The following is a 55,613-nucleotide window of genomic DNA, read 5'->3' as shown; positions in this document are numbered from 1 at the left end:
CTCGCCGCGGACAACCTGGCCGACGAGATCGGCGAGACCCACCACCTGCTCACCCTGCGCTCGACGCCGGAGATGGTGTCCCTGCGGACCTGGTTCACCGACAGCATCGTCGGTCAGGCCGAGGAGGACGCCGACCCCGTGCCGTACGACGAATGGGTACGGGCGCAAGGTGGCCTGGGGTGACAGAGGCGGGCTGATCGAGCCGACGGCTCGCTACTTTCCTCCGCGGCCCCCGCCGTCGGTGGCACGAGCCGTCAGGAAGGCGATGGCGCGGCCCATGGTCGCGAGGTCGGGGTAGTCGGACTCGTCGATCCGGATGCCGGTCGAGCCGCTGAGCAGCTCGACGAAGGAGAGGAAGTCGAGCGAGTCGAGCTCCAGCTCGGCGCGGAGCTGAGCATCGTCGGGCAGGGCGTCGAAGTCGGCGTCGGGCACGATTCGCGTGATCGCCGCAGCGATCGCCGCGCGGGCGGCGGCGGGAGACATGGTGGTGGCGTCGCGGGTCATAGGTCCTCCGGGTGCTGGAGTCGTTGCTCGATGTCGGTGAGGAAGCGGGCGCCGGTGAAGCCGTCGGTGGCGCGGTGGTCGCCCGCGAGAGTCAGCGTGGTGACAGGACGTACGCCGATGAGGCCGTCCACCGCCCAGGGCCGTTCGACGACGCGGCCGAAGCCGACCAGCGCCACCTGCGGCGGGTAGATGACCCCGTGCACCGCCTCCACGCCCTGCTCGCCCAGGTTGGTGACCGTGATGGTCGAGTCGCTGAGCTCGCTGCCACGAAGGTGGCCCGCGCGGGCGCGGGTCACCAGGTCCCGCATCCCTGCCATCAGCTCCTCGACGGAGAGGTCGGCCGCGTCGTGCAGCGCGGGAGCGACGAGTCCACCGCCACGCAGCGAGATCGCGATGCCCAGGTGCACGGCACCGCCGGGGGTGAAGCCGCCGTCGACCCAGAAGCCGTTCAGCGCCGGCGTCGCCTGCGCGGCCAGCGCGGTCGCTTTCAGCATCAGCGCCGCCGGCACCAGCCGGTGGCTGACGTCGAGGGCACGGTTGCGCTCGTGCAGCCACGCCATCGCGTGCCCCAGATCGACCGTGGTCGAGAGGTAGTAGTGCGGAACCTCGCGCTTCGAGCGGCTCATCAGGTTGGCGATCACGGTGCGCATCGCGTCCGCCTTGGGCGGCTGGTGCGCCGGGTGGGTCTCCTCGGGAACCGGCTCCGGCGGGGCCGCGGCAACGGGGGCGGGCGAGGCCGCCGCGGCGCGTACGTCCTTGGCGCGGATCGGCGCGTCGTCCGTCGTCGTCACGGTTCGGAGGTCGACGCCCAGCTCGGCGGCCAGTCGCCGGGCGAGAGGAGTCACGCGGACCGATCCGGGGCGCTCGGCAGTTACCTCGGCAGCCACTTCGGCAGCCACCGGGACGTCCGCCGCGGCTTCCTCCGCGCCCTTCTTCGGCGCCTTCTTGGGCGCTCTCTTCGGGGCGTGGGTCGGTGCGACAGGTGGTGCTTCGACCTCGGGCGATGGCGCCACCGGTTCCTCGCCGGACGGCGCTGCGGAGACTCCGTTCCCGAGGACCGCGAGGACCTGTCCGACGGGGACGGTGGTCCCCGGTTCGACGAGCAGCTGCTGGACGACGCCTTCGACGAAGGACTCCACCTCGATGTTGGCCTTGGCGGTGTCCACGACGGCGACGATGTCGCCCCTGTGGACGGCGTCACCGGGTTTGACCAGCCACTCCTGGAGCGTGCCCTCGTCCATGTCGGCTCCCAGCGAGGGCATGGTGAAGTCGGCCATGGCTCACCTCACGACCTTGCGGGCGGCGGCGACGACGTCCTCGGACTGCGGGAGAGCGGCGTCCTCCAGGTGCTTGGCGTAGGGGAGCGGCACCTCGGCGGTGCAGACCCGCTCCACCGGGGCGTCGAGATCGTAGAAGGCCTGCGCCATGATGCGAGTGCCGATCTCGGCGGAGATGCTCCCGCTGCGCCAGCCCTCGTCCACGACGACGGCCCGATGCGTACGTCGCACCGACTCGATGATCGTCGCGTCGTCGAGCGGGCGCAGGGTGCGCAGGTCGACGACCTCGGCGGAGATCCCTTCCTCGGCCAGGGTCTCGGCCGCCTCGAGCGTCTTCTGCAGCGTGCCGCCGTAGGTGATCAACGACAGGTCGGTGCCCGGCCGGCGGATGGCTGCGTGGTCGATGTCCACCGGGCCGGCATCGGCGGCGATCGTCCCCTTCAACGTGTACAGCGAGCCGTGCTCGAAGATCAGCACCGGGTCGGGGTGCGCGAGCGCGGGGGCGAGCATTCCGCGGGCATCCTCGAGCGTGGCCGGGGTGAGCACCCGGATGCCTGGGATGTGGGCGTACCAGCCTTCGAGGCTGTGCGAGTGCTGCGCGGCCAGCTGCCGTCCGGCGCCGGTGGTCATCCGGATCACCAGAGGTACGTTGTACTGCCCACCGGACATGTAGAGCAGCGATGCCGCCGTGTTCATGATCTGGTCGAGCGCGAGCAGGCTGAAGTTGACGGTCATCACCTCGACGATCGGTCGCATCCCGCCGATCGCCGCGCCGATACCGGCCCCCACGAAGGCGGACTCGGAGAGCGGGGTGTCCCGGATCCGCTCAGGACCGAACTCCTCGAGCAGACCGAGGCTCACCGCGAAGCAGCCCCCGTAGTCACCGACGTCCTCGCCCATCAGGAACACCCGGTCGTCCTCGCGGAGCGCCTCGCGCAGCGCTTCTCGGAGCATGTCGCGATAGGTGGTCTCCAACGCGGTCGCTGTGGTCATGACGCCTCCTGGTCCGAGCACACGAATCGGGTCAGCTCCTCGACCGGCTCCAGCGGGCCCTCCTCGGCGGCGGCGACGGCCAGGTCGATCTCGGCGGCGATCTCGGCCTCCATCGCGCTCAGTGCCTGGTCGGTGAGCTGGCCGTCGGCCCGCATCACCGTCTCGAGCGCGTCGATCGGGTCGCGTCCCTTCCAGTCCGCGATCTCGGTCTTGTCGCGGTAGCGGTCCGGGTCGTACATGGAGTGCGCCCGGAAGCGGTAGGTCGCCAGCTCGAGGAAGTGCGGACCGCCGCCGGACCGGATGCCGTCGACCGCCCGTCGCGCCGCGCTCTCGACGGCGAGAACGTCCATGCCGTCGACCGGGGCCGCGACGAGACCGTAGGACGAGGCACGGAGCGCGAGATCGGTCCGGCCGTGCTCCTTCGCGATCGTGGTGCCCATCGCGTAGCGGTTGTTCTCGCAGCAGAAGAGCACCGGCAGCTGCCACAGGCTGGCGAGGTTGAGTGCCTCGTGGAACTCGCCCTCCGCCGCGGCGCCCTCGCCGAAGAAGCACACCGTCACCCGGTCACGTCCTTGCAGCTTGTCGGCGAGAGCCAGACCGACGGCCAGCGGGATCCCGCCGCCGACGATCGCGTTGCCTCCGACGAACGAGGTCGGCCGGTGAAACAGGTGCATCGACCCGCCGCGGCCGCGGCTGCAGCCGGTCTGTCTGCCGAAGAGCTCGGCCATGACGGCGTCCATCGGGACGCCGCGGGCCAGCGCGTGGCCGTGCTCTCGGTACGTCGAGACGATCGCGTCGTCGCCGGACAGCGCCGAGACGACGCCGGTGGCGATCGCCTCCTCGCCGACGTAGAGATGCAGGAAGCCGCGGATCTTGGCGGCGCTGTAGAGCTCCGCGCACCGCTCCTCGAAGCGGCGGATGGCCAGCATCGTACGCAGCAGCTCGGCCCGATGCTTGGCGACTGCGCCGCTCTGAGTCTGCGGAGCCTTGGTCTGAGCAGGGCGGCGGTGGGCGGTCATGACGGCCGCTCCAGGGTGGACAGGTCGCCCTCGGGCAGACCCAGCTCACGCGCCTTCAGCAGCCGGCGCATCACCTTTCCGCTGCTGGTGTGCGGCAGGTGCGGATCGAACGCGATCTCCTTCGGGGCGAGCCCGCCGAGCCGGCGCCGGCCGAAGGCGAGCAGCTCCAGCTCGAGGTCGTCGGACGGCTCGAACCCGGGCTTGAGCGTGACGAACGCCTTGACGACCTCACCCGCCACCGCGTCCGGCTTACCGATGACGCCGGACTCGAGCACGGCCGGATGCTCCATCAGCGCGGTCTCGACCTCGAACGGCCCGATGAGATGACCGGCGGACTTGATCACGTCGTCGGCCCGGCCGACGAACCAGAAGTAGCCGTCGGCGTCGACGCGCGCCAGGTCGCCGCTGAGATACCAGCCGCCGGCGAAGCACGAGTCGTAGCGCTCCTGGTCGTTCAGGTAGCCGCGGAACATCGAGGGCCACCCCGGCCGCAGGGCGATCTCACCGACCTCGTCGGTGCCTGCCTCGCGGGCGGCGCCGTCGACGATCGCGGCTCGGCCGTCTTCGCCACGGGCCAGCACCGCGGCCCGGATGCCCGGCATCGGCCGGCCCATCGAGCCGGGGCGTACCTCCGTGCCCCGGTAGTTGCTGATCATGATCGCGCCGGTCTCGGTCTGCCACCAGTTGTCGTGCACGGTGAGGCCGTACGCCTCGCGGCCCCAGACCACGACCTCCGGGTTGAGCGCCTCGCCGACGCTGGCGATGTGCCGGAGTGCGGAGAGGTCGTGCTGCCGGGGGAGATCGGTGCCGTACTTGACGAGCATGCGCAGCGCGGTGGGTGCCGTGTACCAGACGTCGACCCGCTGCTGTTCGAGCAGGCGATACCACGCCTCGGCGGCGAACTCACCGGCGTAGCTGATCAGGGTCGCGCCGTGGGTGAGCGGCGCGATGATGCCGTACGAGGTGCCGGTGACCCAACCAGGATCGGCCGTGCACCAGAACACGTCGCCGTGGCGCAGGTCGAGCGCGAAGGCGGAGGTGGCGTGGTGCGCCACGACGGCCTCGTGCACGTGCACGGCGCCCTTGGGCTTGCCGGTCGTGCCACTGGTGAAGTGGAGGAGAGCCATGTCCCCGGGGTCGGTCCGCGGGATCGCGTAGTCCGGCGACGTCGCGTCCAACGCCGGATCGAGTGCGATCGTGCCCTCGACGGCGGTGTCGCCGACGAGCAGGACGTGCTGAAGCCCCGGCAGGTCGGCGCGGATCGGCGCGACCTTGCGGCGGTAGAGGGACGGGGTGGTGACCAGGACGCGGGCATCGCCGAGCGAGAGCCGGTCCCGGATCGGCTCGGGGCCGAACGAGGAGAACAGCGGCGAGAAGACCGCAGTGTGCTTGAGCGTGCCGAGCGCGACGACGTACTGCTCGGGCTGTCGGCCGAGCAGGCTCATCACCCGATCGCCCTTCCTCACTCCGAGCTCGGCCAGGACATTGGCGAAGCGGCTCGTACGGGCCGCCAGATCGGCGTAGGTCAGGTCCTCGACCGTGCCGTCCTCGGCCACGCATCTGATCGCGACGGTGCCGCCGCGGCCCTCGGCCAGGTGCCGGTCGACGGCGACGTGGGCGATGTTCAACCCGCGGCCGTCGGGCAGGTCCGGGATACCCGCGCGCACCGACTCCCAGGAGAAGGCGCGGTACGCCTCCTCGTAGTCGCTGAAGGTCCGAGACTCTCCCTCGATGACTGCCTGCATGCCGATCCTCCTCGCGACCCGCTGTCCCTACGAATCTCGCCCGCGGGAGAGTCGGGTCGGCAGGGCCCAAAGTGGACCCGGCGAGGGGCTTTGGTCACCGTCGAGCTAGCGGGTGAGGTCGGTGCGGGCCTGCTCGAGAACCCGGTCGAGGTCCACGTAGATCTTGTCGTGCCGCTCCTTGAGGTCCTCGCGGTCCGTGGCGTCGTTGAGGTCGCCGATGTCCTCGCGGATGCGCCCGAACCGCTTGGGGACCGCGCTGCCGGCGCTGAGGACGCTCAGCTGACCGATGGCTGCGCGCGCGGCCGAGTTGTTGCGGTAGGCCTCCTGTCGCAGGGCTTCCCGCTCAGCGTGGGGGAGATCGTCGAGCCTGGCCTTGACGCGGCTGTAGGTGACGCGCTCGAACTCGTACAGGCTCGCCGCGCACTCGCCGTACACGCGGATCCTGGCGTCCAGCAGCTGCAGGTTGCGGTTGTTCCGGTGCTGCCAGTACGCGCCGAGCCCGGCACCGAGAAGGGTGGCGAGGAGACTCGTCGCGGCCACGATGACAGTGGTACTCACAGCGGAAGACCGTAGGGCATCTGAGCCCGCCGCGGGTGCGTACGTCGAGATCGTCACGCCGATGCCAAGCAACCTCAGACGTGGTCCAGCGCGGCCGTGCGGCGTCGATCACAGTCAAACGAGGTCTACGGGTTAGGTTCTGCGGCGGCGTTTCCCCCGATTATGGAGTTTTGATGTCAGACCTGACCTACCAAATGCTTGCGCTCGTGGCCTACATGGTCGCGATGCTCGGCATCGGCGCCTGGGCCTACCGGCGCACCTCGAACCTCGACGACTACATGCTGGGCGGCCGTGACCTCGGCCCGATGGTGAGTGCGTTGAGCGCGGGTGCCTCGGACATGTCCGGGTGGCTGCTCATGGGCCTGCCCGGCGCGATCTACGCGACCGGGCTGATGGAGGGCTGGATCGCCGTCGGCCTGACCGTCGGCGCCTGGCTCAACTGGAAGGTCGTGGCGCCGCGGCTGCGGACGTACACCGAGGTCTCGGGCGACTCGATCACCGTGCCGAGCTTCCTGGAGAACCGGCTGAAGGACAGCTCGCGGCTGCTGCGGATGGCCTCCGGCGCCGTCATCCTGGTGTTCTTCACCTTCTACGTGTCCTCGGGCATGGTCGCCGGCGGCGTCTTCTTCGAGAGCTCGTTCAACACCGACTACCACACCGGCATGCTGGTGGTGGCCGCGGTCGTGGTGGCGTACACGCTCTTCGGTGGCTTCCTCGCGGTCTCCTACACCGACTTCGTGCAGGGCGCGATCATGCTGCTCGCACTGATCCTGGTGCCCGTCGTGGGTGTCTTCGTGACCGGCGGGCCGGCTGAGACCTTCGACAGCATCCGCGCCGTCGACCCGTCGCGGCTGAGCATGCTCGAAGGCGCGACCGCGCTCGGTGTCATCTCGGCGGCGGCGTGGGGTCTGGGCTACTTCGGCCAGCCGCACATCATCGTCCGGTTCATGGCCCTGCGTACGGCAGGAGAGGCCGCCTCCGCGCGGCGCATCGGCATCGGCTGGATGCTGCTGAGCCTCTTCGGCGCCGTCGGCACCGCGCTCGTGGGCATCGCCTACTTCCAGCAGAACCCCGACGCGACGCTGAAGGACCCGGAGGCCGTCTTCATCGTCCTGGGCCAGATCCTCTTCCACCCGCTGGTCGCGGGCATCATGCTCGCCGCCGTGCTCGCCGCGATCATGAGCACGATCTCCTCCCAGCTCCTGGTGACCTCCTCGGCGCTGGTCGAGGACCTCTACAAGGCCGTCTTCAAGAACGACGCCTCCGACCGCCAGCTGGTCCTGTTCGGCCGGCTCGCCGTGCTCGGCATCGCTGTCGTGGCGGCGTTCCTGGCCTGGCCGAAGACCGGCACCGTGCTCGACCTGGTCGCCTACGCCTGGGCGGGCTTCGGCGCCTCCTTCGGCCCGATCATCCTGCTCGCGCTGTGGTGGCGAAAGCTCACCGCGCCTGGTGCGCTGGCCGGTCTGGTCGTCGGTGCGGTGACCGTCGTCGTGTGGGGCAACATCGAGGCCCTCAGCTCGCAGATGTACGAGATCGTGCCGGGCTTCGTGCTCAACACGATCGTCGCCGTGGTGGTCAGCCTGGCCACCTACAAGGAGAACCCGGACATCGAGGCCGAGTTCGACGAGGCGATCCGCCTGCTCGAGGCCGACGGTTCGCGCGAGGAGTCGGCGCGGGTCTGATCCGACGGGCCCGGGATCGCGTGGAAACCGCGATTCCGGGCCTGATGGCGTACCGTGAGGGATGTTGAAGGGACGGCTCTGCAAGTCGTCCTGGCCGCACACGAAGTCGCGGCTTGTATCTCTTTATCCTGGTTTTCGGTTCGCTGGACATCAGCACAGATGGATGTCTTCAGCGGCTCGGGGCACAGTGTCCCGGCACCGAACAAAGGAAAAGATCATGGCTCAGGGCACCGTCAAGTGGTTCAACGCTGACAAGGGCTTCGGCTTCATCGCGCAGGACGGCGGCGGCGAGGACGTGTTCGTTCACTTCTCCGCCATCCAGACCAACGGCTACAAGTCGCTCGACGAGAACCAGAAGGTCGAGTTCGACGTCACCCAGGGCCCCAAGGGCCCGCAGGCCGAGAACGTCCGCGTCTCCTGATTCACCACGAGGGGCCCCGACCGCTGCTGCGGTCGGGGCCCCTCGTGCGTACGCGCCCTCGGGTCGCCCCGGTCAGTGCAGGTGCGACTGCCAGTCCTGCGGGACGCGATCCGCGGGTGCCGGTGCGGCCTGCGACTCGGGCCGGCTCGTCGGCGCGGCCAGCTCCGGACCCTGGAGCGCCTCCTGGTTCTCGAAGTCCCAGAACCACGTCTCGCCGGGCTCGAAGCTCTGCATGTAGCGGTGCCCCGTCTCGCGGAAGTGGTGGCTGGCGTGCTGCGCCGGGGAGCTGTCGCAGCAGCCCACGTGTCCGCACTCGGCGCACCGCCGAAGGTGGAACCACCAGCCGGAGTCGCTCGAGAGGCACTCGGCACATCCGGTGCCGGATGGCGGGGCAGCGACGTCGATCCCTGGTGTGCCGGTCATGGCGCTCACGTTACCGGGCCGGGCCCTGCTGCGTTGGCCGCCCGCCGAACTCCCAGCGGTGGACCTCGATCCCGACGTAGGGGTCGGGGGAGAGGATCGCCCGCGCGACCGGCTCGGATGCCGCCTCCAGCAGCACGGCCGCGCCGAGCACCGCGGCTCCGTCGTCGGAGAGCAGCGGTCCGGCGGCGATCAGCGCGTCGTTGTCCGGCAGGTCGAGGCGGTCCGTCGTCGGCTCCGTGAACCCGAGGACGAGGTAACGGTCGCTGCCGGGCCGGCCGTCGTAGTCCCACATGGTCCGGCCGAGGGAGTTGCTCCACCGTCGCAGCATCACGTCGCGATAGGCCCCCGCCTGGTAGCCGGGCTCCTCGAAGGCGAACGCGCGGGCGGCGGAGGCATCCGGGAGGTCGAGGATGTGCACGCTGCCGGTGAGGGTGTCGTCGTCCAGGAAGGTCGGACCCCGGGCGATCATCGTCTCGGCGAAGGCGTCCATGTAGGTCCAGTGCTGCTCCACCATCTCGGTTCGCAGCGGTGTCGATCCCGGACGGTCGCGGTGGTAGCAGAAGAACTCCATGGCGCTGAGCGTCACGGGCCGCGGCGTCCCGCGCAATCGGTTTATGTCGGCTGGTCCTAGGGTGGAGCCGAGGAGGGCTGACATGGTGAGCGATCGCGACCGAAACGAGCAGGGCCGGGCACAACAGTCCCGGCCGCGCGACGCGCTCGGACGTCCGCTGTCCTACGGCGAGGTCGGCGTCGAGCCGATCTCCGAGGAGCCGCTCCCGCCGGAGGAGACCCTGGCGTACGCCCGTGAGCTCCTGGACGCCGGCCGGCCGTTCGCCGCCCACGAGGCGCTCGAGGTCCGGTGGAAGTCGTGTCCGGACGAGGAGCGCGAGCTGTGGCAGGGACTGGCGCAGCTGTGCGTCGGCCTGACCCACCACGAGCGCGGCAACGCCGTCGGCGCCTCGCGACTCATCGAGCGGGCGGCGCGGCGGCTGAAGGCGTACGAGCAGGGCGACGGTCCCACCTACGGTCTCGACCTCGGAGCACTCATCGCCTGTGCCCGAGACCGGGTATAGCTCCGAGTGCCTATTGACCCCAAAGGTCGTCGCCGTGCTTTGGTGGATCCATGACGCGCACGGTCGAGGTCGACTACCTGGTGGTGGGCGCCGGCGCCATGGGGATGGCGTTCACGGACGCCCTGATCGAGCATGCCGACGTACGGGTGGCGCTGGTCGACCGCCGCCACGGCGTCAGCGGACACTGGCTGGAGGCGTACCCGTTCGTACGTCTGCACCAGGCCTCCGCCTTCTACGGCGTCGCCTCGACCCTGCTCGGCGGCGGGCAGCTGCAGGAGCGCGGACCCGAGGCGGGTCTTCAGGAGCGGGCCGCGCAGGCGGAGATCTGCGCCTACTACGCCCGGGTCCTCGACCGGATGGTGGAGTCGGGGAAGGTCGAGTTCTTCCCGAACAGCGAGTACGTCGGCGACCGCACCGTCGTCTCGCACATCTCGGGGGAGCGCCTCGAGATGCCCGGGGCCCGGGTCGTCGACGCCCGCTACCTGGCTCCCAGCATCCCCGCGGAGAAGCCGCCGCCGTTCGGCGTCGCCGAGGGCGCCCGGGTGCTGCCGGTCAACGAGCTCGCGCGGCTCGAGGAGGCGCCGAGCCAGTACGTCGTCGTCGGCTCCGGCAAGACCGCGACCGACGCGTGCATCTGGCTGCTCTCCCGCGGCGTCGACCCCGATGCGATCTGCTGGGTGCGCCCGCGTGACCCGTGGATGTTCAACCGGGCCGTCGTCCAGCCCGATCCCGCGATCTTCCTCGGCATGGCCGCCGACACCATGCAGGCCGCCGAGCAGTCGACCTCGCCCGAGGACTTCTTCCTCCGGCTCGAGGCCGCCGGCATCATGCTCCGCATCGACCGCACCGTCATGCCGACGATGGCCAAGGCGCCGACGCTGGCGACGTGGGAGCTGGAGAAGCTGCGTACGCTCGAGAACGTCGTACGCCGCGGCCACATCCGTCGCGTCGACCGAGGTTCCCTCACCCTCGATGAGGGCACCGTCGCCGTCGCCGACGACGCCCTGGTCGTGCACTGCGCCGCCGACGGCCTGAAGTACCCGCCCCTGGTCCCGGTCTGGGGTCCGGAGACGATCACGCTCCAGCCGATCCGGGCCGGGTTCCCCTGCTTCGGCGCCGCCGTCACCGGCTACGTGGAGGCGACCCGTGACTCCGAGGCCGAGAAGAACAGGCTCTGCCCGCCGAGCCCGTTCCCCGACACGATGGCGACGTGGGCGCGGATGAACGTCCTGGGCACCCAGGCAGCCATGTCGTTCTCCTCCGAGCCGGACATCAAGGCATGGTCGGACCGGGTTGCGCTCAACCCGGCCCGGGTCCCGCCGGGGTATCCGGCATCCGCAGCGCTCGACGACGCGCGGGAGCGGCTGGCGAAGCACACCAAGCCCGCTCTCGCCCGGCTCGCTGAGCTGGCCGGACCGAGCTGAGCCGACGCGAGGGCTCGGGTCTCAGTCGACCGGTGGGGGACAGGCGATGCGGACGAACTCGTCGTACTCCTCGGCGAGCTCGGTGGCGACCTCCGCGAGCTGCGCGAACCCGGCCTGGCTGGCGCTGCGGGCCTCGGCGTGCATGAGGGCGGCCGACTCCTTGTACTGCGCGCACAGGACTGCCAACGGCGCCGGCGCGGGTAGCGACTCGGGCCGGTTCCGTTCCTCCTCCGGCAACGCCTTCCAGTCCTGGTTGGCCGACTCGATGGCTGATCCCAGCCGCTCCACCGCGTCGCGCGGGATGTTGGTCGTGTCCATCCTGCTGGCGGAGAAGCCGTTGCCGATCTGGTTGCCCTGGTTGGGGCCGTCGAATCCCGACGACCCGGTCGGGTCCTGCTCGCCGTTGCCGCCGTAGCGGAGCCAGCGCAGATCACCGTTCGCGTCGACGAAGTAGAAGATCCGCGCAGGCGCCGGCTGTCCCTCGAGGCCGGCGCGGTCGGTCATCCCGCCGAACAGGTGACGCACCGTGTCGAAGCCGTTGCCGATCTGATTGCCCGAGTTGTTCTCCACGAACCCGTTGGTCCCGGACGGATCGAGCTCGCCGTTGCCCGTGTAGCGGAACCAGAGCATGTCGCCGTTGTCCCGGATTGCGAGGAATGCGCCGTCGCCGACGCCCACGATGCGGCGGAAGCCGAGGAAGCCGTTGCCGATCTGGTTGCCCTGGTTGGGCCCGGGGAATCCGCGGACCCCCGTAGGGTCGTGCTCGCCGTGGCCCTCGTACTGGAACCAGAGCAGATCGCCGTTCTCGGCCACGGCGAAGATGGTCGTCGCCGTGGTCTGTCCTTCGCGCGGAGAGACGAACAGGTGGCGGAAGGTGTGGAAACCGTTGCCGATGACGTTGCCGGGGTTGTTCTCGACGAAGCCGTTGGTCCCGCTGGGGTCGTGCTCGCCCGCCCCGGTGTACCTGAACCAGGTGAGATCCCCGTTGGGCGCGACAGCGAGGATGATGCCGTTGCCGCCGCCCATGACATGGAGGAACTTGTCGAAGCCTCGGCCGATCTGGTTGCCCGAGTTGTTTCCCACGAAGCCGTTCGCGCCCGTCGGGTCCTGCTCGCCGAACCCGTCGTAGCGGAAGTAGCGCAGGGCGCCGTCGTCCTCGACCGTGAAGAAGCGGCCGACGTGGGGACGCGCGACGCCCGGAGGCGCGGTGCCGTTACCGGTGTAGATGATGTGCCGCATGGGTAGGCCTCCGATCGCCCGCTGCCTTTGCTCGTCAGCGTTTCAGTGGGCGCCTTCGTGGGCATCGCCCAGATGGAGGATCTGCGGAGCGGACTCAGCGCTGCTGCCCCAAGCCGATCCGAACCAGGGTGGCAGACTGCACGATCGCACCGATCGCGGTGCCGAACGCGCCTAGGACCAGCGCGATGTAGATCATCCACTCCCAGCCGCCCCAGTGCCCGTCGAGATCGAACGGAAAGATCTGCCAGATCCGCAGCACGGACACGAACCCGACCAACGCGTTGACCAGCTCGCCGGTGGCTTTCACCGCCGGCCGATCGTCGGCGACGTACGCGAGGTTGACCAGGACGCCGGTCGCGATCGAGGCGTAGACGAACGGCAGCACATCCGTGGTGTCGTCCGTGAGGAACGGTACGGCGTCCCATCCGGGCCATATGGCGATGAGCCAGGCCAGGATCAGGTTGACCAGGATGGCAACGACGTACCCGAAGCGGCGCGTCCGGGTTCGTGGTTCGCGGGCTGTGGCAGTCGTCATGGTGGACCTCCTTCATCATTCATCGTCGCGCCGCCCCGGAGGCGAAGGGAGGGACCTTCGATTCCGTTCGGCAGGACCTTGGCTGCCGTTCGGCGCACGTGACGGGCATCCGTCACCGAGGGAGAGGACGAAGTCCCCTCGTCGGCCGCGACCTGATCGCGTTGCCTGGGAGGCACCAGATCGTCACCCGTCGTACGAGAGGGATCCGCCGATGACCACGGACGCGCCGAAGTCGATTCCCGTCGACTCCCCGTCAGGACCCCTGCCGCCCGCGACCGCGTGGCGTGCGGTGGCTCGCTGCGTCGTCGAGTCGGCGCGGATGCTGACCACCGGGGTCGTGCGCTGGCCGCGCCTCAACGTGGGCCGTCGACTGCGGTTCGCCGACGGGACCACCGGCGGGGTGTACCGGGAGACGGCGGTCGCACGGGAGCCTCTCGAGCCGTGCCTGCTCGTCGTGTGCTTCCGGCTCCGACTGGTCCGCGGCCGCGGGCACACGCTGTTCCGGTGGGAGAGCTGGCTGAACACCCCGCTGTTCGTCGGGTTTCCGGGATTCGTCTCCAAGCTCTGGCTGGCCGACGACGAGCAGGGCCGCTACCGGGGTGTCTACGAGTGGGACGGAGCAGACCGTGCCGAGCACTACGCCCGATCGCTGTGGAGGGTGCTCGCGCTGGTGAGCGAGCCGGGGTCGATCGACTTCCGGGTCGTGCCCGGGCTGCATCGTGACGAGGTCCTCGCGGATCCCAGCCTGCTCGGCAGCCTCGGCAGCCTCGGCCGCACCGAGCCTGCAGCCCCTGACTGGTGGCGTCCGGCCAGCACGTCATGAGCCCACCCGACGTGCTCGTCGTCGGGGCCGGTCCTACCGGACTCACCCTTGCCCTCCAGGCCCACGAGCACGGCGCCACGGTACGCGTGGTCGATCGTCGGAGCGAGGCGTTCCGACGCTCGCGGGCGATGATCGTGCACTCTCGGACCCTCGAGTGCCTTCGCCCGCTCGGGGTGACGGCAGCCCTGCTCGACCGCGCCGACCGGACCCCGCGCGCGCAGCTCCACCTCGGTAGCCGGGTCGTGGACGTCAGGCTGGGGGAGGCGGCCATGTCAGGTACGCCGTACCCGCATCTGACGATGGTGCGCCAGGCGGACGTCGAGGAGGTGCTGACGCAAGCCCTGAGTCGGCGAGGCGTCGAGGTGGAGTGGGGAGTCGAGCTCGACGCGGTCGACGTGACGGGCGGGCAGACGCGTGCGACTCTCACATCGGCGGATGGTCGAGAGCTGGTCACGCCTCGGTACGTCGTCGGTTGCGACGGCCCCGGCAGCAAGGTGCGTGACTCCGCGGGGATCGCCTGGGAGGGCGGCCCGTACCGTGAGGAGATCGTGCTCGCCGACCTCGAGCTCGAGGCCGGTCTCACGCCGGACGTACTCCACGTGGTCGCGGGTCGTCGAGGCCTGCTGTTCCTGTTCGCGCTCGGCGAGGGAGCGACGTGGCGGCTGCTCGGCACCCGCCCGGCCCGCGACGGGGGCCAGCCGTTCGGCCAGCCCGGCGAGGCCGTACCCGCTGCCGAGGTGCAGGCCCTCATCGACGACGCCGGGCTGGAGGCGCAGGCACGGGAGATGCCGTGGTCGGCGAGCGTGCGACTCCAGCACCGCGTGGCCCGACGGTTCCGGCAGGGGCCGCTCTTCCTCGCCGGCGACGCCGCGCACACGCATTCACCCGCCGCCGCCCAGGGCATGAACACCGGCATCATCGACGCCGTCAACCTCGGCTGGAAACTCGCGTACGCCGACCACGGATCGCCCGCGCTGCTCGACTCCTACGAGCACGAGCGCCGGCCGGCGGCACGGCAGTCGCTCGCCCTCACCCACGCGGTCTTCTTCGCCGAGGCATCCACCCACCCGTTGCCGCAGCTCCTGCGAGGCAGGGCGCTGCCGCTCTTCGCTTCCGCGCTGCCCGCGGTGCTGCGACAACCCCGCGCGATGGCTGCCGTCATCGCCCTTCTCTCCCAGCCCTGGGTGCGCTACCCGGGCAGCGCACTGTCGGTGTCCGACGGTCTCCTGGCCCGGGGACCGCGCCCGGGCGACCGGCTGCCGAACCGCGCCGTGACGTGCGGCGATCGGCAGGCGCGGCTGCACGATCTCACGGCCGCGCCCGGCGTACATCTGCTCCTGGCGCGCGAGGCGGAGTGCGCCGAGCTCGGCGGTCTCGGTCCACGGGTCACCGTCCACCGGATCGACAGCTGGCCCGGCACAGGCATCACCGCCGTACGTCCCGACGGTCATGTCGGCTACCGGTCGTCGCGTGGCGCGCACGCTCTCAGCGACTGGCTGAAGCTCGTCGGAGCGGCGTGATCGCCGTTCCGTCCCGTTGGCCGGACCTGATGCCGACCCAGGCGGCGTCGATGCTGACATAGGGGTTGGGCCGGGTGTGCCCGGTGGGTCCCCAGTCCGCGAAGATGCCGCCGCTGGCGACGACGTCGACGGTGCGAGCGGTGCGGATCTCGGCAGGGTAGCCACCGTCGGGGAGTCGTTTGCTCTCCAGCAGGGCCAGCGCGTCGGCGCAGCGGGGGTCGCCGATGTGGCCGGTCTCGGCCATCACGGTCAGGACGAAGAGGACGTCGTAGAACCGGATCGGCCACTGGATGCGCAGCGGGTCGTGTCCCCAGTCGGGGGAGATGGGGGCGCCGTCGTGGCGTCGCCACAGCAGGCGTCGCCGGAGCAGGACCTCCGCTGCCCGGTCCACGGCGTCCGCCAGGTGCGCCGGCGGCGCAGTCGAGGCGGACCGGTGGTGGCGGGCCAGGCCACGCAGCGGGAGCAGGGTCTCCTGGACCGAGGAGGTGTGGGCGGTGGGGTTCCGGTCGCAGTTCCAGCCGCCGTCGGGCCACTGCCACTCGATCAGCCGGGCGGCGAGGATCTCGGTGCGCTCGTCGGCCAACCCCAGCTCGTGCAGGTACCACAGCGCCAGGCCCTCCTGGGAGGCGCAGCGCCTGATCCGGTCGCCCTGGCCCGGCAGCACCGCGGTCGAGGGTGGGCGTAGGTGGCGAGGCGCGAGCAGCCAGGCGAAGACCTGGTCGACCAGCGGTCCGAGCGAGGTGTCACCGGGCGGATAGCCGAGCTCGGCGAGCCCGGCCAGCGTCCAGTGCGGTCCCTGCCACTTGCGGTAGGCGTTGGTCTCGTTGCCCTTTCGGATGGTGCCGTCGGGGCGTCGGTGGGCCAACATCCGCCTCACGTTGTCGCTCTCGGCCACCAGCTCACGGCGCCGTCGCTGAGCCGGGTCGTCATCACCGAGTCCGGCCAGCAGCCGGTGGGCTCGCCACGCCACCGACGGCTCCGGAGAGGACAGCAGCCCGAGGGTCCAGGGATCGATCTCATCCACCACACATCACCACCGTCGGCCGTCCTGTCTCAGCATTCAGCCTCGGTCGCTCCGACCTTGGGGGACAGGGGCGAACGGCCCCGACCTGTGGCGGTACGACCCTTCGTCCCCTTGCAACCGGCGGGGGTATCAGTCGCTCGCGGACGTACCTCCTAGTTCTCAGGAGGTGTTGATCATGTGGATGAGTCGTTCACTCCTCGCAGTCATCGCCAGCGCACTGCTGTTCCTTGCCGCCTGTGGTTCGACCGATGGAGGGTCGGAGGTGGACATCACGGACGCGAGCTCTGCGACGACCGGGAACGAAGACCCCGATCCCGACGAGCCGACGGATCCCGACGAGCCGGTGGTGGCCGTGCCGACGCTCCCGATCGGCGGCGGGTCGTATCCGCTCGACGGTACGCCCGGCGTGGTCTGCGCCGACGTCAGCTGGCTCTGGCCCGACGGCAACAACCCGTCGGTCCCCGAGGGGATCTCGGTCCGGGTCACCGAGTACGAGGTCGAGCCGGAGGTCTTCGAGCCGACTGCGGACGCGGCGTGCGACGGTACGTCCTGCCTCGACGGGTTCGTCTTCACCGCCGACTCGACCGGCTGCCAGATCGCGATGCGCTCGCTGGTGCCCTGGACCGACGAGCAGGAGGGCGAGGATGCCGTGCTGCGGCTCGGTGGCGAGATGACCTGCCCGACCGAGCCCTGCGAGCTCGAGAACGTCGAGGGTGGTGACACCGAGGTGAACCTGGAGGCGCCGGAGGTGGACCCCGAGCCGACCGAGCCGACGGACCCCACGGACTCGACCGAGTCGGGCTGAGTCATGACCGAGACGCCGCCGGCAGGGATCGACCGCTGGGTGAGCCTGGCGACGAGCTTCGTCGCGCCGGTGACCGTGATCAGCGGCGTCCTGTTCTACTTCGGGTACGTCGCGGCCCGCGCCCAGTACGACTACTTCGGCCTCGACGTCGACGTCATCGGACTCAGCACCCGGGCCTACGTCATGCGCAGCCCACAGCCGCTGCTGACCCCGATGCTGGTCCTGGTGCTGGGTGGCGTCGCGGTGGTGGCCCTCCACCGCTGGGTGGGCCGACACGACACCGAGAGCTGGTTCCGCCGGGTGGTCACGACCGTCCTCGGCACCGGGCTGGTCCTCCTCGCGGCCGGGACGGTGCTGCTGGCGGCGTACTCCGTGATCGGCGGCTGGGCCTACTACTCCCTGCTGACGCCGGTCCTGCTCGGTGCCGGCGCGGCGCTCGTGGCGTACGCCCTCCGGTTGCGCGGCAGGTTCGAGCCGCGGGTCGCGCTGCTCTGGGTGGGCGTCGCCGCCTGCGTGGTCTGGGCGACGGCCACGACCGCGCAGTGGACCGGCCGTGGGCTGGCGATGGAGCAGGCCCGCAACCTGCGCAGCCTGCCCAGCGTCGTCCTCGACACCCGGGAGCGCCTGCACATCCCGGCCACCGCCGGGGTTCAGGAGGTCGTACGCCCGGATGCCGGTGAGGACGACTACCGGTTCCGCTACTGGCGGCTGAGGCTGCTGATCCAGGGCGACGACCGGATGTTCCTCGTGCCCGACACCTGGAGCGCCGGCGGCACGACCATCCTGGTCCGGCTGGACGACGACGTGCGGGTCCAGTTCCAGTTCCGGAACTCACCACCTGACTGAGCTGAGCCGTCAGTGGTTGCCCCGGCATGCCTCGCCGGGTGACGGCACGAACTCCTTGAGCCCGGCCCGCACGAAGATGCCGTAGCTCTGCACCCCGTGGTATCGGTCCTCGCCGCCGGGGCTCTGGTTGCCGCGTACGCCCAGTGCGTCGTCGTTGAACTGCGGCGGGTTGCCCTCGATGGCGTCCGCGGTGTCCAGGCCGGAGAACACGCACTCCGAGGAGGCGTGGTCCGGTGCGGGGATCTCGCCGCCGGTGCCGTTCACCTCTCCGGCGCTCGCGGCTCCGGCTCCGGCCAGCACGAGCCCCGCCGCGATGGCACAGCTCTTCATCAAAAGCTTCATGACCTCTGTTCCTTCCGTCTTCGATGCCCCTGATGTGACCTGCCGTGGCACCGAGCTTCGGTCGGCTTTCGGGGCCTGGATTTTCATCATCTGTCCGCTGCCGACGGGTTGTCATACGCCAATCTGGGGGAGTCCTGGGCGCGACCGGGGCGCCGCGTGGGACTCTGTCTAGACCTGTTGCATGCGGTTGCACGGGTCCAAACCGATCAGTTCCGGTCCTGCGGAAGGGATGTCGATGACCCACGCCGACGGCTCCGAGAACGGGAGCACGGACTGGGAGCGTACGAAGGCCTATCTGCAGCACGATCCGACCAAGTGGAACAGCCTCTCCTGGATCACCGCACGCAGCCTGATCGACTCGGTCAACGACATCTTGGGCAAAGGTACGCGGGGGCTCGTCGAGGACCTGCGCACGCATTGGACGAAGAAGGACGTGCCCCTGACGATCGCAGCTGACCGGGTCTCGAGGTTCCTGGTCATCGGCGACACCGGCGAGCAGGACCCGTCGCAGTACGTCGTCGCGCCGGCGTTGGCGCGAGCCGCGTTCGCGTGTGCGGAAGGGGACGAGAAGAGCTTCGTGCTCGTCCTGAGCGACGTGATCTACCCGTCCGGCAACGTCAACGACTACGTGGACGGCTTCTACAAGCCGTACCGCTCCAACCGGGTGCCGGGGCTCAAGACGCCACCCGAGGTGCGGGACGAGTTCGCGCTTCCCGAGAACGTCCCGGTCTACGCGATGCCGGGCAATCACGACTGGTACGACGGCCTCTACGGGTTCGCCCACCAGTTCCTGTATCCGGCGGACGGACGGCCGACCTGGCCCAGTGAGCTCCTGGCGCCGTCGTTCGACGGCACGCTCGGATGGTGGCAGCTGATCCGGGACCGCTTCGGCCGGATCATGTGGCGTACGCCCAGTGAGCCGGACGACCAGACCGCGCCGGCGCGCTGGGGCGAACCAGCCGACGATGACCAGCCGGCCCCAGAGGCCCAGCTGCAGCCGGCGCCGTACTTCGTTATCGAGGCGGAGCACGTGGATTTGGTGTGCCTCGACACCGGCATCGACGGGACCATCGACGAGCGGCAGTTCAAATGGCTGAACGAGCTGGGCGGTGAGAAGCCGAAGATCCTGATGACCGGCAAGCCGCTGTTCGTCAACGGTGAGCGCCGGAAGGGCGCCGTGGCCGGAAGCGCCGGCGAGACCGTCTACGACGTCGTGGCCGAGAGCAAGCACCGCTACGTCGCGACGGTGGGCGGTGACACCCACAACTTCCAGCTGTACGACCCGCAGAGCGAGGGCAGCTCACGCGACGGCCGGTGGCACATCGTCAGTGGTGGTGGCGGCGCGTACACCCACGCCACGCACCCCATCCGGACGGCCGTCTCGGACGCGCGAATGGACCTACGGTTCCGGCCGACCAGGCTCTTCCCGGGGTCGGCCGAGTCCCTGGCGTACTTCGCCCAGCAGCTCGTCCCCAGCATCTGGCGGCTGCTGCTGACCGTCGTGCTGTTCGGCGGGGGAGTGGTCCTGGGCCAGTGGCTCACCGGCGCCGGTGGTGCGGCCATCGCCGCGATGATGGTGCTGATGCTGCTGCACCAGCTGCCGCAACGTCCCGGTCAGAGTCTTTTCGGACGCCGCCTGCTCCTACGTCTCGAAGCGCTGGTCGCGGGGGTGTTGGCGACGCTGTTCCTGCACCAGTACCTGCCCGATGCGGCAGGAGCGCTGCTGGTGCTGTTCGGGTGGAGCACCCTGTGGATCTGCCTCAACGCCTGGTGCGTGCGCTGGTCGAGATGGTGGCACCCGGTCGAGCAGGTTCCCGGATGGCATCACCTCGCCTTCGCGTGCGTGCTGGCGGCTCTCGTGGTCGTGGCCCTGGTGCCCTGGGGTGTGGATCAGCTCGGCTCGGGCGAGGGAGGTGCGGTGTCGTGGTGGCTGTTCGTCGCGGTCGGCATCTACGCCGTCGTGGCGACCGTCGGGTGGCGGAAGCGGATCGTCTCCACGGTGAACGGCGTGAAGGCCGCGCGATGGCTCGAGCGCTCGGTCGTGTGGGCATTGCTCGCGCAGGCGGCCGTCGTCTCGGGCGAGATGCTGCGCGTGATGAGCGGCGAGGGCTTGACCCTGCTGTTCTTCAGCGGCCTGCTCGGACTCGTGCCGCTGGCGGTGATCGCGGTGGTGGTGCTCGTCGCGATCCTCGCCCCGGACCTGCTCACCCGCCACCTGCACGACGAGCCCGTACGCCGGGTGCAGGCGTGGCTCCGGTGGCGGCGGGTGGTTCAGCCCCTCGTGTTCCTCACGGCGCCCGTGACGCTGATGCTCTGGTGGTGGGTCGCCGATGCCGTCGACTCGGGGTGGATGCGAGCCGCCTTCGCCCTGCCGGCGCTCCTCACGGTGGCCGCGATCGGCATGCTGGTCGTCGACTGGCTGCGCCGGGAGCACGAGCGCCTCTACACGCCGCTGATGGTCCTCGTCATCCTGGCCGTCGGCGTCCTGCTGGTGGGGGCGGCGGTGCCGGGTCTGCTCGACGTACCGGGCTTCGAGGCGCCCGGCCAGCTCGCGAACGAGCTCAGGACGTGGTGGCCGGCCGTGGCGGTCGGCGCGGCCCTCTTCACCCTGGTCGCGGCGGGTGCTGCCGTCCTCCTCGCCCACCTGGTGTTCCTCGGCGCCTACTCGCTGATCGCAGATCCCAAGGCGTGGGTGAGCCCGCGCTACCGTCCGGGCGTCACGACGCCCTACGACTTCATCAGTGAGGCGGACGCGACGGCCATCATCAAGGCCGAGCAGGAGGAGATGGGCGGCCAAGCCGCCGTGGTCGACGGCGTCGGCTGGCGGACCAGACGCCGCGCGCAGATCGCCTTCCCCGGCCTCAACCCGCCCTTCGGCCCGATCCAGAAGTTCGTCTCCGAGATCTACTCCCTCGACGAGCCGCCCTTCTTCAAGCACTTCCTCGAGTTCGAGACCTCACCCGCGGAGGTCGTGGTCAAGATCCATCGGGTCCGTGGCGATCAGCCGGTTGAGATCGAAGAGGTGGCGAGGATCAGTCTCGCCGATGCCGCCCCTGACTGATCAGTCGGATTCCGGCGCAGGGACGAATCAGCATCGGTACTCTCCGTGGACCAGATCAGACGACCACGGAGGGCAGATGCTCGAGCATCTCGGCTGGCGCGAACTCCTTCAACGGTGGAGCGCTGAGATCATCGCGCATGCCGATGACGTCGCCTTCAAGGTGACGCCGCAGATGGCTGCCTCAGGGTGGGTCGGTGGCTCTCCTGCATCGGAGGCGGACATCGCAGCCGCCGAGGCGCGTGTCCGTTTGAGCTTCCCGCGCTCTTATCGAGACTTCCTTGCGGTCAGCGACGGCTGGCCACTGGTGTCCTTTGACTTCGGTAGCGTGCGGCGGGTCGTCGACGTGGACTGGGTCGCGAAGGCCAAACCCAGCCTCTGCAAAGCTCTCGCCGATGTCTACGGCGACGACAGCCCTCCGGACGCTGGCCCTAACCTGATGAACCGGTCGCTGATGCTCAGCACCGGCTTCGACAACTTCCTCTACGACACCGGCTGCGTCGGTCGTGATGGTGAATGGGGCACCCGTTGGTGGACGAGTTGGGGTGGCGACGAAGGGAACGCCGAGGCTTCATTTCGTGCCGGGATGGAGATGCACTACGCGAGTCTCGTCCGCTTCTGCGCATCTGACAGCCCAACCAATGGCGAGGTCGCCGACAAGGTCGATGATGCGTTCAGGGCCTTGCTGAACGGTGATCGGAGTGGTGAGGCGGTCGTTGCCGAAGCCCGTCATTTCGGTAGCGACCGCGCCGATGTCCTGGATGTGCAGATCAATGTGCTCAACGGCAATTACCGCGCCGAGACACAGGTGCTCAACCTCGCCAACAATACGTACGTCGAGGACGCTGCGATGTTGAACGACCTGTGGCCGATGTTCGTCGTTGCTGCGCTTGACCCGCGCGACAACCAGCAGCGTTCTCTCGACTACGCCCTGCAACGCGCTCCAAGACGCGTCGCCGACCACCTCAGAACGTTGGCCGACACTCTGCAGCAAGAAAGCGGCCTCACCGCCGACTTCAGTTCTGTCCCTGAGTTCGACTCCGCCATGGTCCGTGCGCGCAACCTGGTTCGCTCAGGGCGTGACGACGAGGCGTTCGACGCCATCATGGCCGCGATGCCGTCCTGGCGCCCGCTCTCCCCACAGCATCTGGCGCCGATGGGACTCACCTGGGACCGGGACTTCGCCCCGATGATGACCCGCGAACGCCGCCAGAGGATTCTGGCGTCGAAGCGGGCCACTGGCTGATGGCGCGCAGCGACTCTGCGATCTGCCAAGAAAGCACCCGGCGAAAGGGCGCCGGCCCGAGATCGTGTGCTGTCCGTCGAGAGCGCGCCCGCGCAGGCACGGTGCCGGTCGCGTACGGTCCGGAGTGACGCGGGAGCGACGCTCGCGTCAGACGTATCGTCCTACCCTGCGTCGATGATCTCGCCGTTGCGGGGTAGGCGGCCTCCGAAGGTGATGGGCACGGCATTGGCGTGTCGCACGTCCAAGCGGTCGATGGCCTGAAGGTGGACATGCGGTTCGGTGCTGTTGCCCGAGTTGCCGCAACGCCCCAGCGTCTCGCCGACTCGAACGCGTTGCCCCTGCCGCACCTGGACGCTGCCGCGTTGCAGGTGGCATACGGCAACCACCGGTCCGCCATCTGTTTCGATCATTACGTGGTTGCCAGCCAGCTGTGGCCAACCCGCTGCCGCCCGTCGGCCCTGGGTCAGGGCATACACCACGGACGGGAGCCCGCGGAAGGACGGGTGATCAGGCGCCGTGTGATGCACCCCGGCGACCACGCCGTCGACAGGTGCGAGGATGGGACGGCCGAAGCCAGGAAAACGTTCTGCCGGTTCGGGGCGCAGAAGCGACCCCAACGTGATCGGTGCCGTGCGTCCTGCCTCGTTGATCGGGACGAAGTCGATAGCGAATGACGTCGCGAACAGGGCGGTGCCGTGGCTGGGTACTCGATTCGCAGGACTGTTCTGGGTCAGCCAGCGGTCCCGAAACGGGTATGCCAGGTCGACGGACGACGTCATTCGACTGACCCTACCCCTGGCGCGTCCGGGTGACTTGTCGCCCGGTTTCCTGATCTGGGAACCGAGGTGTGCGGCTTCCGTGAGGCGCATGTCGGGGCGGTCGGGCGCAACCCAGCCTGCGTCATCGAAGGCAATCAGACGCGGCGGAGTGACGTGGCCTGTAGCTACTCCGCGTCGTCGTTGGTGAAATGACCTAGCACCGTTGAGTCATGTTCGATGATGAGGTCGACAGCCTCCCAGAACCCCGCAAGCCAAGGGTGGGCGAGCGCCTCGTCGCGCGAGAGTTTGTGTCCGTAGTAGTCGATGTTCGGGCCAGCGCTCCCACCCTGAACGAGTGAGCAGGCGAGGCCATGGTTCTCGATCCAGCCGTAGCGGCAGCCGAAAGTGACTCGATCCGGGCTCGGCGACGTCGGGTGGTCGGGGTCCCAGTCGTTGTCGAGTATGACGTCGATGTACGCCTCGTGCACGCCCTCGTGGTGGACGCAGTTGGCGAAGTAGATCGCGAACGCGCCGCGCTCGTCATCGTTGATGAAGCCACAGATCCGCTCGTGGAGATCGCCGTGTTCGCAGGTGAACGTCGTGACGTCTCGGTCGGGGTCAAGCAGCAGCGCCATGCGCGGAGCATATGGGTTACCTCGTCCCCGAGCTCAACCCGGATCAGCGACCTGCCAACGTGCTTCGCCTCGCGCCATCACCGGCTCAGGTTGGTTGCCGCCATTTCTTGGCGAAGGTGACGTGCCCCTGCTGAGTGGTCAAGCGCCGGCCACGTGGGTGGTGAGGAGGTCCTGAACTTCAATCCAGGGGAAACTTGGCGTCCGGCCCTGATGCCGCCACGACGAACGGCGCGAACCCGGGTGGGATCGTTGTGACCTCGAGGTCTGCGAACACGAGAGAGATGTTATGCCCGTTCGTCTCGATCAAGGCTTCATGGAACGGCCGACCGATCTCGGCTGTCCACTCCTGGGCCTCGAAGGACCCACTCACGAGCTGCATGCCGGGGTACAACGCCTGCCACTTGACGCCCCAGACATACGCGTCGCGCTCACCCGCCTCGATCCAGGTCTCGTAGTCGATCAGGTCGTCGTCTTGCGAGTAGCTCCAGACGTCTCGCCGGACGGCCGTGTTCACTGTGGCGCGGACACAGTGGGTGAACCGGTACCTCAGGTGCTCGGGCTCGATCCCAGTGCGGGGATCCGCGGTTGCGTAGATGTACAACTCGTAATCGCGCATATAGTCGGCGAAGCCGTGGAAGACCAATGCCTGGTCGAGCACATCATCAAACGCTTGCCGGATCTGCTGTTCGTCCACACGGATACCTTGCACCAGTCGGCGTCGCCGCTTCCGAAGTACGTGCAGAGGTTGGCGGCCCGTCGCGTCACCTATCGTGACGGAGTCGGGGACGCATGGTTCGCCTCCACACGGCGGTGTTCAGTTGGAGCCCTCGACGCCGGAACGCGGCGGTGTGACGCGGGTGTTCGAAGCGAGCGGATTCCAGCAATCAATGCGGTCTGGCGAAGAGGGCGGCAAGCTCTGCGGTTCCGATCCTGCTTGCCAGGATGCGCGGCGTAGCCCCGGCGTTGTTGATGATGTCTGGGTCAGCACCAGCCTGAAGCAGTGCTTGCACAGTGGCGCTCTGTCCTCTCGAGTCGAACACTGCGCGCCAAAGGGGCGTGTTCCCGTATCGATCTCGTGGGTCGACGGGTGCTCCAGCCTCGAGTAGCGCCCGGACCGCTTCGGTCTGCGACTGCTGGGCAGCGAAGTGCAGAGCCGTGAATCCCTGCTTGTCGGCCAGGCCAATATCGTCACCTGCCGCAAGGCGTGCCTGGATGGCCGGTACGTCGCCGTCGGCTGCGCGATAGTGGAGATCCTGACGACCTTCGCGATCCATGCCGACAGTGTGGCCGATCTCGTCAGCACTGGTCGAATGAGCGGCGCGCCTCGCAGGCGGCGGAAGGACGCACGTTCCAGACGCGCTACTCGCGCCCGGCTCCGACATGCGTCTGTCAGGCAGAGTTAAGGTGCGCCGGACGGCTCAGATCGTCTCTTCGAGCTGCGGGTCGTAGCACACAAGGCCGCGCGCCCGGGCTTCCGCAGCAATCACTGAAACGGCGAAATCTGCCCCCGGAAACGTCATGGTGATGTAGATGCACGAGCCGAATGCCTCCCCGATCTCCGGCCCCATCGCCCAAGGCGACTTCTCGTCTCCAGGTTCGCCAAGCGCAGGCCATCGTGCGAGCAGCGAGCTGACGAGGTCATTGATCACACCGGCGCTCGGCTCCGCAAGCGCTTCGTCGTCTAGGAGTTCGGAGACCACCTCATAGGCGGCATCGGGGCTGAGTCCAGCGAACGGCGGAACGTCGGCCCACACCGCTAGGTCGTAGCTCATGGGCTGAGTTTGTCAGAGCAGGTAGGTGCTCCGCCGGTCGTCACTCTCAAATGGCCAGGTGGAGGGCATCGCGACAGGTCCGTGTGCCCGGCTCGCGGCGGAATGACCGTAGCCGGATCTTGGCTATTCAGACCCAACCAGCAAGTGCTCGTATCTATGGCCTGTCTGTCCCGAGGAGCTGGCTTGGGGCTGCCCTCCGGCGCAGTGACGAACCAGCGGGGTGGGATTTCCTATGGATATGCGTGATTCGACCCGTCCGGTTCATGCGGTATGCCGGTTGCCTGGGCTGCGACCGCGACGAAACAGGTCGAGCAGTCGCCTGTCCCAGTTGACAGGGACTGCGCGCGGCGTGGCGGTGAGGCGTGCAGCGAGCTGGCAACGTAGGCCAGCCTCATCGCTGTCACCACACCAGCCGCAGTCCGCGTCACGGCGCGGCACCGTGCTTATCGCGGTGCGTTCGCGGACGAACTCGAAGTGGTGCATTGCCGCGTATGCGCTGAGGTCGGTGATGGCGAGCAAGAAGTCTGTGGTGGCCTGAGCGGCCGTGATCCCGTTGAGGGTGATGACGCTGGCCGCGGGTACGTTCTCGACATACTGGGCCTGCTCTCGCTCAGTGTCGGGTGCCATGTCGATCGCAAGCTCTGCAGGATTGATAAGACCGTTGCACCAGAAGCAGCCGTATCCGGGGATCATGCGGCGGTAGGCCGCGTGGATGCGCCCGATCTCGCCGTCGGTGTTAACGGGAACTTTTACGCCCAGTTGCGTGGCGGGGATGAGGTGCGCCTCGACGATGGCGTTGACCCAGTGGCGGGCAGCATGGGTGTCGGCGGCAAGGAAGATCCAGTCTGCCATGGCGAGCAGTCGCAGTGCGTCGGGGTCCTGCACAGCCGACCTCTGGAGCGTGACCTTGCTGTGCGGGTTGGCCCGACGGATGTTTCGGCGCGCGAGCTTCACCTTGGGCTTGCCGATGTCGCGACGGGTGGCGCCGACCAAGCGCGGGAGGTTGGTCTCGTCCACCGTGTCGTTGTCGATGAGGATCAGGTGACCGATGCCGACGCGAGCCAGGTACTCGGCCACGATGCTCCCCACGCCACCCAGGCCGACGATCGCGACCGTCATCTCGCGGAAGGTGGCCTGGCCGAGGTCTCCGAAGAGGCGCGCCTGCCGGTCGAACGCCGCAGGGCCACCGACAGGTGGCCGTGCGGGCTCGGGGCGTAGGCGGCGCAACTGAGGCCCAGGCACGACCAGTTCGGCTAGGAGCGCCCGGGTGCCGTCAGGCAGCCACAGGTCGCCAGCGGCTGCCTGTGGCGTGCACACGACCGCTCCGACGGTGTGCCCGGTGATCTGGCGGATCGCGGGGTATCCGCGCTCGTGGCTGTCTAGATCGACATTCGAGAAACCGACGCGGGTGCTGCCGCCGTGGTTGTGGAAGGCGATGTACGCCAGTCGGCCAGCCCGCGCCCGCAGGGCGGCATCGCGGACGAACGCTGCGGTCAGTGCCCGGTGCCCGTGGGTGCCGGCGACGTAATCCACACCGTCCTCAGCGAGCAGGATCTGGGTTGCGAGCAGGCGGGGGCCGCGGGGGCCGTCGACGCGCTCGGCCAATACGACGGCTCCGTGCTCCTCGCCGTCGCTGAAGAGGTGCTGTTCGAGACGGGCCCAGTCACGGGGACGGAGCGTGAGGCTCCATCCCCGCGCCGGCGGGTTCACTGGTCGGCGAGCCATGCCAGAACCTTCACGGCCTTGAGCGCAGCGGTGTCGCGGCGCGGGTTCCAGCCGTTGGAGCGGCGCGAGATCTGCAGGGCAGACCGGTCCCGCCAGATCACGTTCTGGAAAGCGTCACCGTGGGCTGCGCCGTCACGGCGACTGACGGGGCCGAGGTAGTGAGGGTAGACATCAGCATTCGGGTACGCCGCGCTGATACGGAACCCGAGCCAAGTGGTACTCGGTTCGTATTGCTCGCCGATCATGACCTCATCGATGATGATCGTGGCATCGCCTCCGGGCTCTCGCACGACGTCGACGGCATGGGTGGCGAACTGCTCGTGGATCTGGTCGATGGCCACATCGACCGCAGTGCGCACCTCAGGAGTTGTCGTCACCGGTGACCGCCACGAAGTCGAGGTTGGGGTGGATCTCGATGACGTCCGCGTCGCCGATGACGTCGTAGTGGTTGCCGCGCTGCACCGAGAGCACGAAGTCGATACCGACATCGCTGACGCCCTGGGCGATGGCGGCCTCCTTGATCTGGAGACCGGTGTACTTGCCCTGGGTCAGCGTCACGGGGCTGTTGTTGACCGTGATCGTAACTTCGTGCGGGTTCTTGGGGTCGCGGGTCGGCTGGTCGGCTACCGTCATGGCAGTCCTCCTTCATAGGGCTGGGTGATGGTGGCGCCTCCGGTCGAATGGCAGCGCCACCATCGCTCATCTCCGGGTCAGTTTTCTGAACCGGACGGGTTCAACGTTTAGAATACTACACCGTCAAGGTGTAACATTTTCATTGTGAGGCGACGGAGTGGAGATCGGCTTCCGGCGGGCGTCCGAGCAGGCGCTGTTCCGAAGCAGCGCCCGATTGAGGCGCAAGTACGGTCCGGCGTGCGCGAAGAAGATCGCGTTGCGCCTGACTCAGATCAGGGCCGCAGCCAACCTCGAGGTGCTGTGCCAGCTTCCCCAGGCGCGCTGCCATCAGCTCGTCGCCGACCGCAGCGAGCAGTTCTCGTTGGATGTGGAACATCCGCTTCGCATGATCGTTGAGGTTGCCGACGATCCGGTTCCCCGCGGACACGACGGCGGCGTCAACCGAGCACAGGTCACTCGCCTCGCATTCGTCGAGATCACCGACACCCACTGAAGCCAGAGAGGAGGAGACGATGAACGACGACACCACGAATGACACCGACAACGCCAGCGATCTGGCCTGGTATCCGTATGAGCCGGACGAGGTCCCGGCGCCCGGCGACTCTCTTCTGGAAACGCTCGAGGCCCTCGAGATGTCACAGAGCAAGCTCGCAGCACGGACCGGTCTGACACTCAAGCACATCAACCAGATCGTGAAAGGCAACTCTGCGATCACCCCCGCGACCGCGATCGCCCTCGAACGAGCAACCGGCATGCCGGCCGCGTTCTGGAACACTCTTGAGGCCGACTACCAAGACCACAAGGTCCGCACCGACGAGCTGGCCGCCTTGTCCGACCACGCCGGCTGGCTCGATCGTATGCCGCTGAAGGCTCTACGTGATCGCGGGCACGTGACTGCAACAAGAAGCGATCCGGGGCGCCAATTGCAGCAGGTCTTGGCATTCTTCGGGGTCGGGAGCCTCGACGCTTGGGAACGAGCTTGGGACCAGCCTGCAGCAGCCTTTCTTCAATCGGGCGCATACGAGATCGACGCAGCAGCGGTCGCGGCGTGGCTTCGCCTCGGCGAACTCGCCGCCGAAGAGGTAGCCAAAGAGGTCGCCTTCGAGCCCTTCGACCGCGCTGTACTGCGCGCTGCTCTCCCCAAGCTGCGCGCGATGACAGTCCAAAGCCCCGACGACTTCTTCCCCGAACTCGTCGCCACCTGCGCTTCAGCCGGCGTCTGCCTGGTCGTCGTCCCTGACGTTGTGGGCACCCGCGCGAGCGGGGCATCCCGGTTCATCTCCCCAACCCGCGCCGTTGTACAGCTCAGCAACCGGGGTAAGCGCAACGACAAGTTTTGGTTTGCACTGTTCCACGAGCTCGGTCACCTTCTGCTACACAGCAAGAAGGAGACCTTCATGCGGTTCCCGGACACGAAGGCCGGCGCCGGAGCCCAGGCCCAGATCGAGCAAGAAGCGAACGACTTCGCCGGCCGACTGCTGATCCCGGCCGAGGCGGAGACCGACCTGGCGGCGATTAAGACGCCCGCCGACGCAGTCGCACTGGCCAAGCGCCTTGGCATCGCGCCAGCAATCGTCGCGGGCCGCCACCAGCACGAAGCCAACGACTGGAGGTTCGGACAACCCAAGCTTTTCGAAACCTACGAAATCCGAGACTAGGTCGACTGGGCCGCTTTCAGCCATGTGGGCTGGGTGGCCGCAAGCCCGCAGATGCCTCCAGCAGACACCTCGTGTTCTCCGGTACGTCGAAGCTTCTCGACCGAATAGAACGAGTCGCCATCCAACCGTCCAGCGACTTGCACCTGGGAGCCATCCGGGACGTGGCGATAGGAAATGCGAACCACATTGATTCCCGAAGACAGGGTCACGGGTCGCGAGTCGCACGATGCTGCTGGCTGCCTCAACTGCCTGCTCATGACTCGCAGGAGGTGAGTTCTGCGACCTGAGGAGGTGAAACCAACTGGGCTCACGCGGGCGGCCAACCGGCACGGTTTCGGGGGGAGGTTTCCGGCGTATACGCGACCGGCCCGAAACCGAGGGCTGCCACCGGGCCTTCACGCGGATGGTGCCGCGTGGCACGGGCCACCGCGTGAGACCACAATGCCTTGTCCGCCCCATCTGGGGCTGGCTTCGAGAACCGCTTGGTTCCAACATTCGACCCGGTGCGTCTTAGACGTTGCGCACCGGACTCGGGGAACTCGTTTGACTCGACGATCCCATGATCACGGGTCACCAGGCCCCGGTCGGTCACTGCCCATCCATCCGCGATCCACTCGTACATTGCGCCGTTGGCCCACGCATGCTCGGCACCTGTTCTCGCTGCGATTGCATCGCTGATGGCTGAGTGAAGGTTCACGAAGAGACGGTCACCGACCTGCTTGGCCTCATGTGCAAACCCGCGTCGGCGCATCTCGCTTCGGAGTTCGTGTAGGACGTCGACAGCCGACACTCGCGGATGCCAGACCACCTCAACGTACGGAAGGCTTGGGCCTCCGCCAGGGTCGTGTTGCGCCTCATATCGGAAGGTCATCTTGGGCTGAGTCGATTCGTCCTCATCCCAGAATGACGACGACATGTAAGGCGGACCGGTGGTGGTGGAATGCTCCCGCCACGACACGTTCACCAGCGGCGTGTCATACGCATCGCTCGCCGGGACAGTGATGTCACCCTGTCCCAGGGCTCCGAGGTCGTTGGCCTGTTCCAGCGCGTCGGCGACTGTGTCGAAAGAGACCTCGCTGCCGAGCCGATCCACAACGGCCGCGCGGCTCGAGTCTTCAGCCGCGACCTTGTCGTCAAGCTGAGCTTGGACAGCGTCCAGTCGCACCGCGAGTTCGCGGTTTGCATCGTCTAAGTGCTGGGTGCGTCGTTCAACCGCGTCGGTGGCACCCCGTTCGGCCGCGGCTCGCACGCGAGTTACCAAGCCGCGTTCCAGAAGGAAGACCACGGCGACCAAGAGCACCGCGGTTCCGACGTTCGTGAGAATCGACGACGCCAGCGACTCTCCACTGCCATACGCGTCGTCAACCCGCGCCGAGAGCAGAAATGGAGAGGCCGTGATCGCAATCCCGGTGAGTGTCACAGCGACTATTGCCCACCACCGCACACGACCGCCGTCTTCAGGCATTCCTTCCGTCCTTCCTGCTGCCGCCTACGCCCAGCACTTAGAAGCCTCGCGGTATCCAGATCCAACGATTCCGATCGGCCCAACCTTGAGAAACAGCTACAACCGAGGAGGTTCGACGCGTCAGACACTAAGCCTTGATCGAGGGCCGCGGCGCGTGATCACGCACATCAACAGCTTCCGCCAGGATCAGCGACGCTGGCGGCGGAGTGCAACAGGTTCGGTTGTTGCGAACCATGCAGCCCCCGGAGCCGCCCTTGCGCGCTGGATCGAGCACCACAACCCTCAACGATGCCGCGGCGCATGCGGAGGACTCCCACCGATCAGCCGCGTGTGACTAACGTGTCTGAGCATCACGCCTAAGGCGGTTGATACCTTCGCTGCTGTGTCTCGGTCTGTCGCGCTGGCGCTGACCCAACACCACGGGAGAGGAACCGCGATGATCGGCGACGACCTGAGCTGGATGAAGGTCGACAGGCAGAGCAAGCGCGACCACAAGACCAGTACACGTCGGCTGGCACGCGTACGGCTCGACGACCCCACTTCTGTGGCAGCCGCGCAGCGGCGCACGGACCAGTTCTGGGGCGTTCTCGGGATGGGTCGACAAAGCAACCGGATCACTGTCGCCGAGAACGCTGGCGACCTTGTGCCGCTCAGCATCCTCGGCGCGTTGGTGCACGTGCCCCGCATCGATGGCGTTCTCGCCTTCTTCACGGGTACTCCCCCAGATATCAATGGTCTCCGTGAGCCAGCTCGCGCGGCCATGGGACCTAGGCCTGGCAAGGTCTGGTCACTGAACCCCGACGGGCGCATCACCGACATGATTGACTGGCCCGCTCACGTCCAGTGGGGCGCAGATTGCCTCGCTGAGACCGTCCGTCATCTGGCGGGCGGTCGCCCGATCGCCGCCGCGGTCATCGCTCGAAGCCAACTTGAGCGCTGGACCTACAACATCGAGAACCATCACGAGATCGAGCCGGTTCGAAACGGGGAGGGAACCGCCGACTGGATAACTCGCGTGTGGTCGGTCTACCCGGCGATCGCGATCGACATGGGTCAGGCGTGGTCGGACCTGTCGGAGTTCCTCCACGCCAGAGGACCGCTCGTCGCAGGCCAGGAATGGGCGGTCGAGGCCGGGCGCGTCGGACGCGTTCGTTATGCGCCAAGTAGCGACACCCGCGCCCTGCATGAACGGATCGGTGAGATCGCGTCAGCTACCTTTCGGCAGGTCCTTGGGTGTGTTGCCACCATCGCCCGCGAGCGCGGGCGTGAGGACTGGGTACCGCTTCTTCAGAGCGCGTTCCTCATCAGTGACGAGACTGACAGGTCAAGTCATCGTTGGCCCCCGCCGGTCGTGAGCTGGCCCATGGCTCCCGAGGTGGCCTTCGGTGGCTGGGCCAAGACGAACCGGTTGGCGGCGATCGGATACCGCTTCGAGGTGACGCAAGCAGCTGCAAAGGATCGTCTGGCCGCCGTCGAAATGAACCGGATCGTCGCCGCGGTGGCGGAGCGGCGGGCGCGTGCCAGCGATCGTTTCGCACTGGCGTGGCAGAACGAGTACGAGATCGAAGGAGACAACTTTCAACCCGGCGCTCTTCCGGCTCGACTGTTTCGTCACATTGCCATCACTGAAGCAGCTGAGATCGTCTCCGGTTGGTCGGCCACCGAGAACGAACGGGTCGCACTGCTGATGGCAGCGGGCGCCCTGCGAAGTGCGTCCTACTTCTGGCTCGAGGACACTGATCTCTCTCTGCCTTGTATCCGTACGCTGCTCGAGCAGACCTGCGTGGCGCGCGCCTGGCGAATGAAGCCTGAGCGGGCAGCCAAGCTCGCCGCGCAAGCACCCACACGACAGTCACCGGCGCGCTGGATCGAGTCCGCCGGTTGGAAGCGTGCAGCCGTGGTCGGTCGGGCACTAGGCGAGTTCTCGCATACGAGTCTGCGACAGCGCACCAATGGCGCGCGCCGCCTGCTGACCGCCCTGCAGCCCGAGCAGCCCGAGCCGGACCCGCACGCTCCGCTGACCGCCCGACGGTATGCGCTCGACACGACTGCATACCTGCTAGCGCACGAAGTGATCGCGCGGCTCGAGGCGGCCGACGCAGATTTGGGCTCTCCATCGAGCTTGAGCGAGTCGTTTCGCGACCAGGTGACACTGATGGGCGCCGAGGAACATGAGGCGATGCTCGCAGGTCTTCTCGAGAGGTCATTCTCATTGCGTGAACACGACTTCGGGTTGCCGGACTTCGGCCCGCGGGAGACCGCCGCATCCAAGTCGGATCTCGGCCACGACGATGTCGAAGTGGACGCCAAGGCCGAGACCGTGCCAGACGCTGCCGAGACCAACGACACAAGCGGAGACTGACAATCGGGATTGGTGCCACGCACTGTGGACGCGGCCCACTCAAGGGCGGGTCAGTGGAAGGCAACCTCAGCGACGATCGCCTCAGACCCCGCTCGAGGCGAGGCAACCTTTGGCTCCAACGGTGGAGCGGGAGGCAGCCCGCCGGGATCCGACGCGCGGCTTGCCGCCACTGGCGACGGTCGCAAGAGATCGCACCTGGTTCAAGGTGGACGGCGCGGCCCTACATCTGACGCGAAGGGCGACGGCAGCCAGCTTCAGCGCACCACACGACGCAGTTCGCGCTGACCAACAGCCACGAAGGCATGGCGACGGCGCGTCATACTGGGCGAAGTGAGGCACTGGGATGGGCCAAGTGGCGATCACGAGATCCCGGTGACGAGGTCGATCTGTCGGTTCGTTGCGGGCCCCGGAGTCGGAGTCGGAGAGTGACTAGGAATCGCTGGCGGATTCGCATGGCAGACTGAGCCGATGCCATCGACCGCGCTTGACGATGCCCGTGTTTTGTGGGATTTCCATCAACTTCCCGATGAGCCTCGTCCAACCGATGTGGCAATCGCGCTGGGTAGTCATGACATCGGGGTGGCTGAGCACGCTGCGGATCTCTTCCGTGCCGGTCGATTCCCGCTGATCGTCTTCACCGGGGCGAACGCGCCGACGACAGTGAAGGACTTCCCGCGCGGCGAAGCGGTCCATTTCGCGGAGCATGCTGAGGAGCTGGGTGTGCCGCGCAGCGCGATCCTCGTGGAGCCCCGTGCGACCAACACCGGCGAGAACCTGACGTACAGCCGCGAGCTCCTCGCCGAGCACGAGATCAGCGTGGCGAGCGCGACCTTGATCAGCCGCCCGTATCAGCAGCGGCGGGCGTACGCGACGGCTCAGAAGCTGTGGCCAGATCTGGATGTTGTGTGCTCGGCTCGCAGCCAGGAGTTGGGTGCGTACATCGCGTCGATCGGCAGCGACAAGCGAGTGCTGGACATGCTGGTCGGCGACACCCAGCGCTTGTGGGTGTACGCGGAGAAGGGGTTCGCGACGCCGCAGGAGATCGATGACAGGACCTTGGCCGCGTACGAGCGCCTGGTCGCGGCTGGGTACACGAGTCGCCTGGTGGCCGAGTCGGTCTGACGGATCCGGCGTCGACCCCGCAGGCCACACCGATGCGCTCGGCGAGTTGGACGAGACGCAGCGGTGGCTCCCCGCGCCGGGTGCGCACGAGATGGCAGGACAGCGGCCGGTCGGGGTGACCTGTTTCCAACTCGACCGGTACTCAGCCGTCGAACGCCGCCCCCAGGTCTGCAGGGGCGGCAGCCACCCAGGCGTCGACCAGGAGGTCGCGGAGAGATCCTGGGTCGATGACGCTGAGCTCGATGAGCACGGCGGGGTAGTTGTTGAAGTGCTCGATCGTGAAGACGCCGTCGATGCCGGCGGCGAGGACGCCTTCCTTCTCGTGCAGGTCGGCGGTGTTGACCGCGAGGATCGGCGGGTCCGGGGGCGTCTGGTCGCCGAAGCGCTTGATGTCGGCCTTGCTGAACTGGCGCAGCCAGGCGATGCTCTTGCCGCGTACGGACCAGGTCGGGTGTCCGTGCCGTTCGCCCTCGGTGACCTCGGGCAGCTCGCCGATGATCCGGGTGAGGTCTTCGAGCGTTGCCATTCCTGGAGCGTAACCCTGGTGCTGCCAGATCGGGCCAGATCGACCGAGTCGGTCGGTAAGGTCGGTTCGTGACGTCGATGATCGACTCGATCGTGTCCCGGCTGCTGCGGACCCGGGCCGTCGTACGTGCGCCGATCTGGCTCTACCGTCACAACGCCGGGTGGCTCTTCGGGTCCCGGATGCTGATGCTCGAGCATGTCGGGCGCCGATCAGGCGTGGCGCGGTATGTGTGTCTAGAGGTCGTCGAGAGGCCGAGCGCGGACGAGGTCGTGGTGGTGAGCGGGTTCGGCACGGGTGCACAGTGGTACCAGAACCTCGTTGCCGAGCCGTCGTGCCGCGTCAGCATCGGGAAACGGATAAGCATCACGGCGCAGGCACGGTTCCTCTCCGAGGAGGAGTCCGCTGCCGCATTGGGTCGTTATCAGCAGGCACATCCGAAGGCCTGGCAGCGCCTGCGCGGCGCGATCGAGACGGCGGTCGGCCACGAGGTCGAGGGACTGCCGATGGTGAACCTGAAGCTCATAGGAGACTGAGATGCGTCGCAAGTGGCTGTGGTTTATGAAGAACACGTTCAACCGGGTGACGATCCGGGTGGCCCGCTCGGGGCACGGCCCGTTCTCGCTCGTGCGTCATGTGGGACGGAAGTCGGGGAAGACGTACGAGACGCCGATCATGTTGGCGCTCGTGCCGGAAGGGTTCATCGCGGAGCTGACCTACGGCGAGAACGTCAACTGGTATCGCAACATCGTCGCCGCCGGGCGCTGCGAGGTGTTCGTGGACGGGCAGTGGCATCAGGTCTCCGCCATCGAGCCATTCCCGTCCGATGCCGGGCGCGATGCCTTCGGCTATCCGGCCAAGCTGGTGCTGCAGGTGCTGCAGAAGCACGAGTTCAGGCTGCTGCGTACGGCCTGATCGTCTGAACTAGGCTTCCGCGGGTGTCCAGCAAGCTGATCAGTGCCCGCAACGAGGCACGTCGGCTCGTGGAACCACTGGGGCGTCGCTGGTTGCACGTGCAGACAGTGGCCGACGCGGCTGCGGGCGCCGCGGCCAAGCTCGGGTTGGACTCGGAGACGCTGGTCGCCGCGGCGTGGCTCCATGACATCGGCTATGCCGACGAACTGCGCGAGACCGGCTTCCATCCCGTTGATGGCGCCCGCTACCTGAGGAGCACGGGATGGGACGAGGAGATCGTACGACTCGTGGCCCACCATTCGTGCAGCAGATTCGAGGCTGGGCTGCGCGGCGTGAGTGAAGCGCTTGCTGAGTTCCCACGCCCGTCTCCTGAGCTCGAGGATGCGTTGTGCTTCTGCGACATGACGACGGGTCCAGGAGGTGAGCGCGTGACGGTGGGGGATCGGCTGGCCGAGATCCAGACGCGCTACGGCGAGGGCGACGTCGTCGGTCGTTTCGTGGAAGCTGCGCGCGGCGACCTCGTTGGGACGGTGCGCCGGGTTGAGGACCGTCTTCTGAGGGCCGAATGATCAGGGGTTGGGATCGAGGTGTGGGTCGCTGCGGTTGAGCGCCCAGTCGATCCTGACGCGCTGGCTGCGGTCCATCTGGAGGCTTGGCACCTTGTCCGGGGACACCCACTCGACGTGAGTGCTCTCGGCTGACGGGGTGGGTTCGCCCGCGAGGTAGCGGCCGGCGTAGATGATGGTGAACTCCTGACGGACCTCGCCGTCGGAGGTGTACTCGATCCGATGGCGAGGATCGGTCCAGATCCCGACGAGACCTGTCACCTCGATGTTGATGCCGGTCTCCTCGAAGGTCTCGCGAACCGCGCATGCCGTGAGCGACTCACCCGGGTCCATCGCGCCGCCGGGCATGGACCAGTTGCCGTTGTCGTCGCGTCGGATCAACAGGATCCGGCCAGGGTCGTCACGTACGAAGGCGCCGGCGCTGGGTTTGATGCTGTTGACCTCAGGAGCGGAGGGGTCGTCGTACCAGTCGATTCTGCGGCCCATGTCGATTCACCCTATGGGGGCTGGGGGAGTGGCGGTCTCCCAGACACGGTCGAACGCCTTCTCGTAGTAGCCGAACAACCCGCCGGTCCCGACGCGTTCGTAGTGGAAGACCGGCGAGTCCTTGGCGCCGATGCCATGGGTGTGCGGATTGACGAGCATGTGGTCATCGAAGCGGTAGATCGAGGCGTACAACGGCACGTCATGGACGCGGACCTCGACTCCTGGAAGACCGCGAACGTCACGGAGATAGTCGAGAGTCGAGGCTGCACGTGCGGGAAGCGTCGGGAGGCCCTCGGCCATACCTCGTCGCCTGACTTCGTTGGATTTGGGATCGCCGAGCAAGATCCTGACGCTGCCGTCGTCAGCAGCCATCCGTCTGATCTCGCGAGGTAGTCCGAAGGCCTCGACCACGAACCCACCGGAGTAGACGAGCACCTCGAGTCGGCGGCTGACGCGCGACGAGAGCGAGCGCCACACGTCGCCCGGGACGCTGTCCCGTGTGGGCCACATGCTGACCAGCTCCGACGCGGTCGCCGCCGTCGCACCCAGTCCGTCCCGGAGGCTCGGCCACAGGTAGGTCTCTTCGTGACCGAGCACGGTCGCGACCCGCGCCCGGGTGCCGCGGTGGGGGACGCGGTCCTGGGTCAGCCATCGCTCCACGCTCTTCGGATCGACTCCGACAGTGGCGGCCAATCCTGCGGTCGTCATGTCGTGAGCAGCGAGCGCGGATCGGAGCCTGTGATTCGGCATGCCGCCAACCTACCGGACAAACGTCCCCATATGTCCCTGGCGGGAGGTGCAAACGTCCCGGGGTCCGAGGTGATGGTGGTTTCAGTCCTCGGCGCACCAGGCTGGAACAGCGTCGGAGCGCTGGGGACCTCCAGCCCGCCTCCGCTCCCTGAGAAGGATCCGATGAGCACGTCTGCGCCTGCAGGTATCACCCGACCCGGCCGGCCTCGGGTGATCCCGCGGGCGGCGAGCGCGGCAGGTCCTCGCGATGAGATCCTCCATGTGGCGGCGGATCTCTTCGTCAACCGTGGGTTCGCGGCGACCTCGACGCGGGACATCGCGGAGAAGGTGGGGATCAGGCAGGCGTCGCTGTACTACCACTTCGCGGGCAAGCCGGGCATCCTCGCCGAGCTCCTGGAGCTTTCGGTGCGACCGAGCCTCGAGAAGGTCGAGAGGATCGAGGTGGCGTGTCCGGCTGACGTGCCGGAGGCGGCGCTCTATGTGTTGGCCCTGATTGACGTGGAGACGCTCGCGACCGTGCCGCACAACCTCGGCAAGCTCTGCCGGATGCCCGATGTCAGGAGCAGCGAGGTCTTCGCGGAGTTCCAGCCTGCGCTGCAGGAGTTGACTGCTGCGTACGGTCGGTTGGGTGCAGACATCGTCAGTCGCCCTGTCGCCGCCACAGTAAGCGTGGACCAGCTGGGTGGGTTGCTGGTCCAGGCGGTCGAGGTCGTGATCCGGATCCGCTCGCGCCGCGTCGAGGTCACCTCTGCGCACGCGCGAGCGATCGCGGCGACGTGTCTTCGGATCTGTGGCGTGCCCGAGGCGAGGATCGCTCGCACGACGGTTACGGCAGACGACCTCTTGCTGCGGTTCGCCGAGGAGCGGCCGGCGTAGCGGAACGCGCGAGTCGTGGAGGCGCCAGCCTTTGCTGCAGGGTGATTCGGATTTGACGTGGATCAATCCTGGGGTGGCTGGGCAAGCGACGACTCCGCCTAACCGTCGTACGCCGCGACGCAAACTGTCGGTGCCACTCCGTAGAGTCATCGAGTGCGGGGTGCATGTTGGCGATCCGCTACAACCGAGCAGGAGAATGGGTAAACAGCGTGTCCGACAAGACTGAGGCCGACCGAAGCGGAGACAACGAGTCAGAAAAGGCCTTGGAGCCTGCCGCGGATCACGAGAACGTCGACGTCGAGGCTCGGCGCGTGAAGTTCTACAGCGTGACTGACATGAGCGTCGGCCTGGAAGCGTCTCGTGCTGCCGAAATTGCACAGAAGTTCGATGCGGTCAAGGGCGTCGCGAGCGTCGGAGATGCGTTGGAGTTGGCGAATGTCATCAAGTTCATTGAGGCGGGGCTGGTTCCGGATCGGCTGAGTGAAGAAGATCGCTCGGATCTGTTGGGCCGGGTCCCAATGATACGGCGCGCAGTGGCAAGCTTCTTCCGCTCGGTAGACGAGTCGAACGTGACTTCGGTGATGGTAGGCGTTCCTGTCTTCTATCGAATTGATTTGCTCGATGAGTTGGCCCGACAAGGAGCGTTCGAGCGGTGCCAAGCCAATTCTATGCTTTCGGCGTTGCAAGCGACGGGATTCGTCCTTCGGGACTTCTTGAATTCGAAGGCCCTGGTCAAGGCTTATGGCGCCGATGTTCGGTCGTTGTTGCTGTCCGACCCGTTGAACGGTGAGATTCTGGTCCAAAAGTATCTGGCGGCGAGCACCGCGACGCCGATCTATGCCTAGCAGTTTCGACTCCGCAGATGCGCGGGTTCTGATGAGTAGCTTCATCGAGTCTGAAGACGCGCACCCGAACTCGTTGGAATTAATTTCTCGGACGTCTGACGACGCGAAGGTTGGAATTGACCGCCGTCTGCGCTTCCGCGCACGGAAGCGCAGCGAAGAGGTGGTCGCGAAGTTTTTCGAGACGAACAATGGCCTCAAGACAGGCTGCGAGGTGACGGTTGATGCTGACCAGACTGTTCCTGTAGCGGAAGCTTTGGTCGGCATGGTGGCGAAGTACTCTTACAGTCGAACGTGGCTTGAGGAGACTTTGGAGCCGCCGAGTGTTCTAAACAACTTCCAGTTCCTGTTCGACTTCGCAGATGCTGATGGTCTGCTGAATTTGCCGGCATTCGACGCCGACCTTGGGATCCTCGAAGGGTTGATGACGGCCAAAGGAGCGAAGGACTACGTCACGGGCGCGGTATACAAAGTAAAGGACTGGAGTTCGACGCTCCAGACCGCGATGTATATTCGGTTTCTGAAATCTCAGGACGTTGAGCTCGAGCCGCTATTGGAGTGGTTCGTCAATGACTACCTTCCGTCGGAGTTTTCCGTCTCCGGGTTCCGGTTTAAGGCGTCTTCGCCCACGGCCACCTACCTTGAGCGTTGCCGCCACCTGTTCCCTGAGATGGAAGGTCTGGTTCGCCAGTTTCATCTGTTCATTGAGGACGGGATCGTTGATTTCGCCATGCTGGACATGTCGTCCGATGCGGTTGCATATACCGACGTCCCGAGTGCTCTGGAAGGAAAGTACGTTTATCGGGTCGACGGCACTGACCTCGTTGGCATTTTGAACGCCCTTTTCTCTGATCAATCTGGCCTCGCTTACGTCCGAGAAGACCTGCAAGACGTGAACTTCGCGCGGCTTGTGATAACAAACCAGCTCAAGATGGAGGACTTCGGCCGGCACCAGTTGCGCGGTCTCAATTATCTTATGGAGCACGACGTGCTGACTGTTCGGGACGGGCGCGTTTCGCTGGCCAGCGAGGAAAAATTCCTCATCCTTCACACCCTATGGGCAAAGGAAGCGGTGAGTTACTATCATCTGTCGGACGCGGGCCGCGCCTACGTGGACGACGTGGAGAGTCGTGGTTGGGTAACACGGAGATCCACACTGCTGACGGAAGCCGAGGGGTGTTACCTCGACTTCATGCTCAACCGTAGATTTCACAACGGTCCGAACCTGCGTAACAGGTACTCGCACGGTGCTCAACTTGAGGGAACAGAGGAGGCGCACTTTAGTTCCTACTTGGTTGCTATCAAGTTGCTCGTGGCGCTGGTCATCAAATTGAACGACGAGTTCTGCTTACGCGCGGCAGCCGATGACCGTTCGGCCCCTGCGGGAGACGAAGCGGCGTGAGAACTCCGATCGAGTGCGACCCGCAGCCAGTTTGACCTGACTTGGCTCACCGGTCGGGGATGGGCGGGACGAGATGTCGCTGACCTGCGGGTATGGATGACGCTTAGTACGTTTTCACGCACTAAGCGGGCGCGGTCTAGGGTCGCGGGGTGGCGTTCATTCGGCGGGTGAGGACCGGGTCGGGTGCCACCGCGGTCCAGATCGCTGAATACGCCGGCGGGCGTCAGCGGATCGTGAAGCACCTTGGTTCGGCGCACACTGATGCCGAGCTCGGGCTCCTGCTTGAACAGGCACGCAGCCTGCTGGCCGATCCCGGACAGGACGCTCTCGACCTGGATGTCGCGCCCACGCCGCGGGTCGCGGAACTCGTGTCCGAACCGGTTGCACAGGGCGTCCTCGACCCGGTTCCACGGCCGGTGAGGGCGCGGCGTGATGAACCCGGTCGGGTCGTGAGCACTGACTCCCGACTCCTGCACGAGACCCTCGCGACGGTCTTCGACAGTTTGGGGTTCAACATCCTCGACGATCCGGTCTTCCGCGACCTGGTGATCGCCCGGATCGTAGAGCCGACCTCACTGCTTGACACCGGGCGCGTGTTGAAGGACCTGGGCCGAACCCCAGCCAGCTACGCGACGATGAAGCGCACCCTGAGCCGCGCACACGCCAAGACCAAGCCCGCGACGACGGGCGGCGCGAAGAAGGGCAGCAGCTACCGCGACCAGATCGCGACCGCCTGCTTCGCTCACGCCGCCACCCGCGGCGACATCAGCCTGATCCTCTACGACGTCACCACTCTTTACTTCGAGGCAGAGAAGGAAGACGAACTGCGCAAGGTCGGCTACTCCAAGGAACGCCGCGTCGACCCCCAGATCGTCGTGGGCCTGCTGGTCGACCGACGCGGGTTCCCGCTCGAGATCGGCTGCTTCGAGGGCAACAAGGCCGAGACGCTCACGCTGATCCCGATCGTGAAGCAGTTCCAGACCCGGCACGGGCTGGCTGACATCGTGATCGTCGCCGACGCCGGGATGCTGGCAGCCACGAATCTGCGCGACCTGGACGAGGCTGACCTGCGGTTCATCGTGGGATCGCGAGTGACCAAGGCACCCAACGATCTGGAGTCCCACTTCCGCTGGCACGGCGACGCCTTCACCGACGCCCAAGTCATCGACACCATCACCCCACGCACCGGGCACAAGATCGAGAACGACCCGAAGCAGAAGGCCGAACCGGTCTGGGACCCCGAGCACCATCCCGGCTCGTGGCGAGCGGTGTGGGCCTACTCGACCAAGCGCGCAGTGCGCGACAACCGGACGCTGACCCTGCAGGAGAACAAGGCCAAAGCCGTCGTCGCGGGCGAGAAGGCCGCCCGCACGCCCCGGTTCGTCAAGACCCGCAACGGCGCTGCCGAGCTTGACGAGGCATCGCTGGCCCGAGCCCGGCGACTGGTCGGGCTGAAGGGCTACGTCACCAACATCCCCGCCACGGTGATGCCCGCCGGCGAGGTCATCGCCAGCTACCACGCCCTATGGCAGGTCGAGCAGTCCTTCCGGATGTCCAAGACCGACCTCCGCGCCCGGCCGATGTTCCACCACACCCGCGACGCGATCGAGGCCCACCTCACCATCGTGTTCACCGCGCTCGCGGTCAGCCGCGAGGTCCAAGCCCGGACCGGGCTCGCCATCCGCAACGTCGTTCGCCAACTACGGCCACTGCGGTCCGCGACCATCGCGATCAACGGCACCCAGCAGACCTTCGCCCCCATCATCCCCGAACCACAGCAAGCCATCCTCGACGCGCTCGAGCACGCCTAACCTCACGCACTAACCACTTGAGCCAACTCAGGTTTGATGCTGCAGGTGATGCAGGGTCACGAGTTCGGGACGCGGCGCAAGGACTGATGCTCCGGCGTCGGCGACACCGGTTGCGGTGACCTACGTTGCTGGCCCGCTGAGCTCACGTAGGTGGTTGCGGAACTCGGCGCCGTCGGCGGGGGAGCGGTACTCGAGCTCGTGGGCGACCTCGCTGGCGACGAGCAACAGGCTGGGTTGTGAACGGCGCTCGTGATTCAACGCGGCCTCGGCGAGCTCGAGTGCGGTGACAGGGCTGCCGTCGCGGGCGGCGAGGACGGCCTTGGTCAGCTGCGCCTCCGCGAGACGCATCGGGCTGATGACGGTGCCGTCCGGACGAGTGCTGGTGGCGATGACGGTGTCGGCCATGGCGTCGGCCATCCGTTCGCGCCCGTGCAGGGTGCGGTAGGCGTCCATCGCGTAGAAGGAGGCTTTGGTCGGGTCGACGTTGAAGTGGTTGCGTACGTTCGACGGCAGGTCGTTGCCGTCGAGAACCTCGCGGACCCGGTCGAGGGCGACCTCGGTCTTGTGACTGTCCTTCATCCGGGCGTACGCCTTGGCCTTCTGCGCGTGGAGCTGCGCAGCGACCGAGGCGTTGGGGGCGCAGCGGATGCCGGCGTCGGCGGCCGCGATGACGTTGGGCATGTCGCCTTGGGTCAGTGCCATCCAGGCACGGATCTCCCACGTCCACGCGGCCATGACGTTGTCGCCCAGGTCGGCCGCGAAACCCTCGGCAGCGACGCGGGCCTGGTGGGTGGCCTGCTCGTCGCCCTGGTCCCACATGAGGCAAGCCCGGAGAAGCGATAACCAGCCGGTGAGGTGGATGACTCGCTCGTGGCCGGCGAGGGACACTCGCCCTTCATGCACCAGCGAGGCGAGCTCCTTCAGCCAGTCGTCGACCTCGATGGTCAGCGAGCGGGCGTCTTGGGCTGAATAAGCCGTGCACAGGCGCTCGACCTCAGCTTCCGCCTGAGCGAGATGAGCCTCGCCCACCTTCGGCATACGCAGCGCGGCCACCAGGTCGGTGAACTCGGTCGGGCTCAACCGGTCCGGGACGTTCTGGTTCGCGAGCGGACGCTGGGCGAAGAAGTCGGCGACCGGCAGGTCGAACATCGCGGCGATGGCCTGCTGAGTCTCGGGGGACGGGTTGGCGATCTCGCCGCGCCGGTAGCGCTTGAACATCGCGAGCACCGAGTCGAGCTGAGTCTCCTCGTGGAACGGCGACAGAGCGATGTAGTGCATCGCGGTCTCCCGGTTGCTCCAGCCCTTGGCGGCCTGAAGACGGACCAGCCTCTCGTACCACTGCTCAGCCATCCGGCCTCCCGGTGCGTTCGGTGTCTCGTCGCGCGTGCCGAGGCGACAGGACGACTCACACCAACCTAACAACGAAACCGAGGAGCGGGGGACCATGGGGATCAACGGCGATGCTCCCCGGCTGCTCTCTGCTGCCCGCGGTCGTCCGCGGCCATCGTGAGTGTGACAGGACTCCGGACGAGAGGATCGCGATGAGCCAGCATGCGCTCGCCACCGCAACCCGACCGGGCCGGCCTCGGGTGATCCCGCGGTTGGCCGGCGCACGTGCACCACGCGACGAGATCCTCCATGCGGCGGCGGATCTCTTCGTCAACCGTGGGTTCGCGGCGACCTCGACGCGGGACATCGCGGAGAAGGTGGGGATCAGGCAGGCGTCGCTGTACTACCACTTCGCGGGCAAGCCCGGGATCCTCGCCGAGCTCCTCGAGCTCTCGGTGCGGCCCAGCCTCGAGAAGGTCGAGAAGATCGAGCGGGATTGCCCGGCGGACGTCCCCGAGGCGGCGCTCTACCTGCTCGCGCTGATCGACGCGGGCACGCTCGCGACGGTGCCGCACAACATCGGCCGGCTCTACCGGATGCCGGACGTCAGGAGCAGCGAGGTCTTCGGGGAGTTCGAGCCTGCGCTGCAAGAGCTGACTGCTGCGTACGGTCGGTTGGGTGCCGACATCGTCAGCGGCCCTGTCGCCGCGACCGTGAGCGTGGACCAGCTGGGTGGGTTGCTGGTCCAGGCGGTCGAGGTCGTGATCCGGATCCGCTCGCGCCGCGTCGAGGTCACACCTGCGCAGGCGCGAGCGATCGCGGCGACCTGTCTTCGCATCTGTGGCGTGCCCGAGGCGAGGATCGCTCGCGCGACGGGCACGGCTGACGACCTCTTGCTGCGGTTTGCCGAGGAGCGGCCGGCGTAGCGGCACGCGTGAGGTGTGGGCACTCGTGGCGACCCTGATGGTTGGCCGAGCCCGGCCAGGCCGGGCTCGGCGAAGGGATGTGGAGGTCAGGCCATCTCGGGGACGTGCAGGTGGGCGTACGCGAGGTCGAACTCGTGCACGTCGACGATCTCGCCGCCCGTGTCGGTCGCGGCCCGGTTGCGCATCTCGTCGGCCGCCGGGCGGCTGGCTTCCATCGCGGCGCGGGACTCCCAGGCCGTGGTGGCGCAGCCGAGGCCGGAGGACCGGTTCATCAGCAGGCTGGCGCTGCAGAACCCGTCGGTCTGCTCGAGCTGGGGAAGGATCGCGGCCCGGAAGGTCTCGGCCATGGCGTCGAGGTCGCCCTGCAGCCAGCTGACTCGGGCGCACTCGCCGTGGTGGCTGCGGTGCATGACGACGATCTCCCATTCGTCGATCTGCATGGAGCCGCCGAGGATGTCTTTGCCTCGATCGCGCAGCGGGCGAAGCTGCTCATCGCTGGCGCGCATGGCCGCTTCGTCTTCCCACGAGCTTGTTGCGATGCATTGCCCGGTCTCGCGGTCGACCAGCATCGAGAGGCCGCGACAGCCCTCGATGCTGTCGAGCATGGGACCGGCCTCGTTCTTGACGAAGGCTATGCCCGCGTCGATGTTGCCGGGGCTCCCGTGAAACGTGGTGGAACGTGCGTACACAGCCCGCTCCTTTCTAGGACAGGGCAGTGCCCGGACCGGCACCGCCGGTTCTTCCCTGTCTACCCCTCTGGGCGCAGCGACGCCATACCCAACCTCTGTGGTTCTCGGCCCTCGTCGATCGGTGTGACCAAGGACTTTCAGGGCGGGCACAACGACCGTACGTCCACGCGGCCGGAGGTCGGCAGGCTGGTGGCGAGTCGTCCACCGGGTGCGGTCGTGCACCGTCAGATTGCCCGGGCCACCAGCACCATCGCGGAGAGACCCCATGAACCACCGCACCGCCCGCCGCAAGGGCAAGGAGAACTACGCCAAGTTCCTCCTGGCTACGGCTCTCAACACCGTGCTCGGCGCTCTGTGCGTCACCTACGCCTACCTCAACAGCGCGACGTACTACGTCGGCTGAACCACATCGAGGAACGCCCCTGCGTTCGGAAGGAAGTGATGGAGTTGAACCGGTGGAGCGAGCTGAGCAGTCGCCAGCAGGCAGCCGTTCTGGTTCTGGCCTCGATCCAGCTGTCGTTGGCTGCGACGGCGTGGACCGACCTGGCAGTTCGGAAACCGGAGCTGGTCAACGGGAGCAAGGCCAAATGGGCTGCGGTCATCGCGGTGAACTTCGTGGGGCCGGTGACCTATTTCCTTCGGGGTCGGCGTGCGCCTCGTGGGCCTGGCGCCTGACGTGCTCAGGGGTTGGGGTCGAGGTGGGGGAAGTTGCGGTTGAGGGCCCAGTCGATCCGCATGCGCTGACTGCGGTCCATCTGAAGGCTGGGGACGCTCTCGGGGTAGAGCCACTCGACGTGGGTGCTCGCGGCCGAGGGGGTGGGCTCGCCGGCGAGGTAGCGGCCGGCGTAGATGATGCTGAACTCCTGGCGCACCTCGCCGTTGGCGGTGTATTCGATGCGGTGGCGGGGGTCGGTCCAGATCCCGACCAGGCCGGTCACCTCGATCGTGATGCCGGTCTCCTCGAGAGTCCCGCGGACGGCGCAGGCGGTGAGCGACTCGCCCGGATACATCGCCCCGCCCGGCATCGTCCAGTCGCCGGTGTCGTCGCGGCGGATCAGCAGCATCCGACCCGGGTCGTCGAGAACGAAGACGCCGGCGCTCGGCCTGATGGTGTTGACCTCGGGAGCCGAGGGGTCGTTGTGCCAGTCGACTCGCCGGCCCGTGCTGCTCACCTCAGGGGAGCGAGGACGTGGCGGTTGTAGAGACGCGTCTAAGGTCGGCCGAGATCCCACGGGCGCGAGCATAGCCGAATCAGCCGAGGTCAGGCGCACACAAGCAACGCCGTGCCGGTCAAAAGCTCGATTCCGAAGTAGAACCAGATCGGATAGAAGCGTACGGCCGTGTCGAACAGGCGCGAGACGAGTCGGCCGCCGGCCATCCCGATCAGCGCGAGGCCGACGGTGACGACGGCACCGGACCGGATGCCGCCGACGTCGAGCGCGGCGGCGCCGAGCACCGCAGCCATGGCGATTCCGAAGCCGCCGTAGACCGCGCGGATCTCGGAGCGGGACTCCGGCGACTGCGCCGCGAGGCGGAACGGCGCGACGAGGGCGCCCGGGGAGATCAGCGCGTACGTCCCCATCCCCAGGAAGAAGACGGCGATGACGGCGATGGTCAGGCTGGCGACGGTGTTCACCCGGTGATCATGGCGCGCATCGCGACCGAGGAGCGTCATCGCAGGTCCCGTGATGGGAGAAACCTGGTTGCGATGGAAACCTCGGGGCCTGACCATGCTTACCGTGAGGAAGATCGAAGGGGCCGCCGGAGGGGCGACGGCGGTCACCATGAGGGTGACCGGATGAGCGCGCGGCTGCGCGCGCTCGCGCGGGAGAACCAGCACCTCATCGAGGCCGGGTACTACCGGCGTACGGATGGCACGAAGGTGGTCATCGGTGATGCCGTCCAGGCAGCGCGAGAGGGGACCCGGATCTACGGACCGGAGCCGGTCGAGGTGCCGGTGATCGAGCCGGTGAAGACGCGGTTCGCCGTCACCGGCGGGAGCAGCCTGTGGGAGGCGCGGCGGCTGCTGGGCACGGTGGCGGTGCTGAACTTCGCCTCGGCGCGCAACCCTGGCGGCGGGTACGTCAACGGAGCCCAGGCGCAGGAGGAGGCGCTGTGCCGGGCCTCGGCTCTGTACACCTGCCTGCTGGAGGCGCCCGCCTACTACGTGCATCATCGCGCCGTGCGGGACCCGTTCTACAGCGACCGGGTCATCCACTCGCCGGGCGTTCCGGTCTTCCGCGACGACCGCGGTCAGCTGCTCGACGAGCCGTTCGAGGTCGGCTTCCTGACCTCGCCGGCGCCGAACGCAGGCGTCATCCGCAAGAAGGCCCCGGAGCGTATGGACGAGATCCCGGCCGTGCTCGCGGGCCGTGCGGCTCTGGTCCTGGAGGCCGCGGCGGCCAACGGGTATCGCAGCCTCGTCCTCGGCGCCTGGGGATGCGGCGTGTTCCAGAACGACCCGGCCATGGTGGCCGGATCGTTCCGGGACCTGCTCGGCCCGGGAGGCCGGTTCGAGGCGACCTTCGAGCAGGTGGTGTTCGGGATCCTCGACCGTACGCCGGGCGCCGGCGTCCGGCAGGCGTTCGAGGATGCCTTCGCGGACCTCGCGACATGATCTCGACGACCCGCCGACACCGCGGGTGATGGCTCCGCCGGCCCGGGCAGGCGACTAGCTCGTGACGGCGCCGACCGCGGCCGACTGCACCGTACGTCGGTACTTGCCGAGCACGCCCCGACGATACTTCGGGGGAAGCGGCTCCCAGCCGACCTTCCGCCGCTCCAGCTCCTCGGGTTCAACCTCGACCTCGAGGGTGCGGTTGACGACGTCGAGGACGATGGGGTCGCCGTCGCGGACGAAGGCGATCGGGCCGGCGTCGATGGCCTCTGGAGCGATGTGGCCGACGCAGAGGCCCGTGGTTCCACCTGAGAACCGGCCGTCGGTGATCAGCAGGACATCCTTCCCGAGACCAGCGCCCTTGATGGCTCCGGTGATGGCGAGCATCTCCCGCATGCCCGGGCCGCCCTTCGGGCCCTCGTTCCGGATGACGACGACGTCGCCCGCGACGATGAGCCCCGCCTCCAGGGCGTCCATCGCGGCCCGCTCCCCGTCGAAGACCCGGGCGGTGCCGCGGAAGACGGTGTCGTCGAAGCCGGCCGTCTTCACGACCGCACCCTCGGGCGCCAGCGAGCCCTTCAGGATGGTGAGACCACCGGTGCGGTGGATCGGCCGCTCGAAGCAGTGGATCACCTCGTCGTCGAGCGCGGGCGGGCTCAGCTCCGCGAGGTTCTCCGCCATGGTCTTCCCGGTCACCGTGAGGCAGTCGCCGTGGAGCAGGCCCGCGTCCAGGAGCGCCTTCATCACGACCGGGATACCGCCGATCCTGTCGACGTCGTTCATGACGTACTTGCCGTAAGGCTTGAGGTCGGCGAGATGGGGGACCTTGTCTCCGATCCGGGTGAAGTCGTCGAGAGTCAGGTCGACCTCAGCCTCGTTGGCGATGGCCAACAGGTGCAGCACGGCGTTGGTGGAACCGCCGAGAGCCATCACGACGGCGATGGCGTTCTCGAAGGCGTCCTTGGTCATGATCTGACGCGCGGTGATGCCCTTCCGCAGCATCCCGACCACCGCCTCGCCGGAGCGGTGGGCGAAGCCGTCGCGACGCCGGTCGACTGCGGGGGGAGCGGCCGAGCCGGGCAACGACATGCCGAGCGCCTCGGCGACGGCTGCCATCGTGTTGGCCGTGTACATACCCCCGCAGGCGCCCTCGCCGGGACAGATCGCTTTCTCGACGCGAGTGACCTCGTCGCGGCTCATCTTCCCCGCGATACAGGCCCCGACCGCTTCGAAGGCGTCGATGATCGTGACATCGCGACCGTCGAGCTGCCCGGGCATGATCGAGCCGGCGTAGAGGAAGACCGAGGCGAGATCGAGCCGAGCGGCCGCCATCAGCATGCCGGGCAACGACTTGTCACAGCCCGCGAGCAGCACGGAGCCGTCGAGCCGCTCGGCGTTCATCACGGTCTCGACCGAGTCGGCGATGATCTCGCGCGACACCAGCGAGAAGTGCATGCCCTCGTGGCCCATCGAGATCCCGTCGGAGACGGAGATGGTGCCGAACTCCAGCGGATAGCCGCCGGCCGCGTGCACGCCGTTCTTCACCGCTTTGGCGAGCCGGTCGAGGGACAGGTTGCACGGGGTGATCTCGTTCCACGACGACGCGACGCCGATCTGCGGCTTGGCGAAGTCGTCGTCTCCCAGGCCGACGGCCCGCAACATGCCTCGGGCAGCGGTGGCCTCCAGACCGTCGGTGACGGCGCGCGACCTGGGTTTGATGTCAGGTGTGTCGGGGCTGAGTGGGTTCACATGTACGAGGCTAACCGTGTGTGATGACCTTGGGTGGGAGCAACCATCGAGGTTTGGAGTCGAAGATCTGGACCCACTGGGTCCGTGGGAAGGATGAGTTGGGTGAGCGAGAACGAGACGCCGACCTCCGACGAGTTGGCGCGCGCTCGGGCCAGTCTGCGGGATACGCAGCGCGAGCACGCGCGTACGTTGTACGGCGACCACCTGACGTCGTACGCGGAGACGCCAGGGTTCGCCGGTCGACTCGAGGAAGAGGTCGAGGCGTGTATGGGCCCAGTCGGGGAGGTGTTCGGAGCCGGGCTCTCTGGTGACTTGGAAGAGGACGCATTCTGGCTGGCGGTGGACTCGATGCTGTTTCAGGCGGAGAAACCGAAGGTGTCTCTGGCTCAGCGGTACCTGAAGTTTCAGCGGAACCTTCCCGACCAGGCCCGCGCTCTGCTTGCCGAGTGGGTCAAGGGCGAGTCGGGGATGAGGTTCTTCGAGGCCACGCAGTCCGGCGGGCAGACCGGCTCACTCGTCGAGCTCGGCACGGGGAGGCTCTATGCATCGGTCTTCCCGCGCTATGGGCGATGGGACGAGAGCGGACTTCGGCGCGGCGACTACGTTGCGGCGCGTCTGCTTCCGGTGGGCGACGAATGGATGCCGACGACGCCGCTGCATCCGTTTCCGAAAGAAGAGCACTCGGACATCCTCGCGATCACCGAAGAGCTTGCTGCGGGCCCCCGCGCCGACGCCGCTTCAGATTGAGCCCCAGTCGGACCTCGGTCGAATGGTCGCGCGGGCCGGCACGCCTCAGGTCGTTGACCCTGGGGAGGGCTATCCGAACCAGGTTCGGATAGCCCTCCCCAGGGTGGTGGCCCGGTGCCGATCTTCGGTGGCCAGCGCCGTCAGTCGACCGCTGCGCTCTCGGCTGGCTCCTCCAGGCCGGTCGGCAGCGACTCGACGTACTCCTCGCTCGGTCCGAAGTCCGGGTCCGGGTGCACCTCGACGTTGGTCGCCGGGTGGGTGAGGTCCAGGACGGCGACCTGGTTGGCGCCGGCCCGCCACAGGGGAGCGGGAGCGTAGAGGCGCCGTTGTGGTCCGCGGGCCCAGAGCCGGCCGAGCAGGGTGCCGTTGAGCCAGACGAACCGGTCACCGTCGCCGGGGACGGCGAGCCAGCCGTCGGCGGGCGCCTCGACCTCGAAGGTGGTGCGAGGGAGACCGTCGAGGTCGTCCCAGCGGTCGAGGGGAGCGGGGTGGTGGTCCCAGCCGTGGACGAGACGCCGGTCGACCTGGACGCCACCGAGGATGCCCTTGTGCTCGCCGAGGAGGGGGCCGTAGTTGACGCGGCCGAGCGCCTCCACGACCAGGGTCAGGTCGGCGACCCGGCCCAGCCCGGGAAGCGTGAGCACCGCGGGCTCGGCGTCGTCGCGCTCGAGCATGCCGAGCAAGCGCCCGTCGAGGAAGACGTACGCCCGGTCGTGCAGCCCCCGCACGGTGAGATGGACGTCGTGGCCGGGGAGCGTGACCGAGGACCGGTACGTCACCAGGCCGGTGTCGATACCGAGCTCCTCGAAGCTCAGCGGTGGCGCAGCGCGGGTCGCCGGCGCGCCCGTCACCAAGGACAGCAGGTCCACGCCAGGTGACACCGGCGCGGAGGCAGACGCGTGACGCGGAGGCGTTGGCGGCAGCGCGGGCAGCTCGTCGACGGTGCGCCCGGTGGCTGGCGCCAGGACGCCGCGGTAGAGCCGGAACTTCTCCGAGACCCGGCCGTCCTCGCCGACCGGGGCGTCGGAGTCGTAGCTGGTGACGGTGGGCTGGATGCGGCGGCCGTCGTGGTTGGCCCCGGCCCAGAGCCCGAAGTTGGTGCCACCGTGGGCCATGTAGACGCTGACCGAGCCACCGAGGTCGATGATCTCGCGCAGCGTCGCGGCGGCGCTGGCGGGGGAGCGTACGTGGTGGTTCTCGCCCCAGTGGTCGAACCAGCCGTTCCAGAACTCGGCGCACAGGAACGGCTCACCGGGCCGCCGCGCGCTCAGCTTCGCTGCGGCCTCCGCGGCGCGACTGCCGAAGGTCGCCGCGGCGAGGGTGCCCTCGACCATGCCGGTGTCGAGCATGACCTCGGTCGGACCGTCGGCGGTGTAGAGCAGCTCGGTGACGCCGCGGTCGAGGAGCGCCTGGCGGAGACAGGTGAGATGCGCGGCGTCGTCGCCGTACGAGCCGTACTCGTTCTCCACCTGCACGGCCACGACCGGCCCGCCGTGGGCCGACTGCAGCGGGACCAGGTGGGGGAGCAGGACGTCGAGCCAGCGCGAGACCGCGTCCTGGTAGACCGGGTCGGTGCTGCGCGGTGCCCGGGTGCGCGCGGTCAGCCACGACGGCAGCCCGCCGTTGGTCCACTCGGCGCAGATGTAGGGGCCGGGGCGGACGATCACGTCGAGCCCGAGATCGCCGGCGATGGTGACGAAGCGGGCCAGGTCGCGAGGCCCGGTGAAGTCCGCCGATCCCTCGTCGGGCTCGTGGTAGTTCCAGGCGACGTAGGTGTCGACGGTGTTGAACCCCGTGGCGGCGACCCGGCGCAGCCGGTCCTCCCACAGGTCCGGGTGGATGCGGAAGTAGTGGATCGATCCGGACAGGATCCGGTGGGGGACGCCGTGCCTCAGGAACTCGCCGTCGCGCCAGGTCAAGGTGGGGCTCACCCGCCCGAGGTTATGACAACTTTTGCGCAGAACGTAGCCAATCCGCGCAAAACTCTGCATGATGGACGAACCTCGTCAGGCCCACCCCCACCCTCGGGAGTCACGATGCCGAAGCGTTTCCCCACCGCCCTCCTCGCGTCCGTGACGGCCTTCGCCGGCGTGGTCGCGATCGCGCCCGAAAGCCACGCCGCTCCCGCGAGCGGCTTCACCCTGACCTCGCCCGTGCTGACCGTCCAGGTGGCCGACGACTTCCCGGCCGTCCTCGGCTACCGGCACACGGCCGGCGGGGAGATCGGCGGCGCCGCGACGCTGCCCGCCTCCGTACGGATCAACGGCACGGCATACACCGCGACCGTGACCGGCACCCAGGTCGACGCCGACACCGCGACCTACCGGCTGACCTTCGCCGACCTGCCCGGCGTCGAGCTCGGCGCGAAGCTCGAGGTGGCCGGCGACGTCGTCACCTTCGCGGTCACCGAGGTGACCGACACGGCCGAGCACCGGGTCGGCACCCTCGACATCCCCGGACACGATCTCCTCTCGGTCAGCTCCGGCCAGACCGGGGCGACGGTGAGCACCGCCGTCGTGAGCGCCGACCGCACCAAGAACGGCGACACCCACACCGAGGTGACCGCGGACCTGGCCACGACCGAGAAGCCGGTCGGATCGGCGTACGCCGTCGTCGACACCGACCAGCTGGCCGCCGCCCTCGAGACCAACTCGGTCTACGACCAGAGCAGCGGCGACGCGACCAACGAGCGCGGCCGGATCTGGCGCAGCGTGAGTGCCACCGACGACGGCCGCAGGGTCGGACTGTGGAGCGGCCAGTGGACCTACCGCGCGGCCGGCTCGCCCTACACCGAGGAGCTCCCGTGGGCGAAGGTCACCATCACCCCCGACGCCAACGGCGACCAGCGGGTCGACTGGCAGGACGGCGCGATCGCGCTACGCGACATCCAGCGGCCGGTGAACGGCGCGGACGAGACGCCCGAGCGGGTGGTCACCCACATCCCGTTCAACTTCGCCAGCCAGGCGACGCATCCGTTCCTGCGTACGCTCGACGACGTCAAGCGGGTCTCGCTGGCCACCGACGGGCTGGGTCAGCTGGCCGTGCTGAAGGGCTACGGCTCCGAGGGCCACGACTCCGCGCACCCCGACTACGGCGGCAACTACAACACCCGCGCCGGCGGGCTCGAGGACCTCAACACGCTGGCCCGTGAGGGCGAGAAGTGGGGCGCCGACTTCGGCGTCCACGTCAACGCGACCGAGGCCTACCCCGAGGCCAAGACCTTCGACGAGAACCTGGTCGAGGAGAGCAAGCCCGGCTGGGACTGGATCGACCAGTCCTACTACATCGACCAGCGCACCGACCTGGCGACGAAGAACATCGTCGACCGCTTCGCCCAGCTGCGCCGCGAGACGCACGACAACCTGGACTTCCTCTACATCGACGTCTACTACTCCTACGGCTGGCTGCAGGAGCGGCTCGCCCAGGAGCTGCGCGGGCAGGGCTGGAACATCGGCACCGAGTGGTCCTACCACTTCGAGGAGGACGCGCTCTGGTCCCACTGGGCCAACGACGAGTCCTACGGCGGGTCCACCAACAAGGGTCTCAACAGCCAGCTGATCCGGTTCGTACGCAACGGGCAGAAGGACACCTGGAACCCCGACAAGCTGCTCGGGCACACCGAGATCGTGGAGTTCGAGGGGTGGACCGGCGAGAACGACGTCGACGCCTTCTACGACAACATCTGGCGGACGAACGTGCCGACGAAGTATCTGCAGCGCAACCCGATCCTACGCTGGAGCCCGGACGAGATCGTCCAGGAGGGTGGGGTCCGGGCGGTCAACACCGGGACGACCGAGGCAACCCGGAAGATCTACCAGGACGGCGACCTCGTCCTCGACGGCGACGCCTACCTGCTCCCGTGGAAGAACGACTCGAAGCTCTACCACCACAACACCGACGGCGGCCGGACCACCTGGACCCTGACCGACGCGTGGAGCGGGAGCAGCCGGCTCAACGTCTACGAACTCACCGAGCAGGGCCGGGTCGCGGCCGGCAGCGTGCCGGTCAGAAGCGGCAAGGTCACGCTCGATGCGAAGCCCGGAACGGCGTACGTCCTGACCAAGGCTCCCGGTGGCTCGCCCGCGCCGCAGTGGGGTCAGGGCAGCCGCATCGCCGACCCCGGCTTCAACGCCGGCAACCTCGACGCGTGGCACCCGAGCGGCCCGGCCGCGACGGGACGCACCTCGACCGGCCAGCGGGTCGCCGTCCTGGGCGCCGGCGGGAAGGCCGCGATCAGCCAGCGACTGACCGGCCTGCGCAGCGGCCGCAACGCGCTGGGTGTCTGGGTCGAGGTCGAGCCCGGCCGGACCCGGGCCACCACCGTCTCCGTCACCTCGGGTGGGAAGACCTTCACCAACCGCGTCGAGCGCTCGACCGCGAAGAACCTGGTCGCCGCGGACGAGCTGCACAGCACCTACTTCCAGCGGGTCGAGGTGCCCTTCGACGCTGCCGGCGACGGCACCGCGACCGTCAAGATCTCCGCGGAGGCAGGCTCGGGTCGCGTCCGCCTGGATGACGTACGCGTCGTCGCGATCGATCGCGACCTGCCGGCCGCGCCGGGGGCGAAGGTCATCGTCGAGGAAGACTTCGAGGAGGTCGTCCAGGGCTGGTCGCCGTTCGTCAAGGGCACCTCGGGCGGCGTCACCGACCCGCGCACCCACCTGGCCGAGCGGCACGAGCCGTACACGCAGAGCGGCT

Annotated in this window: 57 protein-coding genes (2 of these 57 running past the window's edge); 27 read left to right on the top strand and 30 right to left on the bottom strand. The window is 67.8% G+C overall.

Features of this window, described 5'->3' with window-relative positions; all coding sequences use genetic code 11:
* Nucleotides 1-183: the 3' end of an ATP-binding protein gene (locus tag OG984_RS09215; RefSeq protein ID WP_328531289.1), read on the top strand. Its footprint begins 768 nt before the window's first position; 183 of the gene's 951 nt are visible here — the last part of the coding sequence; its start codon lies beyond the left edge, outside the window; its stop codon occupies nt 181-183.
* 30 nt (nt 184-213) lie between these two features.
* Here OG984_RS09215 and OG984_RS09210 read toward each other — a convergent pair whose 3' ends face one another.
* From OG984_RS09210 to OG984_RS09185, 6 genes are all read right to left on the bottom strand, one after another.
* Nucleotides 214-504, bottom strand: coding sequence for an acyl carrier protein (locus tag OG984_RS09210; protein ID WP_328531288.1), 291 nt, complete (start codon nt 502-504; stop codon nt 214-216).
* Nucleotides 501-1,781 carry a dihydrolipoamide acetyltransferase family protein gene (locus tag OG984_RS09205; RefSeq protein ID WP_328531287.1) on the bottom strand — a complete coding sequence of 427 codons (1,281 nt, stop codon included), beginning with the start codon at nt 1,779-1,781 and terminating at the stop codon, nt 501-503. The genes OG984_RS09210 and OG984_RS09205 overlap by 4 nt, the downstream gene beginning before the upstream one ends.
* Before the next feature lie 3 nt (nt 1,782-1,784).
* Nucleotides 1,785-2,774 (bottom strand): alpha-ketoacid dehydrogenase subunit beta, encoded by a 990-nt coding sequence (locus tag OG984_RS09200; RefSeq protein WP_328531286.1) that lies wholly within the window; start codon nt 2,772-2,774, stop codon nt 1,785-1,787.
* Complete coding sequence (gene pdhA, locus OG984_RS09195) at nt 2,771-3,793, bottom strand: pyruvate dehydrogenase (acetyl-transferring) E1 component subunit alpha (protein ID WP_328531285.1); 1,023 nt, start codon at nt 3,791-3,793, stop codon at nt 2,771-2,773. Before pdhA ends, OG984_RS09200 begins: the two co-directional genes overlap by 4 nt.
* On the bottom strand, nt 3,790-5,538 hold the full coding sequence (gene acsA / locus OG984_RS09190) for an acetate--CoA ligase (protein ID WP_328531284.1): 1,749 nt from the start codon (nt 5,536-5,538) through the stop codon (nt 3,790-3,792). Before acsA ends, pdhA begins: the two co-directional genes overlap by 4 nt.
* 105 nt (nt 5,539-5,643) lie before the next feature.
* Complete coding sequence (locus OG984_RS09185) at nt 5,644-6,096, bottom strand: hypothetical protein (protein WP_328531283.1); 453 nt, start codon at nt 6,094-6,096, stop codon at nt 5,644-5,646.
* 173 nt (nt 6,097-6,269) lie between these two features.
* Here OG984_RS09185 and putP point away from each other — a divergent pair, with 173 nt between their 5' ends.
* Together putP and OG984_RS09175 are read left to right on the top strand one after the other, a co-directional pair.
* Nucleotides 6,270-7,778, top strand: a complete 1,509-nt coding sequence (putP, locus tag OG984_RS09180; RefSeq protein WP_328531282.1) for a sodium/proline symporter PutP — start codon at nt 6,270-6,272, stop codon at nt 7,776-7,778.
* Between the two features lie 217 nt (nt 7,779-7,995).
* The gene (locus OG984_RS09175) at nt 7,996-8,199 is read left to right on the top strand and encodes a cold-shock protein (RefSeq protein ID WP_165108803.1); all 204 of its coding nucleotides are present in this window, start codon (nt 7,996-7,998) and stop codon (nt 8,197-8,199) included.
* Nucleotides 8,200-8,271: 72 nt separating this feature from the next.
* Here the strand turns inward: OG984_RS09175 and OG984_RS09170 are convergent, their stop codons facing one another.
* Both OG984_RS09170 and OG984_RS09165 read right to left on the bottom strand, forming a co-directional pair.
* Entirely contained in the window at nt 8,272-8,622 is a 351-nt protein-coding gene (locus tag OG984_RS09170) for a UBP-type zinc finger domain-containing protein (protein ID WP_328531281.1), read from the bottom strand.
* A 10-nt stretch (nt 8,623-8,632) separates the two neighbouring features.
* Nucleotides 8,633-9,208: a YciI family protein gene (locus OG984_RS09165; protein WP_328531280.1), complete on the bottom strand. Its 576-nt coding sequence runs from the start codon at nt 9,206-9,208 to the stop codon at nt 8,633-8,635.
* Nucleotides 9,209-9,275: 67 nt separating this feature from the next.
* Between OG984_RS09165 and OG984_RS09160 the strand changes: the two genes are divergently transcribed.
* On the top strand, nt 9,276-9,695 hold the full coding sequence (locus OG984_RS09160) for a DUF309 domain-containing protein (RefSeq protein ID WP_328531279.1): 420 nt from the start codon (nt 9,276-9,278) through the stop codon (nt 9,693-9,695).
* Nucleotides 9,696-9,745: 50 nt separating this feature from the next.
* Complete coding sequence (locus tag OG984_RS09155) at nt 9,746-11,119, top strand: NAD(P)-binding protein (protein ID WP_328531278.1); 1,374 nt, start codon at nt 9,746-9,748, stop codon at nt 11,117-11,119.
* Between the two features lie 21 nt (nt 11,120-11,140).
* On the opposite strand, the gene OG984_RS09150 is transcribed toward OG984_RS09155, so the two are convergent.
* Together OG984_RS09150 and OG984_RS09145 are read right to left on the bottom strand one after the other, a co-directional pair.
* The gene (locus OG984_RS09150) at nt 11,141-12,358 is read right to left on the bottom strand and encodes a tachylectin-related carbohydrate-binding protein (RefSeq protein WP_328531277.1); all 1,218 of its coding nucleotides are present in this window, start codon (nt 12,356-12,358) and stop codon (nt 11,141-11,143) included.
* 94 nt (nt 12,359-12,452) lie between these two features.
* The gene (locus OG984_RS09145; protein ID WP_328531276.1) at nt 12,453-12,893 is read right to left on the bottom strand and encodes a hypothetical protein; all 441 of its coding nucleotides are present in this window, start codon (nt 12,891-12,893) and stop codon (nt 12,453-12,455) included.
* A 211-nt stretch (nt 12,894-13,104) separates the two neighbouring features.
* Here OG984_RS09145 and OG984_RS09140 point away from each other — a divergent pair, with 211 nt between their 5' ends.
* Complete coding sequence (locus OG984_RS09140; RefSeq protein ID WP_328531275.1) at nt 13,105-13,716, top strand: hypothetical protein; 612 nt, start codon at nt 13,105-13,107, stop codon at nt 13,714-13,716.
* A complete protein-coding gene (locus tag OG984_RS09135; protein WP_328531274.1) occupies nt 13,713-15,236 on the top strand; it encodes an FAD-dependent monooxygenase in 1,524 nt (507 codons plus the stop codon). The genes OG984_RS09140 and OG984_RS09135 overlap by 4 nt, the downstream gene beginning before the upstream one ends.
* On the opposite strand, the gene OG984_RS09130 is transcribed toward OG984_RS09135, so the two are convergent.
* Nucleotides 15,202-16,260 carry a hypothetical protein gene (locus OG984_RS09130; protein WP_328531273.1) on the bottom strand — a complete coding sequence of 353 codons (1,059 nt, stop codon included), beginning with the start codon at nt 16,258-16,260 and terminating at the stop codon, nt 15,202-15,204. The genes OG984_RS09135 and OG984_RS09130 overlap by 35 nt on opposite strands.
* Nucleotides 16,261-16,441: 181 nt before the next feature.
* Here OG984_RS09130 and OG984_RS09125 point away from each other — a divergent pair, with 181 nt between their 5' ends.
* Nucleotides 16,442-17,065 (top strand): hypothetical protein, encoded by a 624-nt coding sequence (locus OG984_RS09125; RefSeq protein ID WP_328531272.1) that lies wholly within the window; start codon nt 16,442-16,444, stop codon nt 17,063-17,065.
* A 3-nt stretch (nt 17,066-17,068) separates the two neighbouring features.
* Nucleotides 17,069-17,911 (top strand): hypothetical protein, encoded by an 843-nt coding sequence (locus OG984_RS09120; protein WP_328531271.1) that lies wholly within the window; start codon nt 17,069-17,071, stop codon nt 17,909-17,911.
* 9 nt (nt 17,912-17,920) lie between these two features.
* Here OG984_RS09120 and OG984_RS09115 read toward each other — a convergent pair whose 3' ends face one another.
* The gene (locus OG984_RS09115; RefSeq protein ID WP_328531270.1) at nt 17,921-18,253 is read right to left on the bottom strand and encodes a hypothetical protein; all 333 of its coding nucleotides are present in this window, start codon (nt 18,251-18,253) and stop codon (nt 17,921-17,923) included.
* A gap of 235 nt (nt 18,254-18,488) precedes the next feature.
* Here OG984_RS09115 and OG984_RS09110 point away from each other — a divergent pair, with 235 nt between their 5' ends.
* Together OG984_RS09110 and OG984_RS09105 are read left to right on the top strand one after the other, a co-directional pair.
* A complete protein-coding gene (locus OG984_RS09110; RefSeq protein ID WP_328531269.1) occupies nt 18,489-21,314 on the top strand; it encodes a metallophosphoesterase in 2,826 nt (941 codons plus the stop codon).
* Between the two features lie 76 nt (nt 21,315-21,390).
* Complete coding sequence (locus tag OG984_RS09105; protein ID WP_328531268.1) at nt 21,391-22,557, top strand: SMI1/KNR4 family protein; 1,167 nt, start codon at nt 21,391-21,393, stop codon at nt 22,555-22,557.
* A 161-nt stretch (nt 22,558-22,718) separates the two neighbouring features.
* Here OG984_RS09105 and OG984_RS09100 read toward each other — a convergent pair whose 3' ends face one another.
* The 8 genes from OG984_RS09100 to OG984_RS09065 form a co-directional block, all read right to left on the bottom strand.
* Nucleotides 22,719-23,336 (bottom strand): M23 family metallopeptidase, encoded by a 618-nt coding sequence (locus OG984_RS09100; RefSeq protein ID WP_328531267.1) that lies wholly within the window; start codon nt 23,334-23,336, stop codon nt 22,719-22,721.
* Between the two features lie 164 nt (nt 23,337-23,500).
* Nucleotides 23,501-23,950, bottom strand: a complete 450-nt coding sequence (locus tag OG984_RS09095) for a hypothetical protein (protein WP_328531266.1) — start codon at nt 23,948-23,950, stop codon at nt 23,501-23,503.
* Between the two features lie 178 nt (nt 23,951-24,128).
* The gene (locus tag OG984_RS09090; protein WP_328531265.1) at nt 24,129-24,644 is read right to left on the bottom strand and encodes a YxiG-like protein; all 516 of its coding nucleotides are present in this window, start codon (nt 24,642-24,644) and stop codon (nt 24,129-24,131) included.
* A gap of 190 nt (nt 24,645-24,834) precedes the next feature.
* Nucleotides 24,835-25,224 (bottom strand): ankyrin repeat domain-containing protein, encoded by a 390-nt coding sequence (locus OG984_RS09085; protein ID WP_328531264.1) that lies wholly within the window; start codon nt 25,222-25,224, stop codon nt 24,835-24,837.
* Between the two features lie 144 nt (nt 25,225-25,368).
* Entirely contained in the window at nt 25,369-25,722 is a 354-nt protein-coding gene (locus OG984_RS09080) for a hypothetical protein (RefSeq protein WP_328531263.1), read from the bottom strand.
* A 261-nt stretch (nt 25,723-25,983) separates the two neighbouring features.
* Nucleotides 25,984-27,447, bottom strand: a complete 1,464-nt coding sequence (locus tag OG984_RS09075; RefSeq protein WP_328531262.1) for a ThiF family adenylyltransferase — start codon at nt 27,445-27,447, stop codon at nt 25,984-25,986.
* On the bottom strand, nt 27,429-27,806 hold the full coding sequence (locus OG984_RS09070; protein WP_328531261.1) for a hypothetical protein: 378 nt from the start codon (nt 27,804-27,806) through the stop codon (nt 27,429-27,431). Before OG984_RS09070 ends, OG984_RS09075 begins: the two co-directional genes overlap by 19 nt.
* A gap of 1 nt (nt 27,807) precedes the next feature.
* Nucleotides 27,808-28,080 carry a multiubiquitin domain-containing protein gene (locus OG984_RS09065; protein ID WP_328531260.1) on the bottom strand — a complete coding sequence of 91 codons (273 nt, stop codon included), beginning with the start codon at nt 28,078-28,080 and terminating at the stop codon, nt 27,808-27,810.
* A gap of 157 nt (nt 28,081-28,237) precedes the next feature.
* On the opposite strand from OG984_RS09065, the gene OG984_RS09060 reads away from it, so the two are divergent.
* The gene (locus OG984_RS09060) at nt 28,238-28,573 is read left to right on the top strand and encodes a hypothetical protein (protein WP_328531259.1); all 336 of its coding nucleotides are present in this window, start codon (nt 28,238-28,240) and stop codon (nt 28,571-28,573) included.
* A 19-nt stretch (nt 28,574-28,592) separates the two neighbouring features.
* Nucleotides 28,593-29,738 (top strand): HigA family addiction module antitoxin, encoded by a 1,146-nt coding sequence (locus tag OG984_RS09055; RefSeq protein WP_328531258.1) that lies wholly within the window; start codon nt 28,593-28,595, stop codon nt 29,736-29,738.
* A 307-nt stretch (nt 29,739-30,045) separates the two neighbouring features.
* Here OG984_RS09055 and OG984_RS09050 read toward each other — a convergent pair whose 3' ends face one another.
* Entirely contained in the window at nt 30,046-31,203 is a 1,158-nt protein-coding gene (locus tag OG984_RS09050) for a hypothetical protein (RefSeq protein WP_328531257.1), read from the bottom strand.
* 436 nt (nt 31,204-31,639) lie between these two features.
* Between OG984_RS09050 and OG984_RS09045 the strand changes: the two genes are divergently transcribed.
* Nucleotides 31,640-33,565 (top strand): hypothetical protein, encoded by a 1,926-nt coding sequence (locus tag OG984_RS09045; RefSeq protein ID WP_328531256.1) that lies wholly within the window; start codon nt 31,640-31,642, stop codon nt 33,563-33,565.
* Between the two features lie 468 nt (nt 33,566-34,033).
* Complete coding sequence (locus OG984_RS09040; protein ID WP_328531255.1) at nt 34,034-34,687, top strand: YdcF family protein; 654 nt, start codon at nt 34,034-34,036, stop codon at nt 34,685-34,687.
* Nucleotides 34,688-34,829: 142 nt separating this feature from the next.
* Here the strand turns inward: OG984_RS09040 and OG984_RS09035 are convergent, their stop codons facing one another.
* Nucleotides 34,830-35,213 (bottom strand): MmcQ/YjbR family DNA-binding protein, encoded by a 384-nt coding sequence (locus OG984_RS09035; protein ID WP_328531254.1) that lies wholly within the window; start codon nt 35,211-35,213, stop codon nt 34,830-34,832.
* 77 nt (nt 35,214-35,290) lie between these two features.
* Between OG984_RS09035 and OG984_RS09030 the strand changes: the two genes are divergently transcribed.
* From OG984_RS09030 to OG984_RS09020, 3 genes are read left to right on the top strand one after another with little or no spacing between them, the layout of a single operon-like run.
* The gene (locus OG984_RS09030; RefSeq protein WP_328532342.1) at nt 35,291-35,746 is read left to right on the top strand and encodes a nitroreductase family deazaflavin-dependent oxidoreductase; all 456 of its coding nucleotides are present in this window, start codon (nt 35,291-35,293) and stop codon (nt 35,744-35,746) included.
* A gap of 1 nt (nt 35,747) precedes the next feature.
* Nucleotides 35,748-36,125 carry a nitroreductase family deazaflavin-dependent oxidoreductase gene (locus OG984_RS09025; protein ID WP_328531253.1) on the top strand — a complete coding sequence of 126 codons (378 nt, stop codon included), beginning with the start codon at nt 35,748-35,750 and terminating at the stop codon, nt 36,123-36,125.
* Between the two features lie 23 nt (nt 36,126-36,148).
* Nucleotides 36,149-36,694 (top strand): HDIG domain-containing metalloprotein, encoded by a 546-nt coding sequence (locus OG984_RS09020; RefSeq protein ID WP_328531252.1) that lies wholly within the window; start codon nt 36,149-36,151, stop codon nt 36,692-36,694.
* Here the strand turns inward: OG984_RS09020 and OG984_RS09015 are convergent, their stop codons facing one another.
* Nucleotides 36,695-37,177, bottom strand: a complete 483-nt coding sequence (locus OG984_RS09015; protein ID WP_328531251.1) for an NUDIX hydrolase — start codon at nt 37,175-37,177, stop codon at nt 36,695-36,697.
* 6 nt (nt 37,178-37,183) lie between these two features.
* Complete coding sequence (locus tag OG984_RS09010) at nt 37,184-37,927, bottom strand: helix-turn-helix domain-containing protein (RefSeq protein WP_328531250.1); 744 nt, start codon at nt 37,925-37,927, stop codon at nt 37,184-37,186.
* Between the two features lie 162 nt (nt 37,928-38,089).
* Here OG984_RS09010 and OG984_RS09005 point away from each other — a divergent pair, with 162 nt between their 5' ends.
* From OG984_RS09005 to OG984_RS08990, 4 genes are all read left to right on the top strand, one after another.
* Nucleotides 38,090-38,803, top strand: a complete 714-nt coding sequence (locus tag OG984_RS09005) for a TetR/AcrR family transcriptional regulator (protein ID WP_328531249.1) — start codon at nt 38,090-38,092, stop codon at nt 38,801-38,803.
* A 209-nt stretch (nt 38,804-39,012) separates the two neighbouring features.
* Nucleotides 39,013-39,648, top strand: coding sequence for a hypothetical protein (locus OG984_RS09000; protein WP_328531248.1), 636 nt, complete (start codon nt 39,013-39,015; stop codon nt 39,646-39,648).
* A 31-nt stretch (nt 39,649-39,679) separates the two neighbouring features.
* Nucleotides 39,680-41,047 (top strand): hypothetical protein, encoded by a 1,368-nt coding sequence (locus OG984_RS08995; protein WP_328531247.1) that lies wholly within the window; start codon nt 39,680-39,682, stop codon nt 41,045-41,047.
* A 149-nt stretch (nt 41,048-41,196) separates the two neighbouring features.
* Nucleotides 41,197-42,858, top strand: coding sequence for an IS1634 family transposase (locus tag OG984_RS08990; protein ID WP_328527560.1), 1,662 nt, complete (start codon nt 41,197-41,199; stop codon nt 42,856-42,858).
* 120 nt (nt 42,859-42,978) lie between these two features.
* Here OG984_RS08990 and OG984_RS08985 read toward each other — a convergent pair whose 3' ends face one another.
* Nucleotides 42,979-44,208 (bottom strand): hypothetical protein, encoded by a 1,230-nt coding sequence (locus tag OG984_RS08985; protein ID WP_328531246.1) that lies wholly within the window; start codon nt 44,206-44,208, stop codon nt 42,979-42,981.
* A 191-nt stretch (nt 44,209-44,399) separates the two neighbouring features.
* On the opposite strand from OG984_RS08985, the gene OG984_RS08980 reads away from it, so the two are divergent.
* Nucleotides 44,400-45,113: a TetR/AcrR family transcriptional regulator gene (locus OG984_RS08980; protein ID WP_328531245.1), complete on the top strand. Its 714-nt coding sequence runs from the start codon at nt 44,400-44,402 to the stop codon at nt 45,111-45,113.
* An 86-nt stretch (nt 45,114-45,199) separates the two neighbouring features.
* Here OG984_RS08980 and OG984_RS08975 read toward each other — a convergent pair whose 3' ends face one another.
* On the bottom strand, nt 45,200-45,802 hold the full coding sequence (locus OG984_RS08975; protein WP_328531244.1) for an antibiotic biosynthesis monooxygenase family protein: 603 nt from the start codon (nt 45,800-45,802) through the stop codon (nt 45,200-45,202).
* 265 nt (nt 45,803-46,067) lie between these two features.
* Between OG984_RS08975 and OG984_RS08970 the strand changes: the two genes are divergently transcribed.
* The gene (locus tag OG984_RS08970; RefSeq protein WP_328531243.1) at nt 46,068-46,205 is read left to right on the top strand and encodes a hypothetical protein; all 138 of its coding nucleotides are present in this window, start codon (nt 46,068-46,070) and stop codon (nt 46,203-46,205) included.
* A 277-nt stretch (nt 46,206-46,482) separates the two neighbouring features.
* Here OG984_RS08970 and OG984_RS08965 read toward each other — a convergent pair whose 3' ends face one another.
* Both OG984_RS08965 and OG984_RS08960 read right to left on the bottom strand, forming a co-directional pair.
* On the bottom strand, nt 46,483-46,974 hold the full coding sequence (locus tag OG984_RS08965) for an NUDIX hydrolase (protein ID WP_328531242.1): 492 nt from the start codon (nt 46,972-46,974) through the stop codon (nt 46,483-46,485).
* An 89-nt stretch (nt 46,975-47,063) separates the two neighbouring features.
* On the bottom strand, nt 47,064-47,438 hold the full coding sequence (locus tag OG984_RS08960) for a DUF4345 family protein (RefSeq protein WP_328531241.1): 375 nt from the start codon (nt 47,436-47,438) through the stop codon (nt 47,064-47,066).
* A gap of 162 nt (nt 47,439-47,600) precedes the next feature.
* Between OG984_RS08960 and OG984_RS08955 the strand changes: the two genes are divergently transcribed.
* Nucleotides 47,601-48,419, top strand: coding sequence for a TIGR02452 family protein (locus OG984_RS08955; RefSeq protein ID WP_328531240.1), 819 nt, complete (start codon nt 47,601-47,603; stop codon nt 48,417-48,419).
* Nucleotides 48,420-48,473: 54 nt separating this feature from the next.
* Here OG984_RS08955 and ilvD read toward each other — a convergent pair whose 3' ends face one another.
* The gene (ilvD, locus tag OG984_RS08950; RefSeq protein WP_328531239.1) at nt 48,474-50,168 is read right to left on the bottom strand and encodes a dihydroxy-acid dehydratase; all 1,695 of its coding nucleotides are present in this window, start codon (nt 50,166-50,168) and stop codon (nt 48,474-48,476) included.
* Nucleotides 50,169-50,270: 102 nt separating this feature from the next.
* Here ilvD and OG984_RS08945 point away from each other — a divergent pair, with 102 nt between their 5' ends.
* Nucleotides 50,271-50,915, top strand: a complete 645-nt coding sequence (locus OG984_RS08945) for a hypothetical protein (RefSeq protein ID WP_328531238.1) — start codon at nt 50,271-50,273, stop codon at nt 50,913-50,915.
* Nucleotides 50,916-51,055: 140 nt separating this feature from the next.
* Here OG984_RS08945 and OG984_RS08940 read toward each other — a convergent pair whose 3' ends face one another.
* On the bottom strand, nt 51,056-52,846 hold the full coding sequence (locus OG984_RS08940; protein WP_328531237.1) for a glycoside hydrolase family 35 protein: 1,791 nt from the start codon (nt 52,844-52,846) through the stop codon (nt 51,056-51,058).
* Nucleotides 52,847-52,951: 105 nt separating this feature from the next.
* Between OG984_RS08940 and OG984_RS08935 the strand changes: the two genes are divergently transcribed.
* Nucleotides 52,952-55,613, top strand: the 5' portion of a protein-coding gene (locus OG984_RS08935) for an endo-alpha-N-acetylgalactosaminidase family protein (RefSeq protein WP_328531236.1). It continues 1,184 nt past the right edge of the window; 2,662 of the gene's 3,846 nt are visible here — the first part of the coding sequence; it begins with the start codon at nt 52,952-52,954; its stop codon lies off the right edge, out of view.

It is taken from the genome of Nocardioides sp. NBC_00368, from assembly GCF_036090055.1.
Lineage (GTDB): Bacteria > Actinomycetota > Actinomycetes > Propionibacteriales > Nocardioidaceae > Nocardioides.
Note: the sequence above shows the minus strand (reverse complement) of the source record. Positions and strands in the feature narration are given on the sequence as shown.

Bases quoted from the DNA above. Each gene is read 5' to 3' on its own strand.
- OG984_RS09210 (WP_328531288.1), bottom strand. From the start codon at position 504: ATGACCCGCGACGCCACCACCATGTCTCCCGCCGCCGCCCGCGCGGCG.
- OG984_RS09205 (WP_328531287.1), bottom strand. From the start codon at position 1,781: ATGGCCGACTTCACCATGCCCTCGCTGGGAGCCGACATGGACGAGGGC.
- OG984_RS09200 (WP_328531286.1), bottom strand. From the start codon at position 2,774: ATGACCACAGCGACCGCGTTGGAGACCACCTATCGCGACATGCTCCGA.
- pdhA (WP_328531285.1), bottom strand. From the start codon at position 3,793: ATGACCGCCCACCGCCGCCCTGCTCAGACCAAGGCTCCGCAGACTCAG.
- acsA (WP_328531284.1), bottom strand. From the start codon at position 5,538: ATGCAGGCAGTCATCGAGGGAGAGTCTCGGACCTTCAGCGACTACGAG.
- putP (WP_328531282.1), top strand. From the start codon at position 6,270: ATGTCAGACCTGACCTACCAAATGCTTGCGCTCGTGGCCTACATGGTC.
- OG984_RS09175 (WP_165108803.1), top strand. From the start codon at position 7,996: ATGGCTCAGGGCACCGTCAAGTGGTTCAACGCTGACAAGGGCTTCGGC.
- OG984_RS09170 (WP_328531281.1), bottom strand. From the start codon at position 8,622: ATGACCGGCACACCAGGGATCGACGTCGCTGCCCCGCCATCCGGCACC.
- OG984_RS09160 (WP_328531279.1), top strand. From the start codon at position 9,276: ATGGTGAGCGATCGCGACCGAAACGAGCAGGGCCGGGCACAACAGTCC.
- OG984_RS09155 (WP_328531278.1), top strand. From the start codon at position 9,746: ATGACGCGCACGGTCGAGGTCGACTACCTGGTGGTGGGCGCCGGCGCC.
- OG984_RS09150 (WP_328531277.1), bottom strand. From the start codon at position 12,358: ATGCGGCACATCATCTACACCGGTAACGGCACCGCGCCTCCGGGCGTC.
- OG984_RS09145 (WP_328531276.1), bottom strand. From the start codon at position 12,893: ATGACGACTGCCACAGCCCGCGAACCACGAACCCGGACGCGCCGCTTC.
- OG984_RS09140 (WP_328531275.1), top strand. From the start codon at position 13,105: ATGACCACGGACGCGCCGAAGTCGATTCCCGTCGACTCCCCGTCAGGA.
- OG984_RS09135 (WP_328531274.1), top strand. From the start codon at position 13,713: ATGAGCCCACCCGACGTGCTCGTCGTCGGGGCCGGTCCTACCGGACTC.
- OG984_RS09125 (WP_328531272.1), top strand. From the start codon at position 16,442: ATGAGTCGTTCACTCCTCGCAGTCATCGCCAGCGCACTGCTGTTCCTT.
- OG984_RS09120 (WP_328531271.1), top strand. From the start codon at position 17,069: ATGACCGAGACGCCGCCGGCAGGGATCGACCGCTGGGTGAGCCTGGCG.
- OG984_RS09115 (WP_328531270.1), bottom strand. From the start codon at position 18,253: ATGAAGCTTTTGATGAAGAGCTGTGCCATCGCGGCGGGGCTCGTGCTG.
- OG984_RS09110 (WP_328531269.1), top strand. From the start codon at position 18,489: ATGACCCACGCCGACGGCTCCGAGAACGGGAGCACGGACTGGGAGCGT.
- OG984_RS09105 (WP_328531268.1), top strand. From the start codon at position 21,391: ATGCTCGAGCATCTCGGCTGGCGCGAACTCCTTCAACGGTGGAGCGCT.
- OG984_RS09100 (WP_328531267.1), bottom strand. From the start codon at position 23,336: ATGACGTCGTCCGTCGACCTGGCATACCCGTTTCGGGACCGCTGGCTG.
- OG984_RS09095 (WP_328531266.1), bottom strand. From the start codon at position 23,950: ATGGCGCTGCTGCTTGACCCCGACCGAGACGTCACGACGTTCACCTGC.
- OG984_RS09085 (WP_328531264.1), bottom strand. From the start codon at position 25,224: ATGGATCGCGAAGGTCGTCAGGATCTCCACTATCGCGCAGCCGACGGC.
- OG984_RS09080 (WP_328531263.1), bottom strand. From the start codon at position 25,722: ATGAGCTACGACCTAGCGGTGTGGGCCGACGTTCCGCCGTTCGCTGGA.
- OG984_RS09075 (WP_328531262.1), bottom strand. From the start codon at position 27,447: ATGGCTCGCCGACCAGTGAACCCGCCGGCGCGGGGATGGAGCCTCACG.
- OG984_RS09065 (WP_328531260.1), bottom strand. From the start codon at position 28,080: ATGACGGTAGCCGACCAGCCGACCCGCGACCCCAAGAACCCGCACGAA.
- OG984_RS09055 (WP_328531258.1), top strand. From the start codon at position 28,593: ATGAACGACGACACCACGAATGACACCGACAACGCCAGCGATCTGGCC.
- OG984_RS09050 (WP_328531257.1), bottom strand. From the start codon at position 31,203: ATGCCTGAAGACGGCGGTCGTGTGCGGTGGTGGGCAATAGTCGCTGTG.
- OG984_RS09045 (WP_328531256.1), top strand. From the start codon at position 31,640: ATGATCGGCGACGACCTGAGCTGGATGAAGGTCGACAGGCAGAGCAAG.
- OG984_RS09040 (WP_328531255.1), top strand. From the start codon at position 34,034: ATGCCATCGACCGCGCTTGACGATGCCCGTGTTTTGTGGGATTTCCAT.
- OG984_RS09035 (WP_328531254.1), bottom strand. From the start codon at position 35,213: ATGGCAACGCTCGAAGACCTCACCCGGATCATCGGCGAGCTGCCCGAG.
- OG984_RS09030 (WP_328532342.1), top strand. From the start codon at position 35,291: ATGATCGACTCGATCGTGTCCCGGCTGCTGCGGACCCGGGCCGTCGTA.
- OG984_RS09025 (WP_328531253.1), top strand. From the start codon at position 35,748: ATGCGTCGCAAGTGGCTGTGGTTTATGAAGAACACGTTCAACCGGGTG.
- OG984_RS09015 (WP_328531251.1), bottom strand. From the start codon at position 37,177: ATGGGCCGCAGAATCGACTGGTACGACGACCCCTCCGCTCCTGAGGTC.
- OG984_RS09010 (WP_328531250.1), bottom strand. From the start codon at position 37,927: ATGCCGAATCACAGGCTCCGATCCGCGCTCGCTGCTCACGACATGACG.
- OG984_RS09005 (WP_328531249.1), top strand. From the start codon at position 38,090: ATGAGCACGTCTGCGCCTGCAGGTATCACCCGACCCGGCCGGCCTCGG.
- OG984_RS08995 (WP_328531247.1), top strand. From the start codon at position 39,680: ATGAGTAGCTTCATCGAGTCTGAAGACGCGCACCCGAACTCGTTGGAA.
- OG984_RS08985 (WP_328531246.1), bottom strand. From the start codon at position 44,208: ATGGCTGAGCAGTGGTACGAGAGGCTGGTCCGTCTTCAGGCCGCCAAG.
- OG984_RS08980 (WP_328531245.1), top strand. From the start codon at position 44,400: ATGAGCCAGCATGCGCTCGCCACCGCAACCCGACCGGGCCGGCCTCGG.
- OG984_RS08970 (WP_328531243.1), top strand. From the start codon at position 46,068: ATGAACCACCGCACCGCCCGCCGCAAGGGCAAGGAGAACTACGCCAAG.
- OG984_RS08955 (WP_328531240.1), top strand. From the start codon at position 47,601: ATGAGCGCGCGGCTGCGCGCGCTCGCGCGGGAGAACCAGCACCTCATC.